Origin of the sequence: Paenibacillus sp. USDA918EY (assembly GCF_009870825.1) — a bacterium.
In the GTDB taxonomy this organism is placed as follows: Bacteria; Bacillota; Bacilli; order Paenibacillales; family Paenibacillaceae; genus Paenibacillus_AQ; species Paenibacillus_AQ albilobatus.
Genome location: NZ_WTWY01000006.1, coordinates 285,522 through 342,546, shown reverse-complemented (window position 1 = coordinate 342,546; position 57,025 = coordinate 285,522). Strand labels below are relative to the sequence as shown.

52 protein-coding genes, 6 tRNA genes, 2 pseudogenes and 3 riboswitches (2 of these 63 only partly in view) are annotated in these 57,025 nt (G+C 54.6%); of the genes and pseudogenes, 43 read left to right on the top strand and 17 right to left on the bottom strand.

Annotation, left to right across the window (positions count from 1 at the left end; all coding sequences use genetic code 11):
- Positions 1-404: the 3' portion of an MFS transporter gene (locus GQY55_RS15600; protein ID WP_236575638.1), read on the top strand. The gene continues 169 nt to the left of window position 1, outside the view; 404 of the gene's 573 nt are visible here — the last part of the coding sequence; the start codon falls outside the window, past its left edge; its stop codon occupies positions 402-404.
- Positions 405-682: 278 nt separating this feature from the next.
- Here the strand turns inward: GQY55_RS15600 and murA are convergent, their stop codons facing one another.
- Positions 683-1,981 (bottom strand): UDP-N-acetylglucosamine 1-carboxyvinyltransferase, encoded by a 1,299-nt coding sequence (murA, locus tag GQY55_RS15595; RefSeq protein ID WP_160042775.1) that lies wholly within the window; start codon positions 1,979-1,981, stop codon positions 683-685.
- On the bottom strand, positions 1,968-2,783 hold the full coding sequence (locus tag GQY55_RS15590; RefSeq protein ID WP_160042774.1) for a DeoR/GlpR family DNA-binding transcription regulator: 816 nt from the start codon (positions 2,781-2,783) through the stop codon (positions 1,968-1,970). Before GQY55_RS15590 ends, murA begins: the two co-directional genes overlap by 14 nt.
- Positions 2,784-3,034: 251 nt before the next feature.
- Between GQY55_RS15590 and GQY55_RS15585 the strand changes: the two genes are divergently transcribed.
- The 4 genes from GQY55_RS15585 to GQY55_RS15570 all read left to right on the top strand — a co-directional run bounded on the left by GQY55_RS15585 (position 3,035) and on the right by GQY55_RS15570 (position 6,387).
- Positions 3,035-4,141, top strand: a complete 1,107-nt coding sequence (locus tag GQY55_RS15585; RefSeq protein ID WP_160042773.1) for an outer membrane lipoprotein-sorting protein — start codon at positions 3,035-3,037, stop codon at positions 4,139-4,141.
- 192 nt (positions 4,142-4,333) lie between these two features.
- Positions 4,334-5,539: an alanine racemase gene (gene alr / locus GQY55_RS15580; protein ID WP_160042772.1), complete on the top strand. Its 1,206-nt coding sequence runs from the start codon at positions 4,334-4,336 to the stop codon at positions 5,537-5,539.
- 212 nt (positions 5,540-5,751) lie between these two features.
- On the top strand, positions 5,752-6,033 hold the full coding sequence (locus GQY55_RS15575; RefSeq protein WP_127606059.1) for a CopG family ribbon-helix-helix protein: 282 nt from the start codon (positions 5,752-5,754) through the stop codon (positions 6,031-6,033).
- A gap of 3 nt (positions 6,034-6,036) precedes the next feature.
- A complete protein-coding gene (locus GQY55_RS15570; RefSeq protein ID WP_160042771.1) occupies positions 6,037-6,387 on the top strand; it encodes a type II toxin-antitoxin system PemK/MazF family toxin in 351 nt (116 codons plus the stop codon).
- Here GQY55_RS15570 and GQY55_RS15565 read toward each other — a convergent pair.
- Positions 6,384-6,572 (bottom strand): hypothetical protein, encoded by a 189-nt coding sequence (locus GQY55_RS15565; RefSeq protein WP_160042770.1) that lies wholly within the window; start codon positions 6,570-6,572, stop codon positions 6,384-6,386. The genes GQY55_RS15570 and GQY55_RS15565 overlap by 4 nt on opposite strands.
- 297 nt (positions 6,573-6,869) lie before the next feature.
- Between GQY55_RS15565 and GQY55_RS15560 the strand changes: the two genes are divergently transcribed.
- Entirely contained in the window at positions 6,870-9,080 is a 2,211-nt protein-coding gene (locus GQY55_RS15560) for a Tex family protein (protein WP_160042769.1), read from the top strand.
- A gap of 83 nt (positions 9,081-9,163) precedes the next feature.
- On the opposite strand, the gene GQY55_RS15555 is transcribed toward GQY55_RS15560, so the two are convergent.
- Positions 9,164-9,748 carry a CGNR zinc finger domain-containing protein gene (locus GQY55_RS15555; protein ID WP_160042768.1) on the bottom strand — a complete coding sequence of 195 codons (585 nt, stop codon included), beginning with the start codon at positions 9,746-9,748 and terminating at the stop codon, positions 9,164-9,166.
- A 189-nt stretch (positions 9,749-9,937) separates the two neighbouring features.
- Here GQY55_RS15555 and GQY55_RS15550 point away from each other — a divergent pair, with 189 nt between their 5' ends.
- Complete coding sequence (locus GQY55_RS15550) at positions 9,938-10,405, top strand: DinB family protein (RefSeq protein ID WP_160042767.1); 468 nt, start codon at positions 9,938-9,940, stop codon at positions 10,403-10,405.
- Between the two features lie 139 nt (positions 10,406-10,544).
- On the opposite strand, the gene cmpA is transcribed toward GQY55_RS15550, so the two are convergent.
- The gene (gene cmpA, locus GQY55_RS15545) at positions 10,545-10,673 is read right to left on the bottom strand and encodes a cortex morphogenetic protein CmpA (RefSeq protein ID WP_160042766.1); all 129 of its coding nucleotides are present in this window, start codon (positions 10,671-10,673) and stop codon (positions 10,545-10,547) included.
- Between the two features lie 204 nt (positions 10,674-10,877).
- Complete coding sequence (locus GQY55_RS15540) at positions 10,878-11,228, bottom strand: hydrolase/acyltransferase (RefSeq protein ID WP_160042765.1); 351 nt, start codon at positions 11,226-11,228, stop codon at positions 10,878-10,880.
- A 177-nt stretch (positions 11,229-11,405) separates the two neighbouring features.
- Here GQY55_RS15540 and GQY55_RS15535 point away from each other — a divergent pair, with 177 nt between their 5' ends.
- The 3 genes from GQY55_RS15535 to GQY55_RS15525 all read left to right on the top strand — a co-directional run bounded on the left by GQY55_RS15535 (position 11,406) and on the right by GQY55_RS15525 (position 12,089).
- Complete coding sequence (locus GQY55_RS15535) at positions 11,406-11,885, top strand: SprT family protein (RefSeq protein WP_160042827.1); 480 nt, start codon at positions 11,406-11,408, stop codon at positions 11,883-11,885.
- A 32-nt stretch (positions 11,886-11,917) separates the two neighbouring features.
- A tRNA-Asn gene (locus GQY55_RS15530) sits at positions 11,918-11,993 on the top strand.
- 7 nt (positions 11,994-12,000) lie between these two features.
- Positions 12,001-12,089 (top strand) — tRNA-Ser (locus tag GQY55_RS15525).
- Positions 12,090-12,323: 234 nt separating this feature from the next.
- Here the strand turns inward: GQY55_RS15525 and tlp are convergent.
- Positions 12,324-12,539 carry a small acid-soluble spore protein Tlp gene (gene tlp / locus GQY55_RS15520; RefSeq protein ID WP_160042764.1) on the bottom strand — a complete coding sequence of 72 codons (216 nt, stop codon included), beginning with the start codon at positions 12,537-12,539 and terminating at the stop codon, positions 12,324-12,326.
- Between the two features lie 215 nt (positions 12,540-12,754).
- On the opposite strand from tlp, the gene GQY55_RS15515 reads away from it, so the two are divergent.
- From GQY55_RS15515 to GQY55_RS15505, 3 genes are all read left to right on the top strand, one after another.
- Positions 12,755-12,826, top strand: a tRNA-Glu gene (locus tag GQY55_RS15515).
- A 138-nt stretch (positions 12,827-12,964) separates the two neighbouring features.
- Positions 12,965-13,040 (top strand) — tRNA-Lys (locus GQY55_RS15510).
- A 20-nt stretch (positions 13,041-13,060) separates the two neighbouring features.
- Positions 13,061-13,146, top strand: a tRNA-Leu gene (locus GQY55_RS15505).
- Between the two features lie 343 nt (positions 13,147-13,489).
- Here the strand turns inward: GQY55_RS15505 and GQY55_RS15500 are convergent.
- The 5 genes from GQY55_RS15500 to GQY55_RS15480 form a co-directional block, all read right to left on the bottom strand.
- Positions 13,490-14,146, bottom strand: coding sequence for an urease accessory protein UreF (locus GQY55_RS15500; RefSeq protein ID WP_160042763.1), 657 nt, complete (start codon positions 14,144-14,146; stop codon positions 13,490-13,492).
- Between the two features lie 417 nt (positions 14,147-14,563).
- On the bottom strand, positions 14,564-15,586 hold the full coding sequence (locus tag GQY55_RS15495; RefSeq protein ID WP_201452166.1) for a DUF2804 domain-containing protein: 1,023 nt from the start codon (positions 15,584-15,586) through the stop codon (positions 14,564-14,566).
- Positions 15,587-15,898: 312 nt separating this feature from the next.
- The gene (locus GQY55_RS15490; RefSeq protein WP_160042762.1) at positions 15,899-17,128 is read right to left on the bottom strand and encodes an MFS transporter; all 1,230 of its coding nucleotides are present in this window, start codon (positions 17,126-17,128) and stop codon (positions 15,899-15,901) included.
- Between the two features lie 13 nt (positions 17,129-17,141).
- Positions 17,142-17,537 carry a MarR family winged helix-turn-helix transcriptional regulator gene (locus GQY55_RS15485; RefSeq protein WP_160042825.1) on the bottom strand — a complete coding sequence of 132 codons (396 nt, stop codon included), beginning with the start codon at positions 17,535-17,537 and terminating at the stop codon, positions 17,142-17,144.
- Between the two features lie 197 nt (positions 17,538-17,734).
- A complete protein-coding gene (locus GQY55_RS15480; protein ID WP_160042761.1) occupies positions 17,735-18,352 on the bottom strand; it encodes a PAS domain-containing protein in 618 nt (205 codons plus the stop codon).
- A gap of 254 nt (positions 18,353-18,606) precedes the next feature.
- On the opposite strand from GQY55_RS15480, the gene GQY55_RS15475 reads away from it, so the two are divergent.
- The 3 genes and pseudogenes from GQY55_RS15475 (at position 18,607) to GQY55_RS15465 (ending at position 20,045) form a co-directional block, all read left to right on the top strand.
- Positions 18,607-18,951, top strand: a complete 345-nt coding sequence (locus tag GQY55_RS15475) for a helix-turn-helix domain-containing protein (RefSeq protein ID WP_160042760.1) — start codon at positions 18,607-18,609, stop codon at positions 18,949-18,951.
- Positions 18,952-19,260: 309 nt separating this feature from the next.
- A pseudogene (locus tag GQY55_RS15470) lies at positions 19,261-19,830 on the top strand (MmyB family transcriptional regulator).
- A gap of 132 nt (positions 19,831-19,962) precedes the next feature.
- Positions 19,963-20,045 (top strand) — tRNA-Leu (locus tag GQY55_RS15465).
- Positions 20,046-20,169: 124 nt separating this feature from the next.
- Here the strand turns inward: GQY55_RS15465 and GQY55_RS15460 are convergent.
- Both GQY55_RS15460 and GQY55_RS31435 read right to left on the bottom strand, forming a co-directional pair.
- Entirely contained in the window at positions 20,170-20,622 is a 453-nt protein-coding gene (locus GQY55_RS15460) for a hypothetical protein (protein ID WP_160042759.1), read from the bottom strand.
- A 3-nt stretch (positions 20,623-20,625) separates the two neighbouring features.
- Positions 20,626-20,773: riboswitch (cyclic di-AMP (ydaO/yuaA leader) on the bottom strand.
- Positions 20,774-20,840: 67 nt separating this feature from the next.
- Positions 20,841-21,050: a hypothetical protein gene (locus GQY55_RS31435; RefSeq protein ID WP_236575637.1), complete on the bottom strand. Its 210-nt coding sequence runs from the start codon at positions 21,048-21,050 to the stop codon at positions 20,841-20,843.
- 166 nt (positions 21,051-21,216) lie between these two features.
- Positions 21,217-21,426: riboswitch (cyclic di-AMP (ydaO/yuaA leader) on the top strand.
- Positions 21,427-21,531: 105 nt separating this feature from the next.
- Positions 21,532-21,704, top strand: a riboswitch (cyclic di-AMP (ydaO/yuaA leader).
- Positions 21,705-21,888: 184 nt separating this feature from the next.
- Here GQY55_RS31435 and GQY55_RS15455 point away from each other — a divergent pair.
- From GQY55_RS15455 to kdpC, 5 genes are all read left to right on the top strand, one after another.
- Positions 21,889-22,281, top strand: a complete 393-nt coding sequence (locus GQY55_RS15455) for a hypothetical protein (protein ID WP_160042758.1) — start codon at positions 21,889-21,891, stop codon at positions 22,279-22,281.
- 205 nt (positions 22,282-22,486) lie between these two features.
- A complete protein-coding gene (gene kdpF / locus GQY55_RS32085) occupies positions 22,487-22,564 on the top strand; it encodes a K(+)-transporting ATPase subunit F (protein WP_373309237.1) in 78 nt (25 codons plus the stop codon).
- 62 nt (positions 22,565-22,626) lie between these two features.
- Complete coding sequence (gene kdpA, locus GQY55_RS15445) at positions 22,627-24,303, top strand: potassium-transporting ATPase subunit KdpA (RefSeq protein ID WP_160042756.1); 1,677 nt, start codon at positions 22,627-22,629, stop codon at positions 24,301-24,303.
- A gap of 99 nt (positions 24,304-24,402) precedes the next feature.
- Complete coding sequence (gene kdpB, locus GQY55_RS15440; RefSeq protein WP_160042755.1) at positions 24,403-26,433, top strand: potassium-transporting ATPase subunit KdpB; 2,031 nt, start codon at positions 24,403-24,405, stop codon at positions 26,431-26,433.
- 78 nt (positions 26,434-26,511) lie between these two features.
- A complete protein-coding gene (gene kdpC, locus GQY55_RS15435) occupies positions 26,512-27,126 on the top strand; it encodes a potassium-transporting ATPase subunit KdpC (RefSeq protein ID WP_052147174.1) in 615 nt (204 codons plus the stop codon).
- Between the two features lie 181 nt (positions 27,127-27,307).
- Here kdpC and GQY55_RS15430 read toward each other — a convergent pair whose 3' ends face one another.
- A complete protein-coding gene (locus tag GQY55_RS15430) occupies positions 27,308-28,624 on the bottom strand; it encodes an Nramp family divalent metal transporter (RefSeq protein WP_160042754.1) in 1,317 nt (438 codons plus the stop codon).
- Positions 28,625-28,947: 323 nt separating this feature from the next.
- Here GQY55_RS15430 and GQY55_RS15425 point away from each other — a divergent pair, with 323 nt between their 5' ends.
- The 12 genes from GQY55_RS15425 to GQY55_RS15370 all read left to right on the top strand — a co-directional run bounded on the left by GQY55_RS15425 (position 28,948) and on the right by GQY55_RS15370 (position 40,977).
- Positions 28,948-29,226: a hypothetical protein gene (locus GQY55_RS15425; protein ID WP_036713108.1), complete on the top strand. Its 279-nt coding sequence runs from the start codon at positions 28,948-28,950 to the stop codon at positions 29,224-29,226.
- 122 nt (positions 29,227-29,348) lie between these two features.
- Positions 29,349-29,771, top strand: a complete 423-nt coding sequence (locus GQY55_RS15420; RefSeq protein WP_160042753.1) for a thiol-disulfide oxidoreductase DCC family protein — start codon at positions 29,349-29,351, stop codon at positions 29,769-29,771.
- Positions 29,772-30,111: 340 nt separating this feature from the next.
- Complete coding sequence (locus tag GQY55_RS15415; protein WP_160042752.1) at positions 30,112-31,254, top strand: hypothetical protein; 1,143 nt, start codon at positions 30,112-30,114, stop codon at positions 31,252-31,254.
- Positions 31,247-32,494 (top strand): CpaF family protein, encoded by a 1,248-nt coding sequence (locus GQY55_RS15410; RefSeq protein WP_160042751.1) that lies wholly within the window; start codon positions 31,247-31,249, stop codon positions 32,492-32,494. Before GQY55_RS15415 ends, GQY55_RS15410 begins: the two co-directional genes overlap by 8 nt.
- Positions 32,495-32,562: 68 nt before the next feature.
- The gene (locus GQY55_RS15405; RefSeq protein ID WP_373309236.1) at positions 32,563-33,357 is read left to right on the top strand and encodes a type II secretion system F family protein; all 795 of its coding nucleotides are present in this window, start codon (positions 32,563-32,565) and stop codon (positions 33,355-33,357) included.
- A 13-nt stretch (positions 33,358-33,370) separates the two neighbouring features.
- Complete coding sequence (locus tag GQY55_RS15400) at positions 33,371-34,243, top strand: type II secretion system F family protein (protein ID WP_160042749.1); 873 nt, start codon at positions 33,371-33,373, stop codon at positions 34,241-34,243.
- A 13-nt stretch (positions 34,244-34,256) separates the two neighbouring features.
- Entirely contained in the window at positions 34,257-34,451 is a 195-nt protein-coding gene (locus tag GQY55_RS15395) for a Flp1 family type IVb pilin (protein ID WP_160042748.1), read from the top strand.
- Complete coding sequence (locus GQY55_RS15390) at positions 34,429-35,118, top strand: TadE family protein (RefSeq protein ID WP_160042747.1); 690 nt, start codon at positions 34,429-34,431, stop codon at positions 35,116-35,118. Before GQY55_RS15395 ends, GQY55_RS15390 begins: the two co-directional genes overlap by 23 nt.
- A 19-nt stretch (positions 35,119-35,137) precedes the next feature.
- A complete protein-coding gene (locus tag GQY55_RS15385) occupies positions 35,138-37,369 on the top strand; it encodes a hypothetical protein (RefSeq protein WP_160042746.1) in 2,232 nt (743 codons plus the stop codon).
- Entirely contained in the window at positions 37,338-38,342 is a 1,005-nt protein-coding gene (locus tag GQY55_RS15380; RefSeq protein WP_306434056.1) for a TadE/TadG family type IV pilus assembly protein, read from the top strand. Before GQY55_RS15385 ends, GQY55_RS15380 begins: the two co-directional genes overlap by 32 nt.
- 67 nt (positions 38,343-38,409) lie before the next feature.
- A complete protein-coding gene (locus GQY55_RS15375; RefSeq protein WP_160042745.1) occupies positions 38,410-38,925 on the top strand; it encodes an A24 family peptidase in 516 nt (171 codons plus the stop codon).
- A 57-nt stretch (positions 38,926-38,982) separates the two neighbouring features.
- Positions 38,983-40,977: a DUF6382 domain-containing protein gene (locus tag GQY55_RS15370; RefSeq protein ID WP_160042744.1), complete on the top strand. Its 1,995-nt coding sequence runs from the start codon at positions 38,983-38,985 to the stop codon at positions 40,975-40,977.
- Here the strand turns inward: GQY55_RS15370 and GQY55_RS15365 are convergent.
- Together GQY55_RS15365 and GQY55_RS15360 are read right to left on the bottom strand one after the other, a co-directional pair.
- A pseudogene (locus GQY55_RS15365) lies at positions 40,974-41,868 on the bottom strand (TIGR01777 family oxidoreductase). The gene GQY55_RS15370 and the pseudogene GQY55_RS15365 overlap by 4 nt on opposite strands.
- Positions 41,869-42,033: 165 nt before the next feature.
- The gene (locus GQY55_RS15360; protein ID WP_160042743.1) at positions 42,034-42,504 is read right to left on the bottom strand and encodes a DUF2621 family protein; all 471 of its coding nucleotides are present in this window, start codon (positions 42,502-42,504) and stop codon (positions 42,034-42,036) included.
- Positions 42,505-42,626: 122 nt separating this feature from the next.
- Here GQY55_RS15360 and GQY55_RS15355 point away from each other — a divergent pair, with 122 nt between their 5' ends.
- From GQY55_RS15355 to GQY55_RS15310, 10 genes are all read left to right on the top strand, one after another.
- Complete coding sequence (locus tag GQY55_RS15355) at positions 42,627-43,748, top strand: deoxyribonuclease IV (RefSeq protein WP_160042742.1); 1,122 nt, start codon at positions 42,627-42,629, stop codon at positions 43,746-43,748.
- Between the two features lie 48 nt (positions 43,749-43,796).
- Positions 43,797-44,699, top strand: coding sequence for a formyltetrahydrofolate deformylase (purU, locus tag GQY55_RS15350; protein WP_160042741.1), 903 nt, complete (start codon positions 43,797-43,799; stop codon positions 44,697-44,699).
- 385 nt (positions 44,700-45,084) lie between these two features.
- The gene (locus GQY55_RS15345; RefSeq protein WP_160042740.1) at positions 45,085-47,496 is read left to right on the top strand and encodes a DUF7408 domain-containing protein; all 2,412 of its coding nucleotides are present in this window, start codon (positions 45,085-45,087) and stop codon (positions 47,494-47,496) included.
- A complete protein-coding gene (locus GQY55_RS15340; protein WP_160042739.1) occupies positions 47,493-48,422 on the top strand; it encodes an ABC transporter ATP-binding protein in 930 nt (309 codons plus the stop codon). The genes GQY55_RS15345 and GQY55_RS15340 overlap by 4 nt, the downstream gene beginning before the upstream one ends.
- A complete protein-coding gene (locus GQY55_RS15335) occupies positions 48,419-49,363 on the top strand; it encodes an ABC transporter permease (protein ID WP_160042738.1) in 945 nt (314 codons plus the stop codon). Before GQY55_RS15340 ends, GQY55_RS15335 begins: the two co-directional genes overlap by 4 nt.
- 90 nt (positions 49,364-49,453) lie before the next feature.
- A complete protein-coding gene (locus GQY55_RS31815; protein WP_160042737.1) occupies positions 49,454-51,118 on the top strand; it encodes a phage tail tape measure protein in 1,665 nt (554 codons plus the stop codon).
- A 177-nt stretch (positions 51,119-51,295) separates the two neighbouring features.
- Entirely contained in the window at positions 51,296-52,285 is a 990-nt protein-coding gene (locus GQY55_RS15325; RefSeq protein ID WP_160042736.1) for an AAA family ATPase, read from the top strand.
- Positions 52,282-53,217 (top strand): DUF58 domain-containing protein, encoded by a 936-nt coding sequence (locus GQY55_RS15320; RefSeq protein ID WP_160042735.1) that lies wholly within the window; start codon positions 52,282-52,284, stop codon positions 53,215-53,217. The genes GQY55_RS15325 and GQY55_RS15320 overlap by 4 nt, the downstream gene beginning before the upstream one ends.
- Before the next feature lie 36 nt (positions 53,218-53,253).
- Entirely contained in the window at positions 53,254-55,230 is a 1,977-nt protein-coding gene (locus GQY55_RS15315; protein ID WP_160042734.1) for a vWA domain-containing protein, read from the top strand.
- Positions 55,214-57,025 carry the 5' portion of a VWA domain-containing protein gene (locus GQY55_RS15310; protein WP_160042733.1) on the top strand. The gene runs 1,107 nt beyond the window's last position, so 1,812 of the gene's 2,919 nt are visible here — the first part of the coding sequence; it begins with the start codon at positions 55,214-55,216; the stop codon falls past the right edge of the window. Before GQY55_RS15315 ends, GQY55_RS15310 begins: the two co-directional genes overlap by 17 nt.

The following is a 57,025-nucleotide window of genomic DNA, read 5'->3' as shown; positions in this document are numbered from 1 at the left end:
AAATGTCCGCACTCCCGAAAATACTCGACAAAAAGCAGCTGACGCAGGGCAACTCTTTGTTTTCAATCGCTTATCAGGGGATTGACGTCGCGTGCAATGCGGCATCGGGGGCGCTGATTCTATTGCTCGGAGCGGTTGCGATTTACTTCTGGAACTCGCTAGGGTTCTTTGTCGGAGCGCTGCTGTTTATGCAGCTGAAAATCAAGAAAGCATCAAATCATTCATCTAACAACGGGAAAACGACGACTGAAAATAAAACTTCTGAATTAAGATCCCGGCATAATCCTATGAAGAAATACGTATCGGATATGAAAGAAGGGCTTAGGTTCATCTTCGCTACGCCGCTCTCGCGCATCCAGCTCGGGATGATCGTCATCAATGCGGCGGCTTCCGACGGCTCATGAGACGGACCAATCGTGGTTCGCTTCTCCTGAAAAATCGAATGCCGCGCATGCGACCACAACTTTATGATTCCTCGTATTTTGCTTCATAATAACTGGGCTTCTAGTTTTAGATGAAGAAGGTTGCGAAGAAAATACTAGGGGATGGCCCGGGCAGGGAAGGAAGCATAGGTTTCTTATTGAACGGCCCCGTAGGATGAATCCATAACGGGGCCGTACATTATCAAACCGGCTGCCGGGCGGCGCATGATTACGAAATGACGGTTTCTTCATTCGGATTTTTAGTTGCTCTCCCTAAGAGCGGTACCCGTGGTAGCAGGCGCTTCGGAGTGGTAGAGGCTGATATTGGCGCCCAGTGCGCGAAAGGAACCGACAACGTCTTCATAACCGCGGTCGATATGCTGCACGCCGGCTATTGTCGTCGTCCCTTCCGCGCAAAGGCCGGCAAGAATAAGGCAGATGCCCGCCCTGACGTCCGACGCATGCACCAAGCTGCCGTGCAATTTGGTTCCGCCTTTAATGTATGCCACGCCCGAACGAACCTTGATATCGGCCCCCATCCGGTTAAGCTGGTATGCGTGGTTGAATCTTGCCGGATAGATGCGCTCGCCGATGATGCTTTTGCCGCCCGCTTGCGTTAACAGCGCCGTTAGCGGCTGCTGCAGATCGGTGGCAAACCCCGGATACATCGCGGTACGGACCCTTGTCGCCCGCAAAATTCCGGTGGAATGTGCCGTAATGGAATGGTTGTCTTCTTCGATCTCTAGGCCGATTTCACGCAGCTTGGCCATGCATGAAGACAGGTGCTCCGGGATGACGTTTTGAACGGTCACCGAGCCGCCGGTAACGCCTGCCGCCATTAAAAATGCGCCTGCAATCAGCCGGTCCGGGATGACGGTGTAAGTACATCCTCTTAAGGAGGACACGCCTTCGATCCGAATGGTGTCGGTACCCGCTCCCGTTATTTTGGCGCCCATCTGATTCAAAAAGTTCGCGGTATCCGTTACTTCCGGGTCGCGCGCGGCATTGAGCAACACGGTGGTCCCTTTGGCGCGAACGGCGGCAAGCATGACGTTGATCGTCGCGCCGCAGGTGATCATATCAAAATAAATGGTTGCGCCCTTTAATTCCTTGGCTTCCACCGTATAATAACGATCGAAAAACGCGAATGATGCTCCCATCATCTTCAAGGCTTTAATATGCTGGTCCATCGGCCGGCTGACGAAGTCGTCTCCGCCGGGATAACCGACGGATACTTTGCCGAATTTGGCCAGCAGCGCACCGACGAAATAATAAGCCGATCTGAACGTGGATGATTTCGCCGGGTCCAAATGGGCGCCGCCGATGGTTCTCGGGTCGATCAGCACCGCTCCATTTGCGGTCTGTTCAACGTTCATACCGATTTCGGACCCCAGCTCATAGATGACTCTTAAATCGGCAATGTTCGGAATGCCAAGCAGCGTAACCGGCTCATCGGCCAGGCATGCCGCCGCGAGCAACGCGAGAGAGCTGTTTTTCGAGCCGGGAATGTTCACGCTGCCTTGCAGAGGCGAGGATTGTTCGACCTTAATCGCTTTCATGTTCAGCTTCTCCTTCGTCCGGATCCGTTTCATCCGCGATCATAATTTTGACGTTCAGGCTTTCGATTTCGCGTATCGTTTTATCCGAAGCGCCTTGATCGGTAATCAGCAAATCGATGTGATGCAGGGGGATGGAGGTGGCGAACATCTGGACGCCCATCTTCTCGTGCGGGGCAAGACATACCGTGCGCCGCGAAACCTCGGCGACCGCTCTGGTCAAAGCGGCTCCCTCCGGCGTAGCCGTGCTGATACCGTTAAGGGCTATTCCGCCTCCGGTAACGAAGCCGATATCGAAGTTAAACTTTTTGATCATTTCGTTCGCGATCGTATCGATCATACTGTCGCCGTTCGCCCGCAATTTTCCTCCAACGAGATAAGCCTCAATATGATGGAGGTTGCGAATCGATTCTGCAATCGTCAGCGAATTGGTGACGATCGTAAATGGAATGTCATCCGGAAGAAATTTGAGCATTCCATACTGAATGCCGGCCCCGCCGATAAAGACGGTGTCATGCTTTTGAATCAGCGATGCCGCATACTTCGAAATGGCGTCTTGATGCGACGCCGCATTTCCGTATCGAATGGACCGGGGCTGGGCTAACGTGCGCACCTTCGGAGGCGGAGTCAGCGGAATGGCGCCCCCGTATGTTTTCTGCAGCAATCCCTGTTCCTCCATCAAGGTCAGGTCCCGCCGAATCGAATCGATCGAAAGTCCAAACATGACGGCCAGGTCTTTTGCGATCACCCTGCCGTCTTTCGCGAGCAGCTCCAGTATCCGCTGCCGACGTTCCTCAGCTAACATAACGATCCTCCAGGATTGGATAGATATAATGGTACGCTTTTATCCTATTCCTGATTCTTCATTATTGTCAATCATATTATTCATGTTGTTTCATTTTTGTTCGTTTTTTTATGCTGGTTATCCTATCAAGGGGGTTGCCCTCCGCAACTGTGGCCCTTTTCTGTGCTTGTCAGGCTAGTCTGCATAATGTGAACAAGTCCCTCATAGACATGTATCAATCAAGTAAAACATGTGCCAAAGGGGATGATGTCATGCGCCGGATGTCATGGGTACTCGCCATGATCGTGTGCGTTACCGTCGTATTTGCCGGGTGCGGCAAAAAGGACGCCGATACCGTAGTTAAAGGACTAAATGATGTGGCCGCCACATTGCAAAGCAAGGAGGGATCTTATAAAGGAACGGGGAAGATGACGCTCTATACGGGTGAAAAGCCGCAAGAGTACAATATTGAGGTCTGGTACCAAAATCCTTCCTATTACCGCATCAGCTTGACCAATGCCCAAAAGGACGTGACGCAGATCGTCCTCCGCAATGACGACGGCGTGTTCGTCCTGACGCCAAGCCTTAACAAAAGCTTCCGCTTCAAGAGCGACTGGCCGGAAAACCAAGGGCAGGTTTACCTGTACCAGACGCTGGTGCAGGGCATTTTGAACGACAAAACGCGCCAGTTCGCCGAGGATAAAGACAGCTACGTATTTGACGTTGCCGCCAATTATCACAGCCAGTCGCTCGTACGCCAAAAAATTTGGCTCAGTAAAGACAATTATGCTCCGAAGCAGGTGAGAGTATCCGATGCCGAGGCGCATGTCATGGTCGAAGTGAAGTTCAGCGAGTTCAAGTTCGACGCCAAATTCGAAAAGGATTCTTTCGACATGAAGCGGAACATGGCCGCCGTCGACGACCCGACGCTGGGCATGGTGACGGAGGTCGACGAGAACGGCAACCCGATCTCGGCGGACGATCCGCAGGCAGCCGAAAACGAAAACAATTCCGCGGCGGCTCCGAAAGAACTAGGAGACTTCGGAACGATCGAGCCGGTATACATGCCGGAAGGCGTTGAGCGGAAGGATATCAACAAAATGGAAGATAACCCGAACCATTCGGTTCTGATCCGTTATGACGGAACCTATCAATACACCATCATAGAATCGCGTTCCTCGGACATGGCCGTGTCCTCCGTGGCATCGGGAGAAGTCGTCGATCTCGGCTTCACGGCAGGCCTTTATACCAAGGACGAGCAAAAAACGCTGACCTGGATGAATGACGAAGGCATCGAATTCCGGATCACGAGCAGCAACCTTCCGCTTGACGAAATGAAGTTAATCGCCGCGTCGCTTCAGGAGCAAACGGGCAAATAATCCTTTACGGGCGGGGTCCCGCGCCGCAGAGCATCCTTCTGCCGCCGGGGGCTCCGCCTTTGCCTTTGGCTGCCGTGGTACGGTAAAGACGCCTGAATCCGCCCTGCCGTGGTTCATTGACAGGGGCCTTCTCGGACATTACGCTTAATAAGCGAGCTAGGTGCAATACGTAAGAGAAGGTGACTGCAAACAATGCAAGTTCAATATAGAGCGACACAAGCGGAAATCAATTTGGATCATTTGCGGGATAACTGCCAAGCATTCCGCCGGGCGCTTCCCGAAGGGATGCGTCTGCTTGCCTGCGTCAAAGCGGATGCGTACGGGCATGGCGCCGTCGAAACGGCGAGAGAGCTGGAGCGGGCCGGCGCGGACTATTTGAGCGTGGCTTTTTTGGATGAGGCGATTCAGCTTCGCCGGGCCGGCATACAAGCGCCCGTGCTTGTGCTGGGGTATACGCCGCCCGAAGGGATCCGGGCCGCCTGGGAGCACCGGATTACGGTAACGGCGTTCAGCCCCGAAGTGCTGGAAGCCATCCGGAACCTGCCCGAAGAAAGCTTGAAGCAGCCTTTGAAGGTCCACATCAAAATCGACAGCGGCATGGGCCGGCTGGGTCTGCTTCCCGGCGACGCGGCGGTGTCCTTCGTCGAGAAAGCCTTGGAGACGCCGCAGGCCGAGGTCGAAGGGTTGTTCACCCATTTTTCCAAAGCCGACGAAGAGGACAAAAGCTACACGCACGAGCAATACCGCCGCTTTGCAAGCGTCGTATCCGCGTTGGAGCAAAAGGGCATCCGCCTCCCGATTCTTCATACCGGAAACAGCGCGACGGCCATCGATATGCCGGAGCTGTCATTTAACATGGTGCGGATCGGCATCAGCATGTACGGCCTGTACCCTTCGGACGAAGTCAACCGGCAGCGGATCGCGTTGAAACCCGTGTTGACGCTGAAGACCAAAGCCGCGTTCGTCAAAAAGCTGCCTCCGCATTGGGGCGTCAGCTACGGCGCCAGATACGTGACGGAAGCGGAGGAAATGATCGCTACGCTTCCGATCGGTTATGCCGACGGCTACTCCCGCATGCTGAGCGGCAAGGCGGAAGTGCTGATCCGCGGGCGCCGCGTGCCCGTCGTCGGCACGATCTGCATGGACCAGTGCATGGTTTCGCTGCGATCTTTCGGCAAAGAGGCGGAAGGGATTCAAGCCGGCGAAGAGGTGGTGCTGATCGGCAGCCAATCCGGTTCGAGCATCACGGCCGATGAGCTGGCCTCCTGGCTCGGCACGATCAACTACGAGGTCGTCTGCATGATCGCGGGCCGGGTGCCGCGTTTGTATGTTCGCAGCGGTCATCCCGTCCGTTTGGTCAATTCCTTGCTCCCTGATTTCGAGGAAAAAACTGGTTAATATCCTTTTGCCCGCTTCAAGAAGGAATAACTTGCCTGCGGCTCGAATAAGGATTTATGCCGAGATTGTCTGTACGGGAACGGCGGCTGTAGTTTATAATGGAATGCAGCATACCTGATATACCTTCGGCATATATATTCCTTTGTATAAAATTCCTTGAATAAAGTAATACTGGGCACAAGGGTGTGAAGGTTGTGGGGGTGGAAGAAAAGGTGGCTAATATGCAGAATACCAAACGAATTATGATCAGCTTGCCGGATCATCTTTTGCAGGAAGTGGATGGCATCGTGGCGATGGAAAATTCCAACCGCAGCGAATTGATTCGGCAGGCCATGAAGCTGTACTTGCTGGAACGGAAAAAACGTTATATCCGTGAATCCATGCAGCGCGGTTACATGGAAATGGCCAAAATCAATTTGACGATGGCCTCTGAGGCGTTTCATGCGGAGGAAGATGCAGACAGCACTTTAGGTCGCTTAGTGAGCGGGGTGTAAACATTGATCGTAAAACGCGGCGACGTTTTTTTTGCGGATCTGTCACCCGTTGTCGGTTCTGAACAAGGCGGAGTGAGACCGGTGCTGGTCATCCAAAACGATATCGGCAACCGCTTCAGTCCTACGGTCATCGTAGCGGCGATCACGGCCCAGATTCAAAAAGCCAAGCTGCCGACGCACGTGGAAATCGACGCGGCTTCGCATGGCTTTGACAGGGACTCTGTCATATTGCTGGAGCAAATCCGAACCATTGACAAGCAAAGGCTGACGGACAAAATCACCCATCTGGACGAGGAAACGATGAAAAAGGTGGATGAATCTTTGCAGATCAGCTTAAGCTTGATCGACTTTTAACCAAACAGTGCAGTGAAAAGGCGCGCCCCGAGGCTCGCCTTTTTTTCGTTGGCCGACTTTTCCACTTGCCCGGCGCCTTGATGAAACATGTAAAGGGATTGTAAAATACAAGCCTCGGCGGAGTATCCCTTCGGAAACGGCAGGAAATCAGGGGAAACATCGCCCCGCGAAGAAGCTTCTGCCATCCTTGTTTGCCTCTTCCAAAGATGTCCGCTGGAAATGTAGGCAAAAGTTTGTGATAATATACAAGAACCTTGCTTTACTTTTTAGAAAAATATCTAAATTTTATTTACGAGGATTTTACGGTCATTTTACGAAAACGTTGAACTTGAAGCTCCGGAACCCGCTCGGAAACCGCGGACGGAGAACGAAATTTTACATGACGAACTTAAATGCATAAAAAGCGCCAATAAACGAACGAATCTACGGACTTTGAAATATCGCCGAACCAGGCGAATCGAACGGGAAAGAGGGATTTATCAATGACGGAAAAGGCAGTAGTCGACATGAATACGGAAGAACAGAAAGCGAAAGAACAGGAACGCATCATTTCGCAGACCGCAAAGGAATTGCAGCTTTCGCTGAAGCAGATCCGCACGACGGTCGAGCTTTTGGACGAAGGGAACACCATTCCGTTTATCGCGAGATACCGGAAGGAAATGACCGGGGAACTGGACGAAAACCAGCTGCGCGACATCGAAGAGCGTGTCCATTACTTGCGCAATTTGGAGGAACGGAAACGCGAGGTTATCCGGATCATCGACGAGCAGGGCAAACTGACGGGCGAGCTGAAGACGGCTATCGAGAAGGCGGTCAAGCTGCAGGAAGTGGAGGATTTGTACCGTCCATACCGGCAAAAGCGGAAAACCCGGGCCAGCGTCGCGAAGGAAAAAGGCCTTGAACCGCTGGCGGAGTGGATCATGGGGCAGCCGAAGCAGGGGGATGTGCAGCAGGAAGCTTCCAAATACGTCGACGCAGAAAAGGGCGTGGAAAACGCGGATGAAGCCATTGCCGGCGCCATGGACATTTTGGCGGAAAACATGGCCGATGACGCAACGATCCGCTCGTGGGTGCGCCGTTATACGATGGATCACGCCATGCTGACTTCCGAAGCCAAAGACGCGGAGCAGGAATCGGTGTACGAAAATTATTATAACTACCGCGAGCTTGCGAAAAAAATGCCGCCTCACCGGATTTTGGCGATCAACCGGGGCGAACGCGAAAACGTGCTGAAGGTAGGGCTCGAGGTATCGGCGGAGCCGATTCACAACTTTATGGCCCGCCAGACGGTCAAGGGGCCGTCCGTCGTGCAGCCGATTCTGACGGCGGTTATTGAAGATGCCTACAAGCGCCTGATCGCGCCTTCGATCGAGCGGGAAATCCGTGCCGAGCTGACGGAAAAAGGAGAAAACCAGGCGATCTCGATCTTCTCCGGCAACCTGCGCAGCCTGCTGCTGCAGCCGCCGGTCAAAGGAAGATGCGTGCTTGGCGTGGACCCGGCGTACCGGACCGGATGCAAGCTGGCCGTGGTCGACGAGACGGGCAAGCTGCTTGAAGTGGCGGTCACCTATCCGACGCCCCCGAACAATAAGAAAAAAGAAGCCGCGGACAAATTCCGCGAGCTGATCAACAAATATGCGATCGAGCTGATCGTCATCGGCAACGGCACCGCTTCGCGCGAAACGGAGCAGTTCGTGGCCGAGGTGATCGGAGAGCTGCATGATTCGAACCTGGCGTACCTGATCGTCAATGAAGCGGGAGCGAGCGTGTATTCGGCGTCCAAGCTGGCGCAGGAGGAATTCCCGGGTCTGGACGTGGCGGAACGCAGCGCGGTTTCCATCGCCCGCCGGGTGCAGGATCCGCTTGCGGAGCTGGTCAAAATCGAACCGAAAGCCATCGGCGTGGGGCAATACCAGCATGACGTATCGCAAAAACACTTGGATGAAAGCCTCAAGGCTGTCGTGGAATCGGCCGTAAACCATGTGGGCGTGGACGTCAATACGGCTTCGCCTTCGCTATTGTCTTACGTGGCCGGCGTCAACGCGACCTTGGCGAAAAACATCGTGAAATACCGCGATTCGAACGGCAAATTCCTCAGCCGCAAGCAGCTGCAAAACGTGCCTCGCCTTGGAGCCAAAACGTATGAGCAGTGCGTCGGTTTCCTCCGGATTTCCGATGGGGAGAACCCGCTCGACCGGACGCCGATCCACCCGGAATCGTATCCGGTGGTCGACCGTCTGTTCAAGGAACTGGGCATCGGCATGGACAAGCTGGGGACGCAGGAGCTGTCCGATTTGCTGGCGCAGCAGCATGTAGGGCAGCTCGCCGAAGCGCTTGACGTCGGCGTGCCGACGCTGCGCGACATTCTGGAAAGCTTGCAGCGTCCGGGCCGCGACCCGCGCGAGGAGCTTCCGCTGCCGATCTTCCGCACGGACGTGCTGAAGATCGAGGATTTGGCTCCGGGCATGGAGCTTCAGGGTACGGTGCGCAACGTCATCGACTTCGGGGCATTCGTGGACATCGGCATCAAAAGCGACGGACTTGTCCATATCTCGCAGCTTAGCGAAGGTTACGTCAAACATCCGATGGACGTCGTCTCCGTCGGGGACAATGTAACGGTGTGGGTGCTGAACGTAGATTTGAAAAAAGGCCGCGTCGGGCTGACGATGCGCAAGCCGAAAGACCAGCAGTAATAGACCGGAAAAACAAATAAGCCCCTGTCAAAAAAATCGGATGATCGGGGCTTATTTAAGCATGCTTTTTTTAAAATGTTTCGTCATTCTTTAGCGGTTTGGTCCGCGTCGGCTGAAGTTAGGGCGGAGAGCTTCTTTTTGGCTCGAAAACGCCGAACCTTCATCAGATTGCCGCACATTTTATCGTCGCAATACCGCTTGGAGCGGTTGCGCGTATCGTCGTAATAAACCCAAAGGCAGTCCGGATTGCCGCAAATGCGGATTCTGGACGTTTCGCCTTTTTCCAGCACGGACGCAAAGGAGGCTGCAATTTCGGCCATACTCTGCGTCCAATTGGCGTTGGCCGGAATATACGCAAGGCTTACCGTTTGATCGGCGGAACGGGTCACCTTGCGATGCACCGGCTCTTTTTCCATCCAGCCGTTTAGCATGGCGATCTGAAGGTCGGTCAACCCTTCGCCGGCAACGATCTGACGAATCAGCTCCAGCAGAAACGCCCGGAGCTTTTTTAGCTCGCCCAATTCCTTTTTGTCCGGAAGGTTGGCGGCCGTAATGCCGTCTTCCTGCATAAAACGGCGAAGCCATTTCTCCTGCTCCAGACGGTCCTCCTCGCGTCCGCTGCCCCGCCAATCATGCCAATGGCTGTTCACTAAATCATCCCAAAGCATCGCGAGAATCATCCTTTCTATATGAGCATTGTAGCAATCGCGGATTGCTTTTGCCATCTCCGGCTGCGAACCGCCGGGAGAAAAATCGTTTAAAACAAACTTGCGCTTGTGCAGGAAGAATATGTATGTTATCGTCGTTGTAACCACCGTGTTGGAATATGGTGGTTACAAACGAATGGAGGCGATGGAATGAGCATCCGGAATCTGCTGCTGGAATATTGGGATTCTTGCATGGAAAAAGAAGATTGGTATCCGCCGCTGCAGTCTGCCCTTCAGAATGTATCAATCGAGCAGGCGGTGTGGAAACCCGCGGAAGGGGCGGCCAACAGCATTTGGGAAAACGTACAGCACCTGTTGTATTATAAGGAGCGCTTGCTCGCCCGGTTAAGGGGGACTTCGGAAGTATTCAACTTAACCAACGATGAAACGTTCCGGATTCCGAAAGCCGGCAGCGAGGAGTGGGAGCAGGTCAAGTCAAGGCTTGTGGATGTGCATACGGCGCTGCAAAGCGAGCTGGAGCGGCTGCCGGAGGAGGAACTCGAAGCGAATCCCCAGCGGTTTATGAGCTTGATTACACATGATGCCTACCATACCGGGCAGATCATATTATTGAGCAAACTGCAGGGCTCCTGGCCGGCGACAAGAAGCTTTGAATAAGCGGCAAAGGGCCGGTTTTCGCGGCTCATTTTCCCTACTGCGAAACGATATCGCCATATATATGGATACGACATAAAAAAGAAGCCGGACGATTCCCGTCCGGCTTGGCATTTTTTGCTTTCGTTATGGATGTCAAAGCCTATGAGTGATCCGAGCCCTCGCTGGCTGAATTCCGGTAAAAAAACCAGCAGTCGTTCAGCAGCTTGATTTGGCGTCTGTCCTTTTTGCGGAAGGCGCGTGTCAGTTGATTGCAGAGCCATTGCGGCAAGGGTATCTCCTCCTCTTGCTAAAACCGTCTGTATGGATAGCATATGGGGGAGACGCCCAAAGCGTGCAGGTCTACATCGTTAAATTGACGGGAAAGCCGGCAGCCAAAAACGGGCGAAGCCGGCTTCGGCTTCGGTTCTTGAACATCTCTATCCGTCAGATCCTCAAGGCACGCCTGCGGGCCGCTTCAACGATGAGAAGGGGATCAGACGGCTTCTTCTTCGTACCACTGCTCCAGCTGCGCCTGCAGGGCACGGATTTCCGTGAGCAGCGAAATGAGCGGATAATTCGTTTCGTCGAGGGAAGCAAAGGACTTCTCCAATTCGTTGATATAATCGAGACCGCTCACGATCGAAGAAGTCTCCTGCAGAAGCTCGAGCTGATCACATTCGGCCACGGCCAGCGGCAGGTCCGGCGTTCCTTGCGCGGTGAGCTTGCTGACTTCCTTATGGAGCCTCAAATTCAGCGCGCTGAGCTGATAGGCATAATCGGCAGGCATCTCCACGTATTGGAGCTTGTCTCCCAGCTGTAGAATAACGTATCGCATGTTTGGCATAATGAAGTTTCTCCCTCCGTACTTGCTGCTTGCATAGGCTTGCAGATCGGTCAAAACAATCCTTACTTGACAGTGTAGCTTAGGGAGAAGTTAAAATTCAAGTAGATTCCTGTGCGGAAAAATGACATGTCCGTGCAAATAGATGGAAAGGGAGCATTCGGTAAGGACATGGCGATGATGAGCAATGAAGAACTTCAGGCTTGGGTGGAGCGCGTGTCGCTGGAAAGCTTCGGCGTACCGTTCAGGCATCGGGCGTCATTTAACGCAAGGCTGTCCTCTACGGGGGGACGTTATTTTACGCATACCCATGACATCGAGATCAACCCGCATCAGCTGGCGGAAAACGGCAGGGAAGAGGTGGAGAAAATCATCAAGCATGAGCTCTGCCACTACCATCTGCATCTGGCCGGAAAAGGGTACAAGCATCGCGACCCCGATTTCAAAACGCTGCTCCGGCATGTCGGGGGAAGCCGGTTCTGCAGCGCGCTTCAGAGCCGCGGGGGCAGAAAAACGCAGCCGTACCGTTACGTGCTCCTATGCCAGGAGTGCGGGATGAAATATATGCGCAAGCGGAAGGTCGATACGAGACGTTTTCGATGCGGCAAATGCAGGGGCAGGCTGCGGCAGGCAACGCTTGACTCGCCCCAAAAATCGTGATAAATTATTACTTGTCACCATCTTGAAAACGTTCCCCGATAGCTCAGTCGGTAGAGCACTCGACTGTTAATCGAGTTGTCACAGGTTCGAGTCCTGTTCGGGGAGCCAGTATCTTGGAGAGATACCCAAGTGGCTATAAGGGGACCCTCTGCTAAGGGGTTAGACTGCGTAAGCGGTGCGAGGGTTCGAATCCCTCTCTCTCCGTTGAACATACATCGAATAAAGGCTCCCGGCGCTATTGCGCTGGGAGCCTTTGCTGTAAAGGGATGAGAACCCTCGAAGAGGGGGCGTCGGAGCGTAGACATCGGTAGGAACAGCGTCGCAGTCCCGACCGAAGGGAGGGTATCCCTCTCTCTCCGTTCTGACATACATCGAAAAACTCCCTGCGCGATAGCGTAGGGAGTTTTTGTGTAAAGGGATGAGAACCCTCCGTCAAACTTATTGGTTCTTTTCATCCTGATATTCGGCTTCAAAGCCTTCGATGGCTCTTTCGCGTTTCGTGTTTTTATGCTGCAGATTGTGAAGTTCCTTCCCGGAGATTTCATCGGCATGCTCATCCAGGTAGTCGTTTGTCTTTTGAATGTTCTCGCGCGTATTGTCGATGGCGTTTTGGAGTTTCTCCGCGTTATCGGAGCGGTCATCAGGTTTAGCCATGGTTTTAATCTCCTTTTGATGTGTATTTTTTAGGTCCGGGACGAGATCATCCCGGTGATGACATATCAATCCTAAGATGCCATGATTAAGTCGAACTTATTCATTCAAACGGGGGAAAATGCCCGTCCAAAAACAATTAAAAAAAATTCAAAAAAACACTTGTCATGTCCCAAAATTTCTGTTAAGATAATTTTTGTTGTCACGCTTGATGATATGGCCCGTTGGTCAAGGGGTTAAGACACCTCCCTTTCACGGAGGTAACAGGGGTTCGAATCCCCTACGGGTCATCTTTCAATATTGCTTCGATTGGGGGTAAGAACCCAAAAGGGTCGAAGCATTAACTTCGATGGGATTGCGTCGCAGTCTCGAGCGAAGGGAAGCGTGGGCTTCTAGAAATTTTGGCGCACATCTTAGTGAGTCAGCGAGAGCCATTAGCTCAGTTGGTAGAGCACCTGACTTTTAATCAGGGTGTCGAAGGTTCGAGTCCTTCATGGCTCACCAGTTTTTCATTTCTCAAACGTGCGGTAGTGGTGGAATGGCAGACACGCTATCTTGAGGGGGTAGTGGGCGTACGCCCGTGGAGGTTCGAGTCCTCTCTACCGCACCATAATATAACAACGACAATCCTTGCGAAGCCAAGGGTTTTTTTGTGTTTAATAATGAAATAAAAAAAGCGCACTCGCGCTGTTTCAGGAGGGGCCGATTTCCCTTTAGGTGCTTATTTCCCTGGCAGCAAGAGGTGTGCTTTTTTACGATAAAATGGAATTTTGATCATTTAATTGCATTCCGGCTAAGCAAGTTACGGATTATGGCAATTCGTCGGTGGATCGTTTGCTTTTTGTGGTATTTGCGGCATGGATTAAGGGGAGATATACTGCTCGAAGCATTAGACTGCCGGCTTGAAAACAAGGCTCGACGAAAGCGGGGTCGAAGAAGTTCATGCCCGTCGTTTAGGCGATATGAGGGCTGCTTGCCTTGGATTCAAAACGTTCTTTCGTCAGAACGTCTTTTTCGAGCAGCCATGCTTTTTCCATCTCGGCTGTCCATTTGCCGGCCAGCATCCTGGCTTCCGGACGAGGGATGTTCAGGGGGCGGGCGGTACCGTAAACGCATGCGTATACCGCGGACTGCATGTAACCGTACACGGCTCGGTCGCAGCTTGTGCCCAATTGATAATTGATGTAAGCGTGAACGGTAGCCAGACAGGCGGGGGTTATGTTGTTATGGACCATTTCCTCCAGTACGGCGAGGTTTAGAAAAGGATATAGGGCCTGCGCCAGTTTTACCAGCTTTTTGCCCTGTTTGCTTGCGGCTTCGAGTTCTTGCGCCTTTAAAGTTTGGCCGAGCAGCAGCCGGTCGATCCGGGCGATCGAAGGGATATCCAGCAGCTCGGCAGCCTCGTAAATGGCTTGGATCGCGGCGCCGTCCTGTCGTACCAAACGGTCCGTCATGGGATGCAGGAAAAATCCTTCAAGTTCGGGTTGCGTTTGGATGCGTCCATCCGAGATGCGATTTTTTAAGTCCAGTAGGCAGCTGAAGCTTCCAACCGACAAGTCATGATCCAGCATTTGCACGTAATCAAGTAATTTGGTGCTTTTGTCATTCAAAACAGTCACCCCCAGTGAAAAATAGGTTAAGCAAAGTGAAGTGAAACGCTAAGATATATAAATGTTATATAATGTAACACGAATTTCGGATTTGCCTCGGTATAATAGAGATTTGTAAAATAATATTACATATAAATTTCCATTTGTCAATGTGATCCTGAATTTTTGTTATAATGCAAATGATTTATGTTAGTTAATATAACATAATGTCGAATACAAACCGAAGGTAGCGGTTTATTTGCTTTCTTCGGTTTAGCTTCCCTTATGTATTACATGCAAGGTGGATGCCTTAGACAGAAGGCACCGTTAGAAAGGATTTTCGGTGAGCTTCATGATCCAAACAGGTTAAGGTTATTGGTTACAAGCCGCATCAAAAAACCTTCCGGCAATCCGGAAGGTTTTTGTACACGGTGCGGGTTACCAATGATTGACCGCATGCTCGACGAAAGCCAGCATGTCTTTCACTTCGATGACGGTACCGTCGTCCAGGACGGCTTTGCCGTTTAACCGTCCGAAGATCTGATGGCAGCGATTGTCCACAAACAGCATTTTCGTTTCCGTATAACGGTCGTACAACGGCTCAAAATCCATTTCAAACCGTCCGTCGTCGCTGGCGATGGTTTTCGGGGACATATAACCTCCTGCCGCCAGATCCACGTACACCTCGTTTAGCTTATGGGCGTTTCCGTCGTAAAACAGCATGTTTTCGGTGGCGGCCTCCGTATTGCCGAACCCGAAGCCGATGTTGAAGCCGAACCGTTTGCCGCCGATCCAGGCGCTGCCGTTGCCCCAGACCCATTCGTGGCTGAACGGCCACGCGCCGCGTCCCCAGTCGAGAAGCCCGAAGGCCGTTTCCGGCTCAAACCCGATGGTCCGGCCGCCCATGTTGACCGTGCCGCTGGCGGGCATGCAGTTGATTTTGTGGTTGTAGTAAAAATAACGCGGATTTTCGTCAAACGGCGTCGCGATGACCAGCGATTCCAAATCGGGCTGGCAAAGCTCGAGGTCGATGTCCACAGGCTGCCCCGCACGGCGACTCCGGGTGCGGCAGCGCAGCCGCCGGCCGCCTTTGTATACTTCAAAGCTCATCTCGATATTTTTGCGGCGCACGGCCAAATCGCCATGCTCTGCGGAAGCCGGCATCCTCAGCCGATTGAACGGCAGCGCCAGCATTTCCCTGACCGCGTATGTCTTTTTCTCATTCAAATCGATCAGCATCACGGAAAGTTCGCCCGCGTAAGAAGTATGGCCGATGGTCAGCTGCAGGCAGAAGTCGTCGTTCAGCACCTGGTAAAAATCCCACTCCTTGATCCGCCACGGCGGGGCTTTGATCTGTTTGCGGTTGTAGCGCATGACCGCCTTGGTCGAATACCCTTTTTGCATCAAGGTTCCGTTCGGGTACAGCAAATCCGAGAAAGTGGTGATCCGGTGGTTGCGCATCGTTTCATCTCCTTATGTGCGAGTCGTCGGGATGAGGTAAAAGCGATTCAGGCCATTGCCGGCAAAAGCGGTTCAAGGTTGGAGGACGAGAGCCGCGGTCATCCTGTCTTGAGTAAGCGTTTTCAAAATGGATGGCGCGGCTGCAATAAATCTTAAGACCATTATATGGGAAAGCGTACGGAGAATCACCCATAATTTCATTTATCGCTTTGAGAAGCGTTTTGTCCGGGATTAAAAGGGGGATCTGCCTGTATCCAATGACGCTCAATATAGTAAAAAGCCCTTCCGCCGCATGCGGAAAGGCTTGAGGGTTTAACCGTTGATCGAGGTATTGTCCGGGGATAACTTCGGCGACGCCTGTTCTCCTTCTTTCGGCCGGGTCAGCAGATACAAAACGTAAACCGCGATGAAAACGCCAAGGAACAGCGAAGAATAGCGGTACATGGTGCCGTACGTGCTGAAAGCGGCGATCTGTCCCAAAATCAGGGCGCCGACCGCGACGCCCAAATCCAGCGAATTGAAATACATGCTGTTCGCCATCCCCTGACGCTGCGGCGGAACCAGCTGAAGCATCCAGGATTGCAGCGTCGGCTGCAGCGTTCCGAACCCAAGCCCGTAGCAGAGTGCGGCCAACGCGAGAAACCAGGTCGACGTCGAATAGGACAGCAGCCACAGCCCGACGATCAAACATGCCGCCGCCGGAATGAGCAGTGCTTTATGTCCTTTTTTATCATAAATTTTACCGGAAATCGGCCGGATTAAAATGACGGCTACCGCATTAAACAAAAAGAACAGCGAAGCGTTGGCCAAATGGACCTCTTTGCCGAACAGGTTCATGAAGCTGAGCAGCCCCCCATAGGTCACGGACATGAGCAGGTTCAAAAGGCTTGGCAGCAACAGCGCCTTCGGGAATCCTTTCTTTTGAGGCACGGCCGAAAACTCCTTCGGCACGGCGGCGGGATCGGGCTGCTTTACCTTTTTCGCCAGCGGATAGACGAGCGGGAAAATGAGGGCGATGACGATCAGCGTCGCGTAGACCAGGGCGGGAAACCCCTGCTTGTCGAGTATCGTGCTTCCGATAACCGGCCCCAGCGATAAGGCGATGCTGGTGGACAAGCCGAAATAGCCCATGCCTTCGCCCAAACGGCGGACCGGAACGATGCCGGATGCCATCGTCGGAAGGGTGGTGCTTCCCATGCCGAAGCCGACGCCGAACACGATCCGCATCGCAAGCAGCAAAGCCAGCGAGCTGCTCCACAAATAGCCCAAAGTGGCTAGAAGGGCAAGGACGAGCCCGAGAAAAAGAATGGCGTTGCGTTTTCCTTTTTCCAGCGCCTTGGCCGAAAAAAGGCGGGAGACGATGGCGGATAAAGCGAACATGGTCGTAAATAAGCTGACCGTCAGCGCGCCTGCGTGAAAATGTTCCTTGACGTATCCCGATAGCGGCGACAATATCATCTGCAGGTTCAAAAACAGCAGCAGGTTGCAAACCGTCAGCATGATGAACTCCCGCGTCCATAATTTGTCTTTGATGTCTTTCATGATGCGTTAGCTCCTACTCTACGAATATTCGGTCAATATTGGCATTGATCTGTTTCATGATTTGGTCGAGCGTCTGCAGCTGTTCGTCCGAAATGCCGGCGATCAACTCGTCGTTCAAGCTGAGCTCGAGCGGTTCGGTTTCGTTTATGAGCTGCTTCACGTCCGGGGTGGCGTAGATCAAATAGGCTCTGCGGTCGCCCGGGTCGGGTTTGCGCTGGATGAACCCTTTTTTGTCCAGAACGTCGAGGATCCGGGTGATGGAGGGCTGATCCTTGCCGGATCGGAGCGCCAGCTCTTTTTGGTTGATCCCTTCCTGAAGATATACCTGGTACAGAACCGTCCACTGCTCGGGCGTAATGCCGTAAGGCTTCAGTCTGCTTGCAAAAAGCGAGGACATTTTACGCGACATGTTGCCGAAACGGAAACCGATCGATTGGTGGGTCAATTTGGACCTTTTCAGAGAGATACACCCCTTTAAATTAATTGTTGTAACAATTATATTCATGTGAAAAGAATTCGTCAATGATGTCTTCCTGAAAATGGAAGAATGCGCAATGCCGCGGACGAAGGTTATGTATACGGTACAAAGATGCAGCTGGATGACGGTTAGGAGTAGGATGATCCGTCCAACACGGAGGAATATTTCGGGTACAGGCGCCGGATGCAGTCCGGGCAAATGTCATGGGTGAACTCCGCATGCGTATGTTTTTGGAGAAAGCTCTCGACGGAATTCCAAATATCGTGCTCGTCGCGGATTCTTTTGCATACTGCACAGATCGGGAGGAGGCCGCGAAGCGTTCGAATTTTGGTCAAGGCTTCCATGAGGTCATGTTCGATCATTTTGCTTTTCGTAATGTCCGTGAAGCAGACGGTCATTCCTTTGACGGTGGTGCGGTCATCATGAAAAATGGTCGAGGCCTCAAGCAAATACCATTTTACCGGGCGGTGAGCAGAGGACTGGATTTCATCGCGAAAATACGGCTGCGTTCCGTTAAGCACGGAATCCAGATCGATCGGAAGCTGCCCGTCGGCTTCGGAAAGCGCGGCGTAAATCTGCATGAAACTGACGCCCAACCACTCGAACGATTCGGGGATGCCCGCTTCGATCGAATTTTGGAGCCAAACCCGGTTGACGGAGACGATGCAGCCCTTGGTATCAACGATCGCGACGGCCTGCTTTAACGAATCGATAATTTCGGGAAAAGTGAAGCTTGTTTTATGCAACGAAGGTCGCTCCCTCTTTTTGAATTGGAAGTGCTCGTATCGCAGGTAAGTAAGACTTTCTCGTTTCAGTCTGACGGAGGGGTGAACAAAGGTGTATGAGATTTGCACGAAAACGGGAATAAACTTATGACACCAATTATCAGTATGTTATAATTACTTCAGCATAAAGAAAAGTATATACTTTTTTACGTCATATTGCAAGACAAAAATTACTTAAATGCGTCGTCAGAAGAAATTTTGGAAGGCGGTCTTATATGCAATCCATTTACGATCGAATCGAATCGTTAATCAAAATGCGGGGGATGACGAAAAAATCGTTTTGCGAAAAGCTCGGCATCAGCACGGGGAATCTGGGGGACTGGAAAAGGGGAAAGTCGACGCCCAGCACCCATAAGCTCGTGGAAATCGCCTCCTTTTTTGAGGTAAGCCTGGATTGGTTGATTTTGGGCAAAGAGCAGGAGCCTTTTCATTTAAAAGAAAACACGGGTACATACGAATGGGATGATGACGGTCCTCCGTTGTCCGAGAAGGAAAAAGAATTCATAAAAGAATATATCGACTTTACGCGGTACAGAAAAATGCAGTCGGACGGCGAGTGACCTTTGAACGTGCAAAGGCCGAGGCAACGGTATGCATCATCCTGCGCGAGGGCTTTAGCCATTTTTCGAAAATAGCAGAAGAAACGCGGATGGCTCGAGTCAAAATAATTCGGGCAAGAGGCGGGGTTAGGCCCGCCCTGTCTTCTTTCCGCGGAGTTCAGCTTATGGAGGATATTCAGGCGATCGCAGCTGTGTCCGCCGGGCGGTAGTAGGCCGACGCGGCAGGGGCATCATGGGATGACGTCGCGGGCGCTTGCATTAAAAGAGGCTATGCTTGTAGAGCAAAGCCTCTTTTAGTAGTGGAATGAAATGTTTCTCCTTGCCCTGCAGCAGTACCCTGCTGCATCAACGCAGGTTGCCCCGGAAATTTCGCCGGCGCTTCAGCGGTTTCTTGATCTGCAGGGAACAAGCCCGGCTTACGTGACCGACCAGCGTCTGAATATCGTGGCATGGAACCGGATCGCCAGTATGCTGTACGGCGGGTATGAAACGATGTCAGCGCGCGAACGCAACTCCGTCTGGCGTACGTTTACTTCCCCGGATGTCCGGGAACTGCTTCGCGAACATTGGGAATCGCATGCCCGGCACCGGCTGGCGCAGTTTCGGGCAAGCTCAAATACGCCGGCGATCCATGGTGGACGGACATGATCGGGGAATTAAGCCGCAATAGCGAAGAATTTCAGGGCGTGGTGGCCGCGGCATGACGTATTAAACGGTCCCGAGGGGGAAAAAATCAATTATCATCGGGCTGTTGGCAAGCTCACATTCGAGCAGGTCTCGTTTATCATGTCCGATGAACCGAATCTGACCGTTACGCTCAACGTTCCGGCGGCGGACGGCGATACCGTCGCCAAATTAAGCAAGCTTTTAAAGGAATAAGCGGGCTGGTTTTACACCCCCTTTTGCCGCAAGAAGAACTTTTGCCCGGGATCTGACCCGTAAAAAGGAATAAACTATTTACATTTCATAATTATCGGTGTATAATAACAGAGTTGCTGAAAAAGTTGATGCGCGGTAGTGGTGGAATGGCAGACACGCTATCTTGAGGGGGTAGTGGGCGTACGCCCGTGGAGGTTCGAGTCCTCTCTACCGCATTTATAATCAGAACGACGAGAAAATCCCTGTTTTGCAGGGATTTTTTGTTTTGTTTCGGTTTTTTTACGTCGTCACGATGCGTTCAGGATGTTGCAAAAACTGTAGTTTTTTGCGGGCTCCGCTTCAAAATAATGAGACATAGGCTTCGGCCGTGTTCATTAAAATGCTGCGCTCCACCTGTTCGCCCTCAGCTCCCAGACCTCGGCCGCTCGTGCCCGAAAGTCCTTGAAGGGCGTCGCACAACAGATGGAGCCTTGCCAGATGGAATGGGCGCAGATTTGAAATCAAGCCGGTTTCGATGCTCGAAACGCTTTTGAAATTCCTATGCAACACCTGTTCGAACCATGAAGCCCACGCGGTCCAATCTACCGGCCGGTTCCCTTCGTTGAAGTACATTTCCCCCCAGCCGCAGCCTCCGCTTGTCACAATCCGCATCAATACCCTGTAATGATCACCGAAACCGCAAAAGGTACTCGGGTTCTTTTTTGTTAGATGAATTACGAACAACTCAATGGCATGCAGGCGAATCGTCCCCTGGACAGCCAGTGGCTCCGTGTCGGATTCGGTATGAAGCATAGATTTCTCTCCTTTTGTCGCTTACGGAGTTAGCTGCCGGATTCGGGCCGGGAGAAGCCCTACGCAGGTTGCCCAGCGATTCACCCCGCGGCCGTGGCGGCCGGATGGTTCCCCCGTTTCCCGGGTAGCGGGAATTCAGCGCGTGATTGTTTAAAGGTACTAGGATTTCAGGATTTTTACCTCCTTGGATTTTTGCAAACTCCTCAAGTAATTGGCATTTATAATAACGGACGGCAGAGCGTTTGTAAAATGAAATGTAAATCGTGAAAGGCCGGGCTTTGCCGAAATCGGACCGTGTCGATGGCAATCTGGCGATGACGGCTGTTTTTCTCCCGTTTTCTCATTTTGCCACGGTTCTTCGTCTGTTTGCGGAAATAGCTTGCGTACATAATAGGCCGGAAAAGGCAGGCCGCTTCATCAAGCGTCAAAAACAAGAAAATAGAGAGCATGCGAGAGTTTAACGGAGATAAATGCTTTTGTAAGCGATAACCTGCGCATTAAGGCCGCCATTTTACGTGAATAGCGATTTCGCGCTGCCTTTACATGCCGATGCGCGCAGGTGTATGATTCAAATCGTAATTCAACATGTTTCCATTTTTTGAATCGCTGAGTTTCCGTTCGTTCAGGAACGGGAATCGGGGGAACCAATCGCGCGCTCCCGTCGTCCGGTGTGAGAGTCGGACGGCAGGCAGGCCGCAGGGGTGAATCCCGTGACCGGATGCCATGGATCCGTCATCACGGGTAGAGCGACTCTCACCGCTCGAATCCGTCAGCTAACCTCGTAAGCGTCGTATGGGAGAGGAATGATGAAACTTGTGATCGATGCAGATCGACCGCAGGGGACCTAATGACCTCTGTGGTTTTTTGTTGTCTTAACTACGAAAAATAAGCAGCTTATAAAAAAATGAAACGTCTTTAACGCTGAATTCCGGCTTCGGCCGGAATCGGGGGAACCAACGCGCCGTAAGCATCCAATTTGCCGATGGCGCCGGGGTGAATCCCTTTGTCCGTACCGGACGAGGGAAGGGCGACTCTCACGCCCTAATCCGTCAGCTAACCTCGTAAGCGTATAGGGAGAGGCCCCATTTGTCGTGAGCATATATTCATGGCTTTCTTTGGTCATGGATTTTTGAAGCCGCGGGAAAGATCCTCTTTCCTGCGGCTTTTTCCATTCTATCGGAACGTAAAAACCGCTGAATCGCCGTTTCCGTTACTGCAAGAAATATTCATTCGAATCCGATTCATCGAAAAAAGGAGGCGAAAGCCGTGAAAGAAGAGCTCATCGTTGTGACGGCTCCGAACGAAGCCGGGCGCAATTTTATCAAGCTTCTGATGTATCTCAAGCGGCCTTTCGCCGCGCTGACGAACAATGCGAAAGAAGAACGGGAGCTGAGGAAGCTGGGAGTGCCCAAAATCATCCGCCTTCACACCAACAACACGGATGAGTGGGTTGTTCCCGAAGGGCGGATCGGCCGGATTTTCATATTCGAGAACAGCTTGAATCTAACGTGCCGATACCTGCAAATTTGCCGTCCCTGGACGCCGTGTCCCATCTACGTGATCACCCAGGCGCATCATTCGCCGGGCATTTACCGGGGGCTTGGGGCGGACCATGTCATTCATACGCTAAACGGCGAGGTCGGTTTTTTGCTGAAGTAACGGTTTGGACGATTGAAACAGGATGCGGAAGGCTGAAGCAAGAAATGTCCGGAGCTTGCAAAAGGCAGGCAGCCGGGCAGAAAAAGGAGAGAGTTTGATCCATGATGGACCTTTTCATGATATTGACGCTGGCGGGCGTGTTCGGAATATTTTTGCTGTTTCTGATGTGGTGCGGCCATATCGTGGACGGGGGAGGAGACGGCAAATGATTGTGGTAATAATGCTGACGGCGTTTGTGTTCATCTACCTGGTGTATGCCCTGATCCATCCGGAACGGTTTTAAAAAAAGGCTGTGCGGGTAAGGCGAAGCCGCCTTCATCCGCGTTTGAAGAGGAGGAAGCGATTTTGGATATGTTGCAGATTGGCATCGTGATCGTGGTGCTGCTGCTATTGGTTAAACCGGTCGGCAGTTACATCTACCACGTTTTTTCTAATGAACCGAATCGGACGGACCGGATTTTCGGTCCCGTGGAAAAGCTTTTTTACGCCATCATCGGCCTTCGGAACCGCTCGGGAATGAGCTGGAAAACATACGCCCTGAGCATGATCGCAACCAACATCGTGTTGGTGGCCGTAAGTTACGCGGTGCTGAGACTGATGGGCGGGCTGCCGGTCAACCCGAACGGGACGGGAAACATGGACGCCAGCTTGTCCTTCAATACCGTCATCAGTTTCATGACCAATACGAACCTGCAGCATTACAGCGGCGAAAGCGGCATGTCGTATTTGGGGCAGATGATCGTTATCACGATGATGATGTTTACTTCGGCCGCATCCGGCTTGGCCGTGGCGATCGCTTTTATTCGGGGCATCACGCGCCGCGAAGGCGGGCTGGGCAACTTTTTCGAGGATTTCATCAAGGCGCATGTCCGGGTGTTCCTGCCGCTGGCCTTGATCGTCACCCTGGTGCTTGTGGGGTTGAAGGTGCCCCAAACGCTTGATCCGACAGTGACCGTCCATACTTTAAGCGGAGCGGTGCAGCATATTGCGATGGGGCCGGTGGCCTCCTTGGAGTCGATCAAACATCTGGGGACGAACGGGGGCGGTTTTTTCGGAGCGAACTCGTCGCATCCGTTTGAAAATCCGAGTCCGCTCACGAATGTCATCGAAATTTTGAGCATGTGGACGATTTCGGCCGCATTGCCGTACACGTTCGGGCGTTTCGCCAACAACCGCAAGCAGGGCTGGATCATCTTTTCGGCCATGATGGTGCTGTTCCTGGCGTTCCTGTCCCTGACGTACGTATCGGAAAAAAGCGGCAACCCGCTGATCAATCAGTTGGGTATCGATGCCTCGCAGGGCAGCATGGAAGGAAAAGAGGTTCGTTTCGGCGTGGCGCAATCCGCCCTGTTCACGGCCGTGACGACCGCGGCGACCACCGGTTCGGTCAACAACATGCATGATACGCTGACCCCGCTCGGCGGACTGGCTCCGCTGGCGGAGATGATGCTGAACGTCGTCTTCGGCGGCAAAGGCGTCGGTCTTGTCAACATGCTGATGTACGCGATATTGGGCGTGTTCATTTGCGGCCTGATGGTCGGGCGGACGCCGGAGTTTCTTGGGAAAAAAATCGAAAGCCGGGAAATGAAGCTGATCGCCGTCGCGATCCTGGCGCATCCGCTGATCATTCTGGCGCCGACGGCGGTTTCGTTTATGACGCATCTCGGCACGGACGCCTTGTCCAATCCGCTGTATCACGGGCTCAGCCAATCGCTGTACGAATATACGTCATCCGCGGCGAACAACGGCTCCGGCTTTGAAGGGCTGGGGGATAACACGGTGTTCTGGAACGTCAGCACGGGGCTCGTCATGCTTCTGGGACGGTATGTATCCATCATCGCGCTGCTGGCGGTGGCGGGCTCGCTGTCCGGCAAGAAGCTCGTTCCCGAATCGATCGGCACCTTCCGGACGGACACGAAGCTGTTTGCCGGCATTTTGGTCGGAACGGTGCTCCTGATCGGGGCGCTGACTTTCCTGCCTGTGCTGGTGCTGGGGCCGATCGCGGAGTTTTTGACGATGTAAGGCCGAATCGGTTGTTTGGAAAATGGACGCGGGAGCGGTTTCGCGGGAAGCATCCCCGTAAAAAGCTCAAAGCGATTGAATAAACGAGGTGGAAAAACCATGGAAGGAAAACGAAAAAGCATGCTGACGGGAAACATCGCAAAGCAGGCGCTGAAGGACAGCTTCATCAAACTGAATCCGGTCGTCATGATGAAAAACCCTGTCATGTTCGTCGTGGAGGTCGGAACGTTCGTCGTCCTGCTGATGGTGCTGTTTCCGGGTTACTTCAATACGACCGGTCGCACCGGCTTTAATTTGGCGGTGTTCCTGATTCTGCTGTTCACGGTCCTGTTCGCCAATTTTGCCGAGGCGCTGGCGGAAGGACGGGGAAAGGCGCAGGCCGACTCCCTGAAAAAGACGAAACAGGAAACGACCGCGAACAAATGCGTCGGTTCCGAAATCAAAGTCGTCAACTCGACGGAGCTGCGCAAGGGCGACGTCGTCGTCGTATCCCAGGGCGAAATGATTCCGGGCGACGGCGAGGTCATCGAAGGGCTCGCGTCGGTCGACGAATCGGCGATCACCGGGGAATCGGCTCCGGTCATGAAGGAAGCGGGCGGCGACTTCAGCTCCGTGACCGGGGGAACCCGGGTCGTGAGCGACCGGATCAAGGTCGTCATCACCAGCGACCCCGGGGAGTCGTTTCTCGATCGGATGATCTCGCTCGTCGAAGGCGCGTCGCGCCAGAAAACGCCGAACGAAATCGCGCTTAATACGCTGCTGACCACGCTGACGCTGATTTTTTTGATCGTGGTCGTCACGTTGGCGCCAATTGCCAAGCATTTGGGCGTTTCGCTGGATATTCCGGTGCTCATTTCTTTGCTTGTCTGCCTGATCCCGACGACGATCGGCGGCCTGCTGTCCGCGATCGGGATCGCCGGGATGGACCGGGTGACGCAGTTCAACGTGCTGGCCATGTCCGGGAAGGCGGTGGAAGCCTCCGGCGACATCAACACGATGATCCTTGATAAAACGGGAACGATCACGTACGGGAACCGGATGGCGAGCGAATTTATCCCGGTTGGGGGAGCGGCGCCGGCCGAAACGGCGTATTGGGCGGCTGTCAGCTCGCTGAAGGACGAGACGCCCGAAGGGCGATCCGTTCTGGAGCTGATGAAAAAGCAGCAGCTTGCTTATGATGCCGAGGTGGCGGCCGGCGGCGAGTTTATTGAATTCAAAGCCGAAACTCGCATGAGCGGCATCGATTTGGTGGACGGGCGGCATGTCCGCAAGGGCGCGGTCGACGCGGTGCGGCAGTGGGTGCTCGCCCAAGGCGGCAGCATTCCGGAGGATTTGGCGGCGAAGTCCGACGCGATTGCGTCGGAAGGCGGCACCCCGCTGGCCGTGGCGGTCGGCAGCCGAATCTACGGTTTGATCCATTTGAAGGATACCGTCAAACCCGGGATGAAGGAACGTTTCGGGCAGCTGCGCCAAATGGGCATCAAAACGATCATGTGCACGGGGGATAACCCGCTCACGGCGGCCACCATCGCCCGCGAAGCCGGCGTCGACGAGTTTATCGCCGAAAGCAAGCCGGAGGACAAAATCGCCGTCATCCGCCGCGAGCAGGCCGAAGGCAAGCTGGTTGCGATGACGGGGGACGGAACAAACGACGCGCCGGCGCTCGCCCAGGCGGACGTCGGGATCGCGATGAACAGCGGCACCGTCGCCGCCAAGGAGGCGGCCAACATGGTCGATTTGGATTCCGACCCGTCCAAAATCATCGAAGTCGTGGCGATCGGCAAGCAGCTGCTGATGACGCGCGGCGCGCTCACGACGTTCAGCATCGCAAACGACGTCGCCAAATATTTCGCGATCATTCCGGCGATGTTTATGGCAGCCATTCCGCAGATGAAGGCGCTGAACGTGATGGGGCTGGGTTCTCCGCTGTCCGCGATCCTCAGCGCGCTTATTTTCAATGCGGTCATCATCCCGCTGCTGATTCCGCTCGCGATGAAAGGGGTCAAATACAAACCGATGAGCTCGGCGCGGCTGCTGAGCCGAAACCTGATGATTTACGGGCTCGGCGGCGTCATCGCCCCGTTTGCCGGCATCAAGCTGATCGATCTGGTCGTGCATCTGTGGATCTGACCATGGAGATTGATTTTTAATGGCAGAGAAAAAAAAGGGAACATTCCTTATCGACGATATGAAAAAGGGTGATATCCAATGAAAACAACGGCGAAATTCGAAGAAATGCCGCACGGCTCCATTTGGATGATGGCGCTGCGCTCCAGCTTGCTGCTGATCATTGTCTGCGGGCTTGCTTATCCGCTGGCCAGCACCGGGCTGGCCCAGCTGATTTTCCCGCATCAAGCCAACGGCAGCATGATCAAGGACAGCTCAGGAAGAACGGTGGGCTCGGAGCTCATCGGACAGACGTTTGCCGATCCATCGTTTTTCCAGGGACGGATCTCCAGCATCGACAATAACGCCGCCGGTTCCGGTTCCAACAACTATGCCCCGTCCAATCCGGAGCTGCTCAAGCGGGTTCAAGCTTCCGTCGCCCGGTGGGAAAAGGAAAATCCGCAGGTTCCGATCGGCAAACTGCCGGTGGACCTGATCACCAATTCCGGCTCGGGGCTTGACCCGCACATCTCGCCTGCGGCCGCCGAGGCGCAAATTCCGCGAATCGGCGCACTCCGGCAGCTTTCCGAGGAGCAGCTGAAGCAGCTGGTCGAAAAAAATACCGAGGGGCGCGACCTGGGCGTGTTCGGCGAAAAGAGAGTGAACGTGCTGAGGCTGAATTTGGCGCTGCAAGAGCTGGCATTAACCAAGAAATAGGTTTCGGAAATAAATCCGGCTGAAAAACCGCAAAAAGAATCCGCCATGGACGTCCCGAAGAAGAGTCCTGGCGGATTTTGTTTGCCGTTGATAGCTTTTATAACTTCTTTAATGCTGAGGGGCTTATGGCACCGGGGAAGCGGTGAGGCGTATGAGGATGAAAGACCAACCGCATCGATCGTCACCCTGCAAAGGTTTGGTAAATAAGAAACGCGTTCAAAACGACGATCACCGCGGACGCGCACCAGGCGAGTATAGCCATCCATGGAGGGTTGGCGAATGTGCCCATGATTTTTTTGTTTCCGGTGAATTGGACGAGCGGAATGACCGCAAACGGGAGCTGGAGCGACAAAATAACCTGGCTTAAGATCAGAAGCTTTTCGGTTCCTTGCTCCCCGGCGACCATCGTGACGATAACGGCGGGAATGACGGCGATCAGCCGCGTAACCAGCCGGCGAAGCCAGGGCGGCAGCTTGATGTCCAGGAAACCCTCCATGACGATTTGCCCGGCCAGCGTGCCCGTCAGCGTCGAGTTTTGCCCGGAGGCGAGCAGCGCAACCCCAAACAAAATGCTTGCGAGCGCGGTCCCGACCAGCGGCGTCAACAAATCATACGCATCGCTGATATCGGCGACTTCCGTCATGCCGGCTTGATGGAAGGTGGCGGCCGAGACGATCAGGATGGCGGCATTGATGAAAAGGGCGAGCGTCAGCGCAATCGCCGAATCCCAAGCGGAGAAGCGGATGGCTTCGCGCTTGCCTTGATCGGAATTCTCATACCGGCGGGTCTGCACGATGGAGGAATGAAGGTACAGGTTATGCGGCATCACCGTGGCTCCGAGAATGGCGATGGCGATATACAGTTTTTCGTGGTCGGCAACCAGATCGGGCGTCGGGATAAAACCTGAAAGGACGCTTTGCATATGGGGTTTGGCCAGCCATAAATCAACGGCAAAACAGGCTCCGATCGTTGCCACAAGCACGATAACCAGCGTTTCGATCGCCCGAAATCCTTGATGCTGCAAAAGCAGAATGAGCAGAACGTCGAGCGCCGTAATCAGCACGCCGTACAGCAGCGGGAGGCCGAACAGCAGCTTCAGGGCGATGGCGGAGCCGACCACCTCGGCCAAATCGCAGGCCGCGATCGCCAATTCGCACAAAATCCACAGCCCGATGGCAACCGGCTTGCTGTATTGGCTGCGGCAGGCCTGCGCCAAGTCATGACCCGTCACGATGCCGAGCTTGCTGGAAAGCGATTGAAGCAGCACCGCCATCAGATTGGAAAAAAGAATGACGGACAGCAGAGAATAACCGAAACGGGAGCCGCCGGCGATATCCGTCGCCCAGTTCCCCGGGTCCATGTAACCGACGGCGACAAGGTAGCCGGGACCGACGAAGGCGAGAAATTTCCGGAATGCCGGGCCTCGATGCGGTACCTCCAGAGAATGGTTAATTTCGGTGAGCGAGGAGCGTTTTTTGGGTTTGGTCCAGCTCTTCATCGGATATCACGCACCTTGTTGCGTTTAGTCTTGTAATTCCGCCGGTTTGCTATTCATTTGAGGGTTCGATCTTTTGGTATAGAGATCCATGGATATGGGCATGCAGGGAGTAAAGCGAAGGCGGGCCTTGCGTGCCGATTTTTGCGAGGCTAAAAATTACCAAAAAGCTTCGCGGCCGGGCGGACCGCATTCCCGCCGGAGTTTCCATATACATGCGGAATATCGGCGGGGGAAGTGACGCAACCTTTTATTGACATGAAGTTTAAAATTCTTTAATATGTCTAGGTACTTGATTCAGAAATTTATATAAACGGGTGATGCATATGTCTTACAGACCAGTGATTGCGAACATGAAGGAAGCCAGCAGCAACGAGCAAAGCGGATTGTACGAATTCATCATGAACCTGGCTGACGGAACAGTGTGCCGCGTGTTCTATAGCCGTTTTCCGGAATGGAAAATGACAAACATCAGCCGGTTGCAAAAAACGCCTTGCCCTGTATGCCGCAAAGATTTTATCTGCAAATGCATCGAGAGCTACAAAGGCGAGCTGGAACAGCAAATCGAAGAAAACCAATGGATCGATAAAGCTTTGGCCAAATAAGCTGTCGAACCGAGATACAGGCGCGGGAAGCTACCCGGGCTTTTTTCTTTTTCGCCAAAAAGGGACGATTCGCTTGATTTCAAGGGGAATACGGAGGATACTAGCTTCAGGAGGTGCCAGACATGGAAACAAAACGCGCGCCTGAAAGCGGCAGCGAAGGCATCGTGCTGGTGGACGGGGTCTGCCATTTATGCCAAGGATTGACGCGTTTCATCATAGAGCGCGACCCTAAAGCGAAGTTCCGCTTTGCTTCCCTGCAATCCGAAATCGGATCCGAACTGTTGACGAAAGGCGGTATGCCCGCGGACGAGATCGATACGGTGGTCCTGATCGAAAACGGCCGCTATTACGTCCGTTCGGCCGCGGTGCTGCGGATTTTCCGTCAGTTAAGGATGCCATGGCCCCTGTTGTGTATATTCGTCATCGTGCCGGCGCCGATCCGGGACCGGCTGTACCGTTACGTCGCCCGCAATCGGTATCGCTGGTTCGGCAAGGAAGAGCAGTGCCTGCTTCCGACGCCCGAGTTGAAGAAACGTTTTCTGTAAGAGTCGGCCGGCCCATTTTACATGAATTGTTGATATTTTACACATTTTGTATTGTTTTTTGCTGCAGAATATGGTAAATTCCTAATGAAGTCAGGTTTGCAAATCGTGAACGAGTTTAATATAGAAGCCGATAACGGAAGCACCGTTTGACAACCGCACGTAGCGGTTGTTAAGCGGTGTTTTTTTGTTTGCCTGATCTTGTTCGCGAAAATGAAGCAAGTGTCGGATATGGGTTTAAGCATTCGGTTAGAGCGACGAAACTTCCGCTATTTGCGGTTTGTCGGCTTTAAACCGCCGCTGGATATTTCTTGGTTTGGAATGGGGGATTGGGAGGCTTATGGTGCCGTATACGGTAGTGCTGGCCGTGAGCGAGCCGGAATATTTGGAGCCGCTGCTTCATTACGTGCATGCAAGCGAATACGGGAGCAAATTGCGGATGGTCGGATTCACGAAGCCGGAGGCTTTTTTGGCATACATGAACGGCGAAAATCGCCCGGATTTGGTCGTCGGGGACCGCGAACTCCTTTCGCCCTGGCTTGAAGGAGGGGGGATCTGTTCTTGGAGGGTGCTTGGCCTAAGCGGCGGAACGCCCCAAGAGGTGGCTAAATATCAGCCGCTTCCGGCGTTATGCGAGGATATGCTGCAGGCTTGCTTCAGGGAAAAGGCGCGTCCCGGATCAACGGTCCAGAAAGGGGAAGGCGCAGTCACGATCGGCTTTGTTTCCGCGGTAGGCGGAAGCGGCAAAACGACGGCTGCGGCCAATATGGCGAAGCAGTTGGGAGGGCTGGGATTATCGGTGTTTTACTTGAACCTGGAGGCGATGAACAGCAGCGCCGTTTTTTCCAGGCCGGACCGGAAAGCGGAGGATGCCCAGGGGCTTCCGAGGCTCCTGTATGAAATGAAGGCGGCCCAGGAAACGAAAAGCGTGGAGGCCGTGCCGATCGGGCCGTTCGCGGTAAGCCATCCGGCGATGAAATGCGATTGGTTTGAGCCTGTTCTGAACCGGAACGAAATCCTTCAGTTGAGCAAAACGGACGTGCTTGGCCTGATCGAACGGATAGCCTGCGCCGGGGGCTATGACGTCGTCATCGCCGACACGGACACCGGAATGAACGAGCGGACGGCCGCCGTCATCGAGGGATGCGGACATTTAATCTGGATGCTGCTGGACGACCGGATCCATATGTACAAAAGCGGGGAGCAGCTGGCCTTTTTGGAGCGAAGCGATCCCGAAGCGTTTGATGCCGCGATGGGCAAAAGCCGGTTTATCGTCAACCGGTTTGTCGGCAGCTTGGCCAATACGCCTCCGGGAATCATTCGGGAAATTGACGGCGTCCTTCCCTACATTCCGTCCTGGAAGCAAAACCATAACGAAGAGCTGCTGCTGAGCTCGCCGATTTTTCAGCGCGACATATTGAAGCTCTGCCGGGCACTGCTTGGCGAGGATTTGGTCAAAGGAAACGGGGTGAAGGCATATGGATGACGAACTGTTCAGGCAGCTGCGCGGGGAGGTCCGTTCCGGGCTGGACGTGACGTCCGCGCTCGACAACGGCGAGCTGATGAAATTCATCGAGAGGACGGTGTTCAGCCGCAGGGAGTTGCTGGAGCTGACCGCGACGGAAAAAAGAAAGCTGATCCGGCGCATTTACGATTCGTTCCGCGGGCTCGACATTTTGCAGCCGCTCGTCGACGATCCGGCGATCACGGAAATTATGGTCAACAGCCATCGGGACATTTTTATTGAACAAAACGGCGAAATATCAAAGCTGCCGCTCGAGTTCGAATCCCAAACGAGGCTGGAGGACATCATCCAGGCGATCGTTTCCGGGGTGAACCGGGTCGTCAATGAATCGTCGCCCATCGTCGATGCAAGGCTGAAGGACGGCTCCCGCGTCAATATCGTCCTGCCGCCGATCGCGCTCAAAGGGCCGACGATGACGATCCGGAAGTTTCCGGAAAAGCCGATGACGATGGAGGATTTGGTGCGGCGGGGGGCGCTCGGCCCGGACGCGTCGCTGTTTTTGCAAAAGCTGGTGGCCGGCAAATACAACATTTTTATCAGCGGGGGAACGGGTTCGGGGAAAACGACCTTTTTGAACGCTTTGTCGCAGTTCATCCCGGCTGACGAACGGGTGATTACGATCGAAGATTCGGCGGAGCTGCAGATCGTGACCGTGCCGAACCTCGTGTCGCTGGAAACGCGAAATGCCAATACGGAAGGGCGGGGTGAAATATCGATCCGCGATCTGATCCGTTCTTCGCTGCGGATGCGGCCAAACCGGATTGTCGTCGGCGAGGTGCGCGGGAGCGAGGCGCTGGATATGCTGCAGGCGATGAACACCGGACATGACGGTTCGTTGTCGACCGGGCATGCCAACAGCACGCGGGATATGATCAGCCGGCTCGAGACGATGGTGCTGAGCGGGGCGGATTTGCCGATCGGGGTCGTTCGTCAGCAGATCGCTTCGGCGATCGATATTTTTGTCCATTTAAGCAGGCTGCGCGACCGGTCGCGGCGGGTTGTGGAAATCAGCGAGGTGGCGGGCATGGAAAACGGCGAGGTCGTTCTTCACCCGCTCTACAGATTCATGGAGACGGGAGAAAAGGATGGCAAAGTAACCGGAGTATTGAAGCCGCAAGAGCCGCTGCAAAACCGGAATAAGCTGAACATGGCCGGGATTCCTTACGATCCGCCGGCGCAGGCGAAGGAGGCTGCCGTATGAAATCGGGACATGTTGCCAAAGGGCGGGACAGCCACGGCGGGGACGCGGTCGGGATCCGCGGCGGGAGCATGCTACGCCGCATGCGCGGCCGCCCCAAGGCTAAGCCGGCCTTGAGGAAGGAGCTGCCCGATTACAGCGTGTACGTGCTTGGCAGGTTTGAGCGGGCGGCGTGCGTCATGTCGGGGGCCCTCGTGTTTTTCGGCATCGGCTACCTCTTTTACCATCAATGGTTTATGGCACTTGTTCTTTCGCTTGGCGGTTTGCTTGTCCCCAAATTTTGGAGGAGACATATGCTTGAGCGCAGACGTGCGGCATTGAAGGTGCATTTTAAGCAGGCCCTTTACTCGCTTTCATCCTCGCTGTCCGCCGGCCGGTCGGTGGAGAACGGGTTTCGGGAGGCGATTTCCGATTTGCGGATGCTGGATCCGGATGCCGAAAACGATTTGATCACCGAATTGTCCATTATTTGCGCGCGTTTGGAATATGGGGAACCGATCGAAGACGCGCTGAGGGATTTCAGCCGCAGGGCGTCCATGGAGGACATTACGAATTTTGCGGATGTCTTCATTACGTGCAAACGGACCGGAGGGGATCTGGTGGAGGTGATCCGCAGAACTTCGTCCATCATCGGCGAAAAACTCGACATTCAGCAGGAAATCGCCGTCCTCGTGGCCCAGAAAAAATTCGAGTCGAAGGCGCTTCTTGCCGCGCCCGTCTTGATGCTGGTATTCATGAACCTGACCTCGGGCGATTACATGACGCCGATGTTCAGCGGCATCGGGATGATCATTTCGACGTTTGCCCTGCTTGGGCTGGCAGGCTGTTTGATTTGGATCGTCAAAATCATGAACATCAACATTTGAGCGGGGTGAGGATATGAAGCTGCTTGCGGTCGTGATGCTGGTTCTGCTGGCGGGAGGTTGGGTGGTGCTGAACCGGATCGGGGGCGCGAAATACCGGAGCGTGACCAAGCTCCGAATGGAGGGGATCCGGCTGAAGAAGCTGGTTCCTCCGATGCTGTTCATTTTGGAACGATTGAAGCTGATGTCCCGGTTCCCGCTGTTTTTCTTCAAAATCCAGCGTTCGATTCAGAAGCTGAACGGGCAGCGCCACAGCGCCGAAATGACGCTGTTGTACGTTGGGGAAATGATGGGTTACAGCTGGCTTTTGCTTGTGACGGGCTGTTTGTTGACGGTCGCCATGGGCGATGCTGCCGGGTTGGCGATCGGCGGGGCGATGGCCGTGCTTCTGCCTGCCGCCATGATCAAGGATATGCACGGCAAGGTCGTCAAACGGGACCATGACATCCTGATGGAGCTTCCGGAGCTGCTGAACAAGATCGTCCTCCTGGTCGGGGCGGGAGAAACGGTCCAGAAAGCGATCATCCGCTGCGTGGAGCAGAAGAAGCATGAAACCGGCCATCCGCTCTACCGCGAGCTGATCAAGATGACGGATGACCTTGAAGGGGGATATTCATTTCAACAATCTTTCGAAAATTTCAGCAAACGCTGCGCGGTGCAGGAGGTTTCGATTTTTACGACCACCGTGCTGCTTAATTTCAGACGGGGCGGCAACGACTTCGCGATGGCGTTGACGGATTTGTCCCGGGTCTTATGGGAAAAGCGGAAGGCCATTACGCGAACGCGGGGAGAACAGGCTTCTTCCAAGCTGATTTTCCCGATGGTCGTCATATTCATGATTGTCATCGTGCTTGTCGGAACCCCTGCGTTTATGATGATGAATTTATAGGAGGAATGAGGCAATGTTGACGTTCGCATGGAGCAAGGCAAAGGATTTTTGGAAGCGGGAAGATGGGCTAGGGATGCTCGAGATGATTTTGATCATCGCGGTCATCATTATTATCGCGCTGTTGTTCAGGAAGGAGCTTCTCCGCATCGTTCAGCGGCTGTTGACGAAAGTGGATAAGAAAAGCGATGAAGTTTTTTCGGACAACTAATCCTCTTAAAAGCAGCGAGGGAAGTTTTACGGTCGAGGCTTCCCTCGTCCTTCCGATCGTCCTGTTTGTCACGATGATCCTCGTATTTTTTTGCCTGTATGTTTATCAGCAGAGCTTCCTGCACCAGACGGCTTCCGCCGTGGCGGAGCGGGCGGCATACAGCTGGGACAACAGCCATAAGCAGGCGGCCACCGGCCGGGTGGCCAAGGGAGAACATGATTCCTTGTATTGGAGACTGAGCGATGACGGGATGCTTGGGACGCTGTTTGGCTGGAGCGGGTTAACGGAGAAAACGGACATCGTCAAGCTTCCCGGAAAAACCGGCGGAAGCGGAGCCCTTCCGATCGTCAAAATGAACCGTTCCGGCAGCATGGTGCCGCCCGAGATGACGGGCGAGATCAGCTACAAGAACACGGTTCTTCAGCGGGCGGTGAGGGTGGACCTCGCCCGGATGCTGACGCTTCCGCCGCTGGACGTCTTGCTCGAAGAAGGATCGGATGCGAAGACTTATGCCAAGTCGGTGGTAGCGGAACCTGTCGAATTCATACGGACCGTGGATCTGATGAGGTATTACGCTTCGAAATTCAAAGGTGGCGGCGACAGCGGCAAAATGGATCAAGGCAGCGTCGGATCGGTGCTGGATCAATTCCGGTCTTCGGGGAAGTAGCGGAAGGAGGTGGGAGCAGGTGTTGGGAAGACAAGGGGAAAACGGTTCGGTTTCCGTGTTTTTGATCATGATCCTTGCCTTTATATTTGCATTTGTCGCTCTTTTTATCGATTACGCCCGCATCGCGGCGATGAAGGTACAAAGCGAGCGGCTGGTGCGCGCCGCGGTTCGTTCCGTCATGTCTTCCTACGATGTGGAGCTGCAGGAGCGTTACGGCTTGTTTGCCTATGGGGAACAAAGCGGGGACCGGATCATGGCGGGGGTATTGAACAGCAGTTTGGAAAAGGGGAAAAGGAGCGACCGGTTTGATCTGCTGCCGATGGAACTGGATACCTCCGGGCTGCAGATGGATCGGATGCTGGGCGATTACGAAATTTTCAACCGCGAAATCGGGGAGGAGATGAAATACAAGGCGCCGATCGATTTTACGCTTGAGCTTACAAGCAAGCTGAAGCCGTTGTCTTCTTCGATGAAAGAAGCGTCCGATACGGTCGACGTGCTGCGGAAGCTGCAAAAGCTGTACGACAAGCGGGAGGCGGCGCTCGACCGGATGCTGGCCAAGCAGAGACAGGCTTCCCAAAGCGCGGGCGGCATCCCCGGAGTTCTTATGGGACTGTATTCCACGTCCATATCGAATGAATCCCTCGGGTCCTCGCGGGTAACGACGGCGGCGGGAATCGCGGCCCAATACGACGATTACGTCAGCAAAGCGAATGAAGACGCGAATCGTAGCGAAGACGAGGAGCCGCAATACGCGGATGAGATCCGAGACTATTTGTCGGACTCGGCGGACGTCATGAAACGGTTCGGCGCCAAACAAAGCTCGGCGGCGGACAGTCACGTCAAGCTGCTGCAGGAGGCGGACCAAGCCTGGGAGGAAGCCTTCGACTTGAATGAAAGAATGAAGGAAGTGATTGCGGCCTCCGAACACCGTGCCGAAAGCGCCGGTTACGACGAGGTGTCGCGGAGCATCATTCCCGGGCAGGCTGCCGAAACGTCCGGGGACGACTCGGCGGCCATCCGCGGATTGCGCGGGCAAACCGACCAGCTGCTGCTGAGCGAGAGTCTGTTCGGCGATTTGAAGCAAGAGATAGGCCGCCAGCGGGATGCATACCGGCGTGTCGACCAGAGCCTTTCCTCGGCCCGCTCGGCTTTGGCGGGCGCGTCGGGGCTTTACGGCAGCTCAAGCGGCATGAAAAGCACAGTTATTGCCGCACGGGGCGACATTGACGGTTATTTGCAAACGTATGCCGAATCGGGTTCAGCCAACAAGCTGGATCAGGAAGCGGCCCTGCTCGAACAGCACCGGGGTTCGGACAAGGAACGGAAGGAAAAGGAAAAGCAAGGCAAAGCCAAGCTGAAAGAGGCCGCGAAGATTTTGGAACGGATCAACGAGTTGGATCAAAAGGCGAAGGGTTATATGGAAGAATATCAAACGGTTCAAACCTACTTCAACGAAAGCATCGCTTTTAATAAGCAGGCCGCCGAAGGGGAGACCCGGGGAGCGGATTTGGACGACGATCCCTATGACGCGGGCAAATCGGCGATGAACGGGATGGACGGGCTGTACGGCGCCTTGGGGGGAATGATGTCCGGCGTCAAGGATGAATTGCTTCAAAATGAATACGCGGCCATGTATTTCAATCATTTCGACATCAGCTGTTTGAAAGAAGCCGCTGCAAATCCGAACGCGGATTTGGGAGACGCCGCCATGAATCAATTAAGCATCCGGAACCAGGAGCTGGAATACATCGTGTACGGGTTCCACAACCCTGTAGGCAACATCTCGGCGGCTTACGCGGAAATTTTCGCGTCCAGGCTGGCCATCCGCACGATGGAAGGGCTTGTGAAAAACAGCGGTCTCGGCCATCCGCTGCTTGTGCTCGCCGCCGCTCTGCTCTACGGCGTCGAAATGGCGATCGCCGACATGATTACGTTGTGTACCACGGGCTCGGTCGAGTTGTCCAGCTACATCAAAGTGAAATTGACCTATCGCGACCATCTTCGCCTTTTTCTGCTGATTCACAGCAACAATGAGAAGAAGATGTCGCGCATGTTGGCGCTGATCCGGTTCAATACGGGAATCAACCCGGCGGAAAGGGCCACGTATGCCTCGGGGGAAGTGAAGATCGGCATGCGGCTTTGGTTTCTTCCCGGCGTAATGAAAATGATCGGGAAAGCCGGGGGTGGTTCGGACGAAGTGGAAGGAAACCGATATTATGCGGTCAAACAAGCGGATTATTCTTACTAGCGGCGGATGGATAAAACGCACGTGGCGCGGGAGCGCCCGATCGGCCCGGGACGAGCAGGGGAGCATGGTCGTCGAAGCATCCCTGGTGATGCCGATGTTTATCTTTTTCGTGCTTTTCCTTATATATATCGTGCAAATGACGTTGGTATCGACCGCGCTGCAAAGCACGGTGTCCGATACGGTAAAAACGGTATCGACCCATATGTACCCGGTTGCTTTGGCCATCGAACGAAAAACGCCCGACAAAGGCGAAGACGGCAAGAAGTCGGCAGGAAGCTGGAGCATCCCGAAGCTTTCTTTATCCGAGTGGGCTTCCCAGTACACGGACACGCTGCCCCCGCCCTTGAACGAATGGATGGCGAACGCGGCCGCCAAGGCCGACGAACCGCTTCAGGATTTGAAAAACCAGGCTGCCGAGGCTGTTCTTGACCCGGTCGTGAAGCCGATTCTAAAGCCATATATGGAAAGCCGGCTGCTCGATTATGAACGAATTCATGTCTCGAATATCCAAATTCCAAACCTTCGGACCCGAACCGATCCTTATTTTGCGATCGAGGTCAGTTACGAGCTGCCGATGAAGGTGCCGTTATTGAACAAAAAAATCGTGCTTCAAGCGAAAGCGCAGGAACGGCTTTGGATCGGGGAAACGGAAGAAGGATCAAACCCAGGGGACGGTGAGGGCTCCGACGGAACCGAAATCGCCATTCTTGAAAAGCCGGACCCGGCTTACGTCGGAAAAAAAGCGAAGGTCCGCGCCAAAATCGAGCCCGGGATGTCGGCCAATCTGGCCGTGTTTTATAAAAGCGGCCAGAGCACGGCGAAATACCTCGGGGACAAACAGGCGGATGCCGAAGGGTATGTCGAATGGGAATGGTTCGTCGGAACGAATACGACGCCCGGCACGTGGCCGTTTGTGATTACTACATCGGACGGCAAAAAGATGGAAGTGATGTTTACGGTCGTCAAAGGATAAACGAAGGGCCGGTTCGTTTGTCCAAGCGGCAAAAGCGGTCTAAATAAAGAGGGGGGAATGCTCAAACATGGTAGATTTTGCAATCTGGGGCTGTGCGATGATCGTCATCGCGGCGTTTGTCACGGATATCCGCACGATGAAAATTCCGAATTGGCTGACCGTATCGGCAATGCTTGGCGGTATCCTGTTTCATACGGCAGCGGATGGACTGCAAGGACTGTTGTTTTCGATCAAAGGTTTGGCGGCGGGATTTATTCTACTGCTTCTCATGCATCTGATCGGAGCGGTCGGAGCGGGAGACGTCAAGTTTTTCGGCGGGGTTGGCGCGTGGCTGGGGCTGCTTCTAACCGTCCAGTGCATCGTCTATTCCGTTCTTTGCGCCGGGGTCATCGGCTTCCTGATTTTATTGTGGAGACGGGAGACGATGCAAAGAATGCGGAACGTGTTACGAAATTTGGCCGGATTTTTTATATTGAAAAGTTTCCGTTCTCTAACGGCAGGCAAAGAGCAGCAGCTCCGATTTCCCTTTATGATAGCCGTCCTTCCCGGCTATGCGATCGCCTGCATGTATTCCATCGGCTAGAGGTGAACTGAAATGATGGGTTTATCGCGTGATTTTATGCAACAAGGGGGCACTTATATGGTGCTGTCCGACCGCGCCGGCATCCGTTCGGACGAACTGGGCAAGGTAGAGGCGTCGATGATCGCTGCTTCGCGGATTCCGCGCTTTTTGCCCCTTCATGTAAAAGAAGTCGACCTTCAGGTCACGCTGTGGTATGACATCACCGAAAAGAAGATGCTCTCCCATATGCTGAGAAGCGAAAAGATCAACATGACGGAATATTACGGTTTGCTGCTGCAGGTGGCCGAAGCGCTGGAGGAAAGCGCGATGTACATGCTGCAGCCGCTTAAATACGTGTTGGATGAAGACTACATTTTCGTGGACGGGTCGCTGCAAGAAGGGACGTTATATCTGACCTATATTCCTTTAAAGCGGACGGAAGGCTTGAAGCCGATCAAGGAGGGCTTAAAAGAACTGGTTACCCGGTTTATGGCTTCCGTCACCGAACTGAGCGGCAGCGGCGTGCAGCAGCTGCTGCAGTTTACGGCATCCGAGGATTTTACACCGGGAGGTTTCAAAAAGCTGCTGCTTGGCCTTTTATCCGGGGAAGGCGATCAAGCTTCCGGCGGCGGAAGCGAAAGTGTCGCGACGTCCGGACAGCGGGATTATCGGATTCAAGAACCTTTCCGCAGGGAAGACGCGGGCCGTTTGGGGAGGGAGGAACATTTGGCGCCGAGCATGGGGTCTCTTTCGCGGCCGCAGTCGGGTGCCGTTTCCCGTCTGCAGGAAAAGCAGGCCAGGCCGTTGCAGGCCGTTGAGCCCCGCAGGGAACGCACCGAAGCTTCGGCTGCAAGAAACACCGTTGGCAGCGGGGCTCCTCCTGCCGGAGAATCTTACTTGCCAAGGCTCCATGATCAAGGCCGGAACGACGATACGTACCCTGACTTCCTGAAAAGCTGGGGCCGTAAAGATCAAGAAGCGGAGGTAGAGAAAGAGGACGATGAGGAGAAAGCAAAGTCGGCATCGGCCCGCAAAACGTACATTGCGCTTGGTTGTTTGCTTGGCGCGGCGATTGCGTGGCGAATGATTTACATGGCGGATCCGGGTAAAGGGACGCTGATTCTATGCGCTTCGCTTACGGTGATCTTGGGGATCGTTGCAGCCATGAGCTGGATGGGCAAGCTCTTTGCCCCAAAACAGGCGGAGGCGGATTCCGTTCCGTTCGAGGCACTGCCTGATTTCGGTTCGGTTGAGCTCTCCGCGAAACCTCGTCAGGGACGTTCCCGTTTTGAGGTGGAGCAATTTACCGGATTTTTGAGAACCGGGAGAAAAAACAGGGAGAAAGGTTTGGGAAAACCGGAGGAAGATCCCGAACCGGAATGGAAATGGAAGTTTCCTTCGCAGGATGCCGCCGATAAGAACGATAACGGTATACGCCACTTCGGAGCAAGAGACGTTTCCGAACAAACGGGGAGCCGCGGCGAGCCGGGCCTGAGCCGTGGTGAGCGGAACCTGCGCCATGAAGAGCCGGGCCTGAGCCGTGGTGAGCCGAACTTGCGCCATGAAGAGCCGGCCCTGCGCCGTGGCGAACGAAACCACTCGCAAGAACCGGATGTTCTTTCATATCCGGATACGGACGAGCGGGAGTATTACGGCCGAATTGGGCTAAAAACGGAAATCCTGCAGCCGGGAGGCGGAGCGACCGTCCTGTTAAACCCGCCCCCGGCTTCCGGCGGCGGCCATTCTGTATCCATAGCTGCCCTTCCTTTGGGTTATTTGCTCAGAGAAGGGGAGGGGGGAACAGGCTCCGAACGGATCGAGCTGAAGCAGCAGCATTTCGTTATCGGCCGGTCCGCGGAAGTATCGCAATACGTGGAATCCTCCGTTGGAACATCGCGCGCGCATGTGGAGCTCAGCCGGGGCGATGACGGGACATTCCGGATCAAGGATCTCGGCTCGAAAAACGGGACCCGGCTGAGAGGGGAAGCGATGGTACCTTATAAGGAATATTCGCTTCATGACGGAGACACGTTCGTCATCGTCAAGGGGCATTATACGTTCCGTTCCGCCTAGTGCTCCTTCAAATCCTGAAGGGCCTGCCTCAATGTCGGATACTCGAAACGGAAGCCGTGGGTCAGGAGCTTTTCCGGGATGACCCGCTGTCCCTTCAACAGCATGAGGGAAAGTTCCCCCAGTACGGCCTTCATCATAAACGACGGTACCGGAAACCAATGGGGGCGGCGATAAACTTGGCCGACCGTTTGTCCGAACATGCTGTTGGTAACCGGCTCCGGAGCCGTGGCGTTCACCGGCCCGCTGATATCGGGTTGGGTGATGCAGTATTCGATCAAACGAACGATATCATGAAGATGAATCCAGGGTCACCCACTGCTTGCCGTTGCCGATGCGGCCGCCGAATCCGAGCATATACGGCAGCTTCATCAGCGGAAACGCTCCGCCGCCGTTGCCCAACACGACGCCGGTCCGAAGTTTGATCAGCCGAACGCCCGAAATCTCATCGGCGGCATCCTCCCATTCTTTGACGACGGAGGAGGGGAAATCGACGACATGGGACGGGCTGTCCTCGTCAAAGGTTTCGGTGAGCGAGGTACCGTAAACGGCGACCGCGGATCCTTGAACGACAACCGCCGGTTTCTCGCGCAGCGCTTGAACGAGTTTGGCCACGGCAAGGACGGTGGTCAAACGGGAGTCCATGATGCTCCGTTTGGCTTTTGGCGTCCAGCGCTGATTTAGCGAAGCCCCGGCCAAATTCACGATCGCCCCGGTTCCTTCCAGAAGTTCCGGTTCGGCTTTGATTTGATCCCATGTCAGGCGACGCGCTCCGGTTTGTTCTTCAGGCGCATGGTTTCGGGAAATGACCGTCACGTCATGCCCCCGGCGAAGCAAATGTTCGGTCAGCGCTTGTCCGATAAAGCCCGTACCGCCGCAAATGGCAATGTTCATCGGCGTTATAACCTCCTTGTTTTAACAATCAAATCTCCTAAGTTAAAAAACTCAAAGCAGAGTATGCAAAAGCCCCCAGGCATAGGCTTCAATTGAAGAAATGATGTCGTTTCTTCAAGAAAGATGCTCCTGCCGGAGGGCTTGTTTCGTTTGTATGCTCAGAAGCTACTTTTGCATCAGATGTTCGTAAGGCTTGTAGTCGATCTGGTTTTTGTTGAGAAAAGCGACGAGGAATTTGTTGTCCCTTTTTGGCGTCGCGGAGATATACCCTTTAATGCAATGGTCGCGCGTCACTTCCGAAGCGCCTTCTTCCAAAGCGATTCTGCCGATTTCGGCGGCAATGGAGTGCTTGGCGATATCGCGGAACGGCCCGGGCACGGGCTTGACCAGTTTCTCCAAAAATTCCTTGGACTCGTCCGTCCATAGATGGCGGCTGGACTCAACCCAATGATTTTGCCAATCAAGCTTGGATTTTCCGTCGTTTTTCGGGAGCACCTTCAAAAATTTACGGATCATGAAATATCCGCCGATCATCATCAAGATCAGCAGAATGACGGCCCATAACATGATGGAATCCATAAACATATCGGAAGGCATGGATGAGGACAGCAGCCTCACGCCCCATGAACTGTGCATGTGGTTCACCTCTACACTCATCTTCGATTTTCATTTAACCTTCCTAGAATTATAACGCATTCCTAGATTTATTTCAGCATTCACGCTAAAATAAGGGTTAATTCGATTGAGGGGGATGAATTATGCTAAAAATCGGTTCTCATGTGTCCTTTTCGGACAAGGGACTGTTAAGTGCAACCAACGAAGCCAGCAGCTATGGATCGAGCTCGTTTATGATATATACCGGCGCACCGCAAAATACGCGCCGCAAACCGATTGAATCGATGTATCTGGAGGAAGGCAAGCAGTTGATGAAGGAAAGCGGCTTTGAGGAAATCGTCGTGCACGCGCCTTACATTATCAACCTCGGATCGTACAAGCCGAACACGTTCGAACTTGCGGTCAGCTTCCTTCAGGAGGAAATTCGCCGCACGCATGCCATCGGCGTGAAAAATATCGTTCTCCATCCGGGAGCCTATACCGATAAAGACCCTGAATACGGTATTCAACGGATTGCGGACGGCCTCAATGAGGTGCTGAACGGTACCGATGAAACGGAAGTTCATATCGCTTTGGAAACCATGGCCGGTAAAGGAACGGAAATGGGACGGACCTTCGAGGAAATCGCCAGCATGATCGAGAAGGTTGACAAAAATGACCGTCTCACGATCTGCATGGACACATGCCATATCCACGACGCGGGATACGACATCGTAAACGACTTGGACGGCGTTCTCGAAGAGTTCGACCGCATCATCGGATTGGACCGGATCGGCGTCGTGCATATCAATGACAGCAAAAATCCGCGCGGAGCGGGAAAAGACCGTCACGCCCCGATCGGTTCGGGATGGATCGGTTTCGATACGATCCATTCCGTCGTGCATCACGAGAAACTGGCAGGCAGACCGTTTATTCTCGAAACGCCTTGGATCGGCAAAGACGCCAAAACGCAGCGTCCGATGTATGAAATCGAAATCGCGCTTCTTCGCGGCAACGTCTCCGAACGTTTTGGCGGCGATTTTATGAAACAGGTGGAGGATCTGCACGCGTTTTTCGCGAAACAGGACATCCAGCCGAGCCAATACGTTCTGGACGTATGGTCGCTGCTTAAAAATGACGCCAAAGCGAAAAAAGCCGATTCGCGCGAACCGCTTGAGCGCCTATACGATATGATCGCCGAAGCGAACCTGTTCCCGGACCTGAGCGAGGAGCAAATCAACCAGCGGCTCATCGCCTGCCTTGCCGGCAAAGAAGCGTTGAAATAAAAAGATAAAAAGATAACTATAGTGAGAACGAGGAGGAGCAGAAGCTTCATGGAACTACACGTCAAGAAAAATGCATCCAATACATCACAAGCACATGCCAACCGCGCGCGTATGCTGATTTCCTGTCCGGACGGACCGGGAATCGTAGCGGCCGTTTCCCATTTTCTTCATCAGCACGGGGCGAATATCGTTCAATCCGACCAATATACGATGGACCCGGAAGGCGGCATGTTTTTTATGCGGGTCGAATTCGATCTGCCGGATTTGCAGCAGCGATTGCCTGAGCTTGAAAGAGAATTTGCGGCCATTGCGACGAAATTCAGCATGCAGTGGAACATATTCGATGTGAACCGCAAGAAAAAGCTCGCGATTTTCGTCTCCAAAGAGGACCACTGCCTGGTTGAGCTGCTGTGGCAGTGGCAGGCCGGGGATTTGGACGCCGACATTGCGGTGGTTGTGAGCAATCACCCGGACATGAAAGAATACGTGGAGTCGTTTGGCATACCGTACCATCATATTCCGGTAACGCCCGATACAAAGCAGGAAGCGGAGAAACGTCAGCTGGAGGTCGTCGGCAGCGACATCGACGTTATCATTTTGGCCCGTTATATGCAGATCATTTCTCCGTTCTTTATCGAGCACTATCGTAACCGGATTATCAATATCCACCACTCCTTCCTTCCGGCCTTCGTCGGCGGCAAACCTTATGCCCAAGCCTACGAGCGCGGCGTAAAACTCATCGGAGCGACCGCCCATTACGTCACGGAGGTGCTGGACGGCGGCCCGATCATCGAGCAGGACGTGCAGCGCGTCAGCCACCGCGACGATGTCGGAGAATTGAAGCGGATCGGCCGCACTATCGAGCGCGTCGTATTGGCGAGAGCCGTCAAGTGGCATATCGAAGACCGGATTTTGGTGCATGAAAACAAAACCGTCGTATTTAACGGCTAAATTCGACTTTTCTATATAACGAAACATCAACCCGAACAAACCTGCTTCCGCCCGAAGCAGGTTTTTTTAAAATCATCTCAGCTTGTACCCCTCCTTTTTCAAACACCTTAGAAGCACGAAACGGCATCAAATAAGTCCCGCCTGAGGTTTGCTCCATGCTTTACGGAGAGAGTCAGGAATCGTGACTAACCTCGTCGCTTGAACGTATGGGAACAGAGACCATCCAACATAAATCGAAGCGATTTTTCCCGTCCGGACGAAATTTTTTAGGAAAATTTTAAAAATATTGAAGTGAAATGGCGAAAACAAGCGTCTTTAATATGTGGGGATTTTGTCAAAAAAGATAAACGCATGTTAAAACCATGATGAGAGAGGAGCAGAAATGTTGTCTTCGAACAAATGTGACAAGAAAAGGCGGACAAGGCTGCCTTTATGGGCAATCGCGTTGCTGCTGCTGCTTCCGCTGGTCTCCGGCGCAGGCACGGTGCACGCCGACGACAAGCCGTCCATTGCCTTAAAAAGCGAAGCAGGATACGGGGGGACGATTAAAGAAGGAGCATGGAATCCATTAAAGCTGACGTTGACGAGCAATCGGGACCTGTCGGGGGACATCGTGTTCCAAGTGATGCAGGACCGGTACGGCAACAGCCCGGCGTCTTATGTTCAGCATGTCGAGCTGCCGAAGGATACGGCCAAAGAGATCGTTCTGGCCATTCCGGGGCAGCAGTACGACAAAAACAGCAACCAAATCCTTTTTTATGAGGGATCCGTCAAAAAAGGAAATCTTGTCGGCTTTTCGTCCGGAAAAAGCTATATCACCGGAGCCGGCATGAATCCGACGAACGTCGCCGTCCTGTCCGAGGACCCGGATGCGATGAATTTCCTTGCGCTGCTGCCAAGCGGCAATACGAAAGTGAACGTACTCCATATGAAGCAGCAGGACATGCCAACCGACCCGATGCTGATGGACGGGCTGGACGTGATCGTGTTCAATCGTTTTGCATCCGATTCCCTGACTCCGGCGCAGGTTACCGCGATCGAGCAGTGGGTCAGAACGGAGGGACGGCTGGTGCTTGGGGGCGGTGCGGCATATCCGAAAACGGCTGCTCCTTTTGCCGCCATTTCGCCGGTCGAATATAAAGGCACCTTTAGTGCGGGATCGCTGCCCGAATTGGAAAAGCTGGGGGCTTACAAGCAGGGGAACGCCAAAGGCAGCCCCGGCAAGCTGAATTTGGACGGCAACCTTACGTTGTCCGACGCCCAGCCGGTGAAGGGGGCGACGGTGCTCTATTCAACCGCAGGGAAACCGCTGTTTGCAAGCAGACAAGTCGAAAACGGCAGAGTGTTGTATGCCGCCTACGATGTGGCCCAGGAGCCGATCGCTTCGTGGCCCGGCCATCCGTACGCGTGGTCCGCGCTGCTTGGCAGCGAGCTGCAAAAAAACAACATGAAAGCGATGACCGGAAATTACAATCCGCTGATGAACCTGAGCTATATATTGAACTTTTTCCCTTCTCTTAAAATGCCGTCGTTCAAGGTTCTGGCCTCGCTGATCGTGGTTTACGCCATCGTTGTCGCGCCTTTGCTCTATTGGCTTCTGAAAAAAGCCGACAAACGGGAATGGGCATGGTGGATCATTCCTCTCGTCGCGGTCATTGCCAGCGGTGCGGTATACATGGTCGGCGCGTCGGATAAAACGAAGGAGCTTGCGCACACGCTGAACGTCGTAGAACTGGACGGGAACGGGCTGGGCAAGGTCAAAAGCGCGACCGCGTTTTTTTCCCCGGGCAGCGGCGATTACCGGCTGGAGCTTCCCGCCAACACGTACGTGAAAATCCAGCGCGATGGAGGGACGTTCTCCGGATCGGACGGCAGCCGCAATCTGGTTGAGGTCGGGCCGAAAAGCACCGAAGTCGAGCTGCTTGACATGCCGCAGTGGTCTCTGGCCAAGCTTTGGGTGGAACAGCGCCGCCAAAACGAAGGTTTGGGCCGGCTTGAAGTGAGCTTGTTCATTAACGGCAACGGCAATCTCGACGGGAAAGTAACCAATACGACGTCGACAAGCTTGAAAAACGCCGCTCTCGTTGTAGGGGGCAAGCTGTACCCGTTGGGGGATATGGAGAAAGGGAAAGCCGTTTCCCTGGCGTCGGTCAAAAGCGTCCAAACAGCCCGGAACGGCATGCTCAGCTTCGCGCTGTTCCATGGTTACCCGAACGGAAATGACCGCTATGCCCGGGAGAGAGGCATGGTGGACAATTACCTTCAAGGGTCGGCATGGACTTCCCAAGATGCCTATGTTTTGGGGTTCAACAACGATAAACTGCTTCAATACCGCAGCGACAGCCACGACATCGAAAGCGAACAGCTGAACCTTTGGCTGCAGCCTGTCAACATCAGCTGGATCCAAAACGGCAAAATAAACATCCCGTTCGGGTTCATTGCGCCCGTCGTCAATCAGATCGCCGCGCCGGGCTGGTACGAGGATCCTTCCGGAATCAGCCATATCGAGCAGGGAAGCGTCACGTTCGACTATGACGTGCCGGATTTGAAAAAGATGGCGGACGGCGCAATAAAGCTCCGGAGCAAAAATTTGGGCAAACAAACGGAGTATCATATTTTCAATTACAAAAAGCAGGATTGGGAACTCATGAAATGGGATACCTCCAAACCGTGGGGCGCGGCGAACCCGAACGACCAGTACGCTTCGCAAGGACGGATCCGCCTGAAGCTGACGGCCAAAGCAGCGACGGAACTTATGCTGCCCGAGCTTGCCGTAGAGGGGGCGGTAAAACGATGATCGATATTCAGCATTTAAGCAAACGTTACGGCAACTTCGCCGCTTTGAAAGATATCAATCTGTACATTCCCGAAGGGACCGTGTTCGGGTTCGTCGGCCCCAACGGCGCCGGGAAATCGACGACCATGTCGATTTTGGCGACCCTGATGCTGCCGACGTCCGGCGTGGCCAGGGTGGACGGCTTCGACGTCACCCGGCATCCGAAGGAAGTGCGCAAACGGATCGGGTATATGCCGGATTTCTTCGGCGTATACGATCAGCTCAAAACGACGGAATATTTGCATTTTTACGGAGCGAGCTATAACATTCCACGCGCCGAGCGCGAAAAGCTCATTCCCCAGCTGCTGGAGCTGGTGAACTTGAGCGACAAACACGATGTCTATGTCGACAGCCTTTCGCGGGGGATGAAACAACGTCTATGCCTCGCGCGATGTCTGATCCATGACCCCAAGGTGCTGATTTTGGATGAACCGGCTTCCGGTCTCGACCCGCGGGCCAGAATCGAAATGCGCGAAATTTTGAAAGAACTGAAGCAGATGGGCAAAACGATCATCATTTCCTCGCATATTTTGCCGGAGCTGGCGGAAATGGTGGATGAGATCGGTGTCATCGAGCATGGGGAAATGGTGGCGCAGGGCAGGGTCGCCGACATTCAAGCGCGCCTCCGCGTCAAAAAAGTGCTTCACGTCCGCGTCATGGAGCGCCAGGAGGAGCTGGCCGCGCGTCTGCAGGACGAGGCTCTCGTTTCTGCGGTGCTCTCCGACAATACCGGTATCCACGTTCATTATGGCGGCGGGGATTCTGAACAGGCGCAGCTGCTGCAGCGCATCCTGTCCTGGGGATATGCCGTCATCTCCTTCCATGAAGCGCAAACCAACCTGGAGGACGTATTCCTCGAGATTACGAAAGGAGGGCCTGCCGAATGAACTGGAGCCGCAAATGGATCAATCCGGTGCTCGACAAGGAATTCCGCCTGCGCATGCGGACCCCGAGGTCGGCGATTTCCCTGCTCGCATACGTTTTGGTGCTTGGGGTGATCGCGCTTGGTTACATTTACGTTTCGCTTTATCTTGGCAATCAGGGGAACCAGCCTTTTAATTCGGGCGCCGGCCGCATGATGTTCTACGTGCTGAGCTTTACCCAGCTGGTCTTGATCGCGTTTATGGCCCCGGCGCTTACGGCCGGCGTGATCAGCGGGGAACGGGAAAAGCAAACGCTGAGCATGCTGCTGACGACGCAGCAAAGCTCATCCACGATCATCCTGAGCAAGCTGTTTTCCTCCTTAAGCTTTATGACGCTTATTATCCTGGCGACCATGCCGATTTACAGCATCGTGTTCCTGTACGGCGGCATTTCGCTGAAACAGATGCTTTTCATCTTTTTGTTTTATCTGTTTATTATGCTGCTGTTGGGTTCGCTTGGGGTGCTGTTTTCAACCTTGTTCAAGCGTACGATGATTTCCGTCATCGTCACTTACGGCGTCGGTTTGTGCATTTTTCTGCTGACGGGGCTGCTTTATTTGTTCGTGATGAGCATCGTGCAGCGCAGCTATTATTCGATGCCGTCGCCGGCAACGGGGCCGACGTATTCCTTTGTCGGCTACATTCTCGGGCTGAATCCGGCGGGGGCGCTGGTCAGTTTGTTCGACCCCGGCTTTTCGAAGGGGGCATTCCTCGTTCGGAACGGCAACCTGAACGCCGACGCGCCGATCCAGCTGTGGCAGGAATTTTTGCTGGTGTACAGCGTGGTCATCATCGGTTCGTTATGGATCAGCATCCGCAAAATTCGTCCGGTGGCAAGACGGAAGCATAAAAATCAGGAATACAAGGCTCCATCCGTCGAAACGGGCGCGAGCGATCCTTCTTAAAGATTCGATAGGAGCTTTCAGGCAAGGGCTGGCGGACAGGAAGGCCTCGTGCCGTCCTCGCCAAGCCCGGCAAGAAAGGAGGGAAACGGAATGGACGCCATTCGGAACGCCATCGGAAAAGCGAAATATCGGCTGCAGCAGTTTCGGTTATTGCGCTCCGCATTGTACGGGAGCGCCGCAGGTTTCGGGTGCGCGATGCTGGTTTTATTGGCGGCGCGTTTATGGCCGGTTCCATCGTACCGTTTGCTGGCGCTGGCGGCCGTGATCGCCGGCCTGGCCGCCGGGATGGCGTGGGGGCTTGCGCATCGCGTAAAAGACCATGAAGCCGCGCAGGCCATGGATGAGGCGACGGGCGGAGCCGAGCGGACCGACATGATGGTCACGGCGCTTGCTTTTTCCGGTTCCGACGCTCCGGCGGCCGTTTGGCAGCGCAAGCAGGCGGAAGCATACGGGGAACGATTCGTCGCCGAGCTGAAGAACAGGCTGCCGCATCCGAGCTATAAAAAAATGATGATTGCCGCCAGCCTGCTGTTCATCGGGGTGATCGTACTTGCGCTGATTCCCAGCCCGATGGATGCCAAGCTCGCCGAAGCCGCCCGCCAAAAAGAGTGGGTTCAGGACCAGAAAAACAAAACGGAAAAGCTCGTGCAGCAGCTTGAGACGCAAAAACTCGACCCTTCCGCGAAAAAACCGCTGACAGACAGCCTTCAAGCGCTGCAAAAAAAGCTGGAACGGCAAAAGGATCCGGAACAAGCGCTGGCCGAGCTTGAAAAAACGATGAAGGAAATGGAAAAAACGGCGGCCAAGCAGGAAGCGGCCGTGCGGAACGTGAAGGAGCTCGGGAAAAGGATGCAAAACGATCCGAGGATGTCCTCCCTGGGCAAAAGCCTTGCGGAAGGACAGACGGAGGATTTAAAGAAGTCGATGGAGCAATTCAAGCGGGAGGTTGCGCGGCTTTCGAAGGAGCAAAAAGAACAGCTGCGGGAGGCGCTGAGCAAATTGGCCGAAGAAGCGGATAAAAATCCGGACACCAAAGCGCTGAAAGACGCTTTGAAAAAGACCGAAAAGGCGCTTGCCGAAGGAACGAAAGACAAGGAGGCGGAGGAGGCGCTGAACGATCTGGAGGAGGCGCTTGCCAAGGCTCTGGAGGCCCGTGCATTAGCCGCGAGCCAATCGGCCGCAGCTTCCAGCCTGAGCTCGCAGCTGGCTTCGCAAGGGCTGGGTCTGGCTTCGCAAATGACCGCCTCCGGCATGCAGGTGTCGGATGCCTGGGCAAGCGGAGGCAGCGCCGAAGAGCTGGCTTGGGCTGAGGGGGACGAAGGCGATGCGGAAGACGGCGCCCAGGCCTCCCCGGGAAGCAGCGGAGCGCAGGGCTCCGGGCAAGGAAACGGTTCCGGCAGCGGGATGGGAAGCGGCGCCGGGGCGGGAACCGGCACAGGCACCGGCAGCGGCTCGGGTATGGGGCAAGGCTCCGGAGCGGGACTTGGCGCCGGTGGGCAAAACTTCGTCAAAACGCCGCGCAAGTTCGCGGGCAGCGGCAACAAACAAAACGACAAAGGGCCGCTGCAAGGCCAGGGCGGAACGATCCAGAAAGGCGGCGTAGCGCCGGCCGTGGATGGAGCGAGCCGTCCGTACGAGGAAGTCTATAAGGAATACGAATCCGAAGCCAAAAAATCGCTCGGGCGGCAGGAGCTGCCGCAGCAGATGCAGAGCCTCGTCGAAAGTTATTTTACGGGGATTAACCCGAATCCATAACGCTAGTTCATATAGCTATAGGCTATTGTCCGGAATATTTCGATCAAGCGATGCAGCGGTAAGGCAAGCCTTTTGCCGCGTTCAAACATGCGGATGCCGCCTGAAAGCGTTAAAAGCGGCCATCCGCGGCATGACCATGTTGGTCCGAGAAGGGAACAACGGGAAGGAGCATGAAGAATGCAGGAAACTATCATCCAGCCTGAGGCCTGGAAAGAAACGATTGCGCGGGTACGCGGCCAAATCGGCGAAGTCATCGTCGGACAGCAGGAGGTCGTCGAACAAATGCTTTGGTGCATTTTTGCGGGCGGTCATGCGCTGCTGGAAGGAATTCCGGGACTCGGGAAAACGATGCTTGTCCGCACCATTGCCGACACGCTGGAGCTGTCCTTCTCCCGCATTCAGTTTACGCCCGACTTGATGCCGAGCGACATTACGGGGACCCAGATTCTGTCGTTCGGCAAGCAAGGCGAGACGGGCATGACGTTTCAGCGCGGGCCGTTGTTCAGCAGCATCGTGCTGGCGGACGAAATCAACCGCGCTACGCCCAAGACGCAAAGCGCGCTGCTGGAGGCGATGCAGGAAAAAACGGTGACGGTCGGCAGCGAGACGCATCGTTTGCCCAATCCCTTTTTCGTCCTGGCGACGCAAAACCCGCTCGAAAACGAGGGAACCTACCCGCTGCCGGAAGCGCAGCTGGACCGTTTTCTCCTCAAAATCCTCGTGCCTTATCCAAGCGCCGACGAGCTGAAGGAAATCGTGAAACGGACAACCTCCAATCAGGCGCCGTCGATCGCGAAGCAGGCCGGACCGGAGGAGCTTCTGGAGATTCAGCATGGGGCGCGCGAAGTCCTGGTTGCGGACGAGGTGCTGGATTATGCCGCCAGACTGCTCATGATGTCGCATCCGGAAGAGGCTTCCGCGCCGGAAGGCGTAAAAAAATACGTGCGTTTCGGCTCCGGGCCGCGCGGGATTCAGTCGATCATATCGACCGGCAAAGTGCGGGCGGTTTGTCAGGGAAGAATGCATTTGGCGCAAAGCGACATTAACGCGGTAGCCGTGCCTGCGCTGCGGCACCGGATCTTTTTGAATTTCGAGGGACAGGCGCTCGGCGTCACGACCGATCAGATCATCGGGGAGATGCTGCAGGCGCTCGGAGGGCGGCCATGACCGGCACCCATCTGCTGCCTTCGGACTGGATGGCGCGCCTTGAAAGGCTTACGCTCGGTTCCGGCAGGAGAGTGGCGGGCACGCTTCAAGGCAAACGGCGTTCCAGCCGGCTTGGTTCTTCCCTGGAATTTGCCGATTACCGTTCTTATACGCCCGGCGACGACATCCGCCGTTTTGACTGGGGCGTCTATTCCCGGACCGGAAAACCGTTTGTGCGGCAGTTTATGGACGAACAGGAGCTGATGGTGAGCCTTTACGTGGATTGTTCGGCTTCGATGGACTTTGGCGGCGCGTTCGGATCGGACGGGAATCCGAGCCGCAAGGCGGGAGAAAACAAGCTGCTTTTTGCGAAACGGCTTGCAGCCAGCATCGGTTACATTGCGCTTTGTTCATACGAGCGGGTGGCGGTCAGCTGCTACAGCGACGGGCTGGACGGCCGTTTGCCCATTTTGCGGGGAAAAGGAGCGGCCTTGCGGATGTTTCAATTTTTACAGGACATGCCTTCGGGCGGGGAAGGCAGCCTTGCGGCTGCGCTCGCTCAACCCGGGGCGATGCCGCGGCTGAAAGGAATGACCTGGATTTTTTCCGACTTTTGGCTTGCCGAAGGCGCCGAACAGGCCGGAAACGCGCTTTCCCGCCTGGCTAGCGCCGGTCAGGAAGTTGTTTTGGTGCACGTGCTTTCGCCGGAGGAAATCGATCCGGAGCTTAGCGGCGATTTGCGGCTTGTGGACAGCGAGCTGAACACCGGCAAGGAGGTTGCGATCACCGGCCGCGTGCTTGAACGTTACCGTGAGGAGCTGGAGCTGTACCGGAACGAGCTTCATAAAATCGCCTCGGAGCGCGGCATTTCCTATGCGGCGGTTTCCAGCGGCATGACGCTGCAGGAAGCGGTGTTCGGCGTATTTGCGGGCTCGGGTTTGGTACAGGCATAACCGGCCTTAAATCATAATGGGGGAGGAGGAATCCGAGTGGGGATCGGTTCATGGCTTGGCCTTTGGTTCGGTCTGAGTATACCGGCGATTTTGGCGATGTATTTGCTGAAACGCAAGTTTATCGACACCAAAGTGCCAAGCCATCTGTTGTGGCAGCGGGTCATGAAGAACCTGGAGGCCAACCGGCCTTGGCAAAAGCTGCAAAACAGGCTCCTTCTTTGGCTTCAGCTGCTTGTCGCGGCCGTGCTTGTTTTTGCGCTGATGAAACCTTACTGGTGGGCGCCGGACGGCGGGAAAGGGCATGTCGTGCTGGTTGCGGATACGTCGGGAAGCATGGGCGCAACCCTAAGCATTGGACACGGAGAAACCGCCGAGGAAAGTCTCGGGCAGATGAAGCGAATGATAAAGGATTATTTGCGGCAGGAAGCAAAGGACAGCGATATTACGCTGCTTAGCATGAATGCGGAGCCGAACGTGGTTATTTCCCGGGAAAAAGATCGCAGCCGCGCCCTGGAAGCCGTCGATTCGCTCCAGGTCTATTACGGCAGGGCCGCCTACGACGAAACGCTGTCCCTTGCTTCGGCTTTGACCCGTGACGAGACGGACGCCGAGGTCGTCGTGTTCACCGACGGGCAGTGGAGAGGCAATCCGGATTCGATTCCGTTTCGCGTTCCGGTGAAGGTCATGAAAACGGACGCACATACAGGCTCGAACCTTGCGCTGCAGCAATTCGGCGTCAAAGACGGAGCGGACGGGAGGACGGCGGTGGCCGTGGTGAACAACAGCGGCGGCGCCGCGAAAGAGGCGAACGTCAATATGTACGGCGACGGCAAGCTGCTGCAAACGGAAACCGCCCGAATGAAACCGGGAGAAACCGTTACGCTTACGTTCCGGAATGTTCCGGATGCGGAGGTATATCGGGCCGAGCTTGAGGGCCAGGACGATTACGCCGCCGACAATGAAGCGTACGCGTTTTTGCAGCGAAACGAATCGCCGCGGATTTTGCTGTTGACCCGGGGGAACCTGTTTCTGGAAAAAGCCCTGCAGTTGACGGGCGCCGAAGTGGTCAAAATGACGTTGACCGGGAAAGAAGGCGAGGCATCCGGTTCCGGTGAACCCGGCACGGCCGCCGCAGCCGTTCCCGAAAACGCGCCTGACCTGATCGTCATTGACGGGCAGACGCCTTCTTTTGCGGCCCAGGGAGACTGGCAGAAACTGATCGACCGCACGCCGGTGTGGACGGTTGGAGGCAGTGACGGCAAAATGGACGTAAGCGGCGGCCAGCCGAAGCTTGAAAATCATCCGGTAAACCGGTACGCGAGCTATAACGGGGTGTATATCGGCAGCCTCTTAAACCGTCCGCTCCCGGATTGGGCGACCCCGATCGTCAGCATCGACGGCCATCCCGCGGTTATCGCGGGAACCGCCAACGGGCAGCCGCGCTTATCGTTTTTGTTCGATTTGGAGGACACGGATTTTCCGCTGTCGGCCGAATTCCCGATCGTGGTTCATGAGGCGGTATCCTGGCTGACGGGGGGCGGCGGCAAAAATCTGGGACGCCACACGGCGGGGACAAGGGTGGAAATCCCGATCGCTGCCGATACCGTTTCAGCCCGATGGATTGCCAAAGACGGCTTAGCCCAAAAGCTGAAGGTTCCGGAAATCAAGGCCGAAACCGGCGAAAAAGGAATCAACGCGCTGCAGCAAATGCCTACGGTTCCCGGGTTGTACGTATTCGAGCAGCAGAACCGGGAAGGGCAAACGACCGGGTATTTCGCCGAATCTTCGGCGGATCCTTTTGAAGCGAAGCGGGGCGAACCGAATGCGAAGCTTGCCGCCATCGGCCAGGCCGCGGACGAAAACGGCACGGCCGCAAGCAGGGCGGTTGAAGCGGCAGCCGCCAACAACGGCGGGGAGCGGCGCCAGCTGCCGCTCATGACGCTGCTTTCGTGCCTGGCCCTGCTCATCATTCTCGTGGAATGGGGGGTGTACCAGCGTGGGCGTTCAATTTAACCATCCTTGGCTGCTGCTTCTGCTTATTCCGCTCGCGGCGTTTATGCTGTACGCCTACAAATCGGACTTCCGGCTGTCGGGGGCGCGAAAAACCGGAGCCGTGACGTTCCGCTCCGTCATTCTTCTGCTGCTGGTGCTGGCGCTCTCCGGCTTGCAGTCTTATACGGTTCTTGAACAAAAAAAGGTCGTGTACGTCGTGGACCGGTCCGCAAGCATGCCGGAAGCCGGCCAGGCGGAAGACTGGATGCAGAAATCGGCGGGAGCAAAAAAAGAAAAAGACGCCGTCGGCGTCGTATCTTCGTCGTTGCAGGCATCCTATGAGCAGAAGCTGCTGAACCGGCTGCCGGATCCTTTCCGGCTCAACGCCGCCGGAAACCCGGATTTCACCAATCTGGAATCCGGCCTTATGCTGGCCGGGAACCTGCTGGACGGCCGTTCCGATTCCAGGATCGTGCTGATCAGCGACGGCAAGGAAAACGTCGGCAGCATGCTGGCTGCCGGAAGGATGTTGAAGGACCGGGGGATTCCCGTCGACGTTTTGCCTTCGCCTTCCAGGCAAATCAAGGATGTATCGGTCGAAGAAGTAATCGTGCCCCATAAGCTGTATCAAGCCGAATCTTTTTCGATCGAAGTGCTCGTGCGGAGCACCTACAAAGGTCGCGGTGAACTGAGGCTTTATGAAGACAGCCGGGAAATCGGAAGGGAAACGGTCGACATCGCCGCAGGCGAAAACCGGTTTGCCGTCAAAGCGCTCGCGAAAAAGACCGGACTGCACCGGTACCGGGCGGAAATTTTCATGAACGGCGACAGCCAGTCGGCGAACAATGCCGGTTATGCGTTTACCCGCGTGGACGGCCCGCCGAAGGTGCTCATCGTCGAAGGGAAAAAGGGGACCTCGGGGAATATTGCCGCCGCCCTGTCATCGGGGCTTGTGCAGTATGAAATCATGCCGAGTCCTGCGCTGCTCCCTAGCGAGCTGGCGAAATATGCCGCGTACGATTCGATCGTGTTCAACAACGTATCCGGAGACCAGGTCGGGGAACGCCGGATGGAGATGATCGAGCAAGCGGTAAAAAGCTACGGCATTGGCTTTATGATGGTCGGCGGCGAGGAATCCTTCGGCATGGGCGGTTATTTCAAAACGCCGATCGAACGGGCTTTGCCCGTTTCGATGGAGCTGGAAGGGAAAAGGCAGATCCCGTCGCTGGGGCTGATCCTCGTCATCGACCGCTCGGGCAGCATGTCCGGCGACAAAATGGAGATGGCCAAGGAAGCCGCGATCCGCACCGTGGAAATGTTACGGTCCAAAGACACCGTAGGCGTGTTGGCTTTCGACACCAATAATTGGTGGGTCGTTCCCCCGATGCGGCTCGATAATAAAAAGCAGGAAGTGATCGATGAAATCCAATCGATCCAAAGCGACGGGGGAACGGATATTTACCCCGCCGCCGCCTCTGCCGTGGAGGAAATGCTGAAGATCCAGGCCCAGCGCAAGCATATCATCCTGATGACGGACGGGCAGTCCGCCGGAAACGGCGGATACGGGCCTTTGCTGGATCAAATGAACGACGCCAAAATTACGATGTCCACGGTAGCCGTCGGCGGCGACGCGGACGTGAATCTGCTTCAGACGCTTGCGGAAGGGGCTAAGGGACGTTTTTACATGGCGCAGGACGAAACGACGATTCCGGCGATTTTCAGCCGCGAAGCGGCCATGATCTCGAAATCGTACATCGTGGACAAGCCTTTTGTGCCGGCCATGCAGGAGCCGGGCGACTGGAGAAAGCTCTTCGAG

Bases quoted from the DNA above. Each gene is read 5' to 3' on its own strand.
- purU (WP_160042741.1), top strand. From the start codon at position 43,797: ATGGAACTACACGTCAAGAAAAATGCATCCAATACATCACAAGCACAT.
- alr (WP_160042772.1), top strand. From the start codon at position 4,334: ATGCAAGTTCAATATAGAGCGACACAAGCGGAAATCAATTTGGATCAT.
- GQY55_RS15460 (WP_160042759.1), bottom strand. From the start codon at position 20,622: ATGCTTCATACCGAATCCGACACGGAGCCACTGGCTGTCCAGGGGACG.
- GQY55_RS31815 (WP_160042737.1), top strand. From the start codon at position 49,454: ATGGACGCCATTCGGAACGCCATCGGAAAAGCGAAATATCGGCTGCAG.
- GQY55_RS15555 (WP_160042768.1), bottom strand. From the start codon at position 9,748: ATGCTTTGGGATGATTTAGTGAACAGCCATTGGCATGATTGGCGGGGC.
- kdpF (WP_373309237.1), top strand. From the start codon at position 22,487: ATGATTGTGGTAATAATGCTGACGGCGTTTGTGTTCATCTACCTGGTG.
- GQY55_RS15495 (WP_201452166.1), bottom strand. From the start codon at position 15,586: ATGCGCAACCACCGGATCACCACTTTCTCGGATTTGCTGTACCCGAAC.
- GQY55_RS15405 (WP_373309236.1), top strand. From the start codon at position 32,563: ATGCTACGCCGCATGCGCGGCCGCCCCAAGGCTAAGCCGGCCTTGAGG.
- GQY55_RS15490 (WP_160042762.1), bottom strand. From the start codon at position 17,128: ATGAAAGACATCAAAGACAAATTATGGACGCGGGAGTTCATCATGCTG.
- GQY55_RS15335 (WP_160042738.1), top strand. From the start codon at position 48,419: ATGAACTGGAGCCGCAAATGGATCAATCCGGTGCTCGACAAGGAATTC.
- GQY55_RS15565 (WP_160042770.1), bottom strand. From the start codon at position 6,572: ATGGCAGAAGCTTCTTCGCGGGGCGATGTTTCCCCTGATTTCCTGCCG.
- GQY55_RS15320 (WP_160042735.1), top strand. From the start codon at position 52,282: ATGACCGGCACCCATCTGCTGCCTTCGGACTGGATGGCGCGCCTTGAA.
- GQY55_RS15380 (WP_306434056.1), top strand. From the start codon at position 37,338: ATGCGGTCAAACAAGCGGATTATTCTTACTAGCGGCGGATGGATAAAA.
- GQY55_RS15390 (WP_160042747.1), top strand. From the start codon at position 34,429: ATGAAGTTTTTTCGGACAACTAATCCTCTTAAAAGCAGCGAGGGAAGT.
- GQY55_RS15590 (WP_160042774.1), bottom strand. From the start codon at position 2,783: ATGTTAGCTGAGGAACGTCGGCAGCGGATACTGGAGCTGCTCGCGAAA.
- tlp (WP_160042764.1), bottom strand. From the start codon at position 12,539: ATGGCTAAACCTGATGACCGCTCCGATAACGCGGAGAAACTCCAAAAC.
- GQY55_RS15355 (WP_160042742.1), top strand. From the start codon at position 42,627: ATGCTAAAAATCGGTTCTCATGTGTCCTTTTCGGACAAGGGACTGTTA.
- kdpC (WP_052147174.1), top strand. From the start codon at position 26,512: ATGAAAACAACGGCGAAATTCGAAGAAATGCCGCACGGCTCCATTTGG.
- GQY55_RS15420 (WP_160042753.1), top strand. From the start codon at position 29,349: ATGGAAACAAAACGCGCGCCTGAAAGCGGCAGCGAAGGCATCGTGCTG.
- GQY55_RS15400 (WP_160042749.1), top strand. From the start codon at position 33,371: ATGAAGCTGCTTGCGGTCGTGATGCTGGTTCTGCTGGCGGGAGGTTGG.
- GQY55_RS15395 (WP_160042748.1), top strand. From the start codon at position 34,257: ATGTTGACGTTCGCATGGAGCAAGGCAAAGGATTTTTGGAAGCGGGAA.
- GQY55_RS15340 (WP_160042739.1), top strand. From the start codon at position 47,493: ATGATCGATATTCAGCATTTAAGCAAACGTTACGGCAACTTCGCCGCT.
- GQY55_RS15410 (WP_160042751.1), top strand. From the start codon at position 31,247: ATGGATGACGAACTGTTCAGGCAGCTGCGCGGGGAGGTCCGTTCCGGG.
- GQY55_RS15560 (WP_160042769.1), top strand. From the start codon at position 6,870: ATGACGGAAAAGGCAGTAGTCGACATGAATACGGAAGAACAGAAAGCG.
- GQY55_RS15430 (WP_160042754.1), bottom strand. From the start codon at position 28,624: ATGAAGAGCTGGACCAAACCCAAAAAACGCTCCTCGCTCACCGAAATT.
- GQY55_RS15325 (WP_160042736.1), top strand. From the start codon at position 51,296: ATGCAGGAAACTATCATCCAGCCTGAGGCCTGGAAAGAAACGATTGCG.
- GQY55_RS15550 (WP_160042767.1), top strand. From the start codon at position 9,938: ATGAGCATCCGGAATCTGCTGCTGGAATATTGGGATTCTTGCATGGAA.
- GQY55_RS15540 (WP_160042765.1), bottom strand. From the start codon at position 11,228: ATGCCAAACATGCGATACGTTATTCTACAGCTGGGAGACAAGCTCCAA.
- kdpB (WP_160042755.1), top strand. From the start codon at position 24,403: ATGGAAGGAAAACGAAAAAGCATGCTGACGGGAAACATCGCAAAGCAG.
- GQY55_RS15585 (WP_160042773.1), top strand. From the start codon at position 3,035: ATGCGCCGGATGTCATGGGTACTCGCCATGATCGTGTGCGTTACCGTC.
- GQY55_RS15475 (WP_160042760.1), top strand. From the start codon at position 18,607: ATGCAATCCATTTACGATCGAATCGAATCGTTAATCAAAATGCGGGGG.
- murA (WP_160042775.1), bottom strand. From the start codon at position 1,981: ATGAAAGCGATTAAGGTCGAACAATCCTCGCCTCTGCAAGGCAGCGTG.
- GQY55_RS15535 (WP_160042827.1), top strand. From the start codon at position 11,406: ATGAGCAATGAAGAACTTCAGGCTTGGGTGGAGCGCGTGTCGCTGGAA.
- GQY55_RS15425 (WP_036713108.1), top strand. From the start codon at position 28,948: ATGTCTTACAGACCAGTGATTGCGAACATGAAGGAAGCCAGCAGCAAC.
- GQY55_RS15370 (WP_160042744.1), top strand. From the start codon at position 38,983: ATGGTGCTGTCCGACCGCGCCGGCATCCGTTCGGACGAACTGGGCAAG.
- GQY55_RS15360 (WP_160042743.1), bottom strand. From the start codon at position 42,504: ATGCACAGTTCATGGGGCGTGAGGCTGCTGTCCTCATCCATGCCTTCC.
- GQY55_RS15375 (WP_160042745.1), top strand. From the start codon at position 38,410: ATGGTAGATTTTGCAATCTGGGGCTGTGCGATGATCGTCATCGCGGCG.
- GQY55_RS15485 (WP_160042825.1), bottom strand. From the start codon at position 17,537: ATGTCGCGTAAAATGTCCTCGCTTTTTGCAAGCAGACTGAAGCCTTAC.